The sequence below is a fragment of the Acinetobacter sp. YH12135 genome (genome assembly GCF_013418565.1).
GTDB lineage: Bacteria > Pseudomonadota > Gammaproteobacteria > Pseudomonadales > Moraxellaceae > Acinetobacter > Acinetobacter towneri.
The window spans coordinates 288,358-346,028 of record NZ_VPBU01000001.1; the positions used below are offsets into that span (position 1 = coordinate 288,358).

The window sequence follows — 57,671 nt, forward strand, 5'->3', positions numbered from 1 at the left end:
GCCCGCACCCATTACAGCTAAAACATCATTTTCTTTGATCGCAAGCTGACGTTCTTTACCCAAGAAATCACCTGTTTCACAAATTGCACCAACCACATCCCACTCTAGCGTTTCAACATCAGTACGTGGGGTTACGGGCTGAATGTCCATCCATGCTTCATATAACGCAGGACGGATTAAGTCATTCATGGCAGCGTCAATAATCGCAAAGTTACGATGATTGGTCGGTTTGAGTAAATCAACTTTTGTTAGCAGCACGCCCGCATTGGCAGAGATACTACGACCCGGTTCCATATACACTTTAAGACCTAACTTTTCTAAAGCGGGACGTAAAGCATTGGCATATTCTTCAACCGTTGGTGGAGTTTCATCTTTATAAGTCACCCCTAAACCACCGCCAATATCAATGTGTTTTAGCTGAATACCCATTTCTTTTAAGGTATCAATCATCACAATCACGCGATCTAAAGCATCGACAAACGGTTGTGTTTCGGTCAATTGTGAACCGATGTGACAGTCAATTCCAACGATATCTAAGTTTGCTAAAGAAGCCGCATATTCATAAGTGCTATATACCGAATCAGACGGAATCCCGAACTTGTTTTCTTTTAAGCCTGTAGAAATATAAGGATGGGTTTTGGCATCGACATCTGGGTTAACCCGTAATGAAATTGGTGCTTTGACATTCATGCTTGCCGCAACTTTTTGAATACGGTCTAATTCTGCATGCGATTCTACGTTAAAGCAGGCAATCCCAACTTCCAACGCTTTTTGAATATCGGCTTCAGTTTTACCTAAACCTGAAAAAACAATTTTCGATGCATCACCACCTGCTTTGAGAACACGCGCCAATTCACCGCCTGTCACAATATCAAAACCTGCACCCAACTTAGCCAATACATTCAATACCGCAAGATTCGAGTTTGACTTTACCGCAAAACAAATTTGATGATCGATAAAGTGGAAAGCACGATCCATATCTAAATAATGCTTTTCAAAAGTCGCTTTTGAATAAACATAGAGTGGTGTGCCAAATTGCTGTGCGAGTTGTTGTAGCGAACATTGCTCGGCGTGCAAAACCCCTTGAATGCGGGTAAAACTCATGAATGTATCCTTTATCTAGAAAGCGTTAAGGTGTAGTCGATGTAGATGCAGCAGGTGCAGCAAACTGCTGTTGCACAGGTACGGCTGTGTCTGACGATGTTGCCGATTGCGTTGCACGTTTAGGCGCAGCATCTGGATATAACAAATATTTTGCGCGTTTGTCGTAATTTGGGTCATTGGGTAACTGTAATGTACCTGACTGACCACAACCGACCAAAACCACTGTTGTAAGCAAAACACTCATGCAGCAAATGACGGTACGCATCTGACCACCTATAAAATATTTTCGATGAAGTATAACGCGATCACTGCCGCGACCAAAGTGCTAATGCAGAGAGATTATATTGAGCTTAGTAAAAATTCTAGCTTACTTACTATTCTGCTGGCATAGATTGACCTTATCAGGTCTGAAAAATTGCGACTTCTGACACAGATAAAGTCAATTTTATTTCAAGGCATCAATTGTCAAAATCTAAAAACTATGCAAAAAATATAACGTGCTTAAAACCAAGTTCTTTTAACAGGAAGTTTTAAAGACTGGCATATCACTTGCTTAATTTTTACAACTGTTCAACTACAGTCACAAACTAAGCATTTATACACTGCGTTTATAAGAAGAAATTTATGCAAAATTTACAATCGATGATGGAAACCCTAAGCGGTTGGGTCTGGGGTCCATACATGCTGGTTCTCATTGTGGGAACGGGCGTCTTCCTCACCTTCCGCTTATTGTTCTGGCAATTCCGCATGCTGCCACTGGCTTTTAAACAAGTCTTTTGCAAACACGACAAAGCGCAAAAAGAACCGGGCGATATTTCACATTTCGCATCACTGATGACTGCACTCTCTGCCACCATTGGTACGGGAAATATTGCAGGTGTTGCAACGGCTTGCGTCCTCGGTGGCCCGGGTGCAGTGTTTTGGATGTGGATGACTGCCCTGTTTGGTATGGCGACCAAATATGGTGAAGGTGTTTTGGCGGTTAAATACCGTATTAAAAACGAAAAAGGGCAAATGTCAGGCGGCCCAATGTACTACATTGAACGCGGACTAAAATGGAAATGGCTCGCGATTATCTTTGCCTTTTTTGGCACAGTCGCCTCGTTTGGAATTGGTAGTTCAGTACAATCCAACACCGTAGCTTTAGCAGTTGAAAATAGCTTAGGTGTAGAAACTTGGATTACTGGCGTGGTAATTACCGTATTTTCTGCATTGGTGATTTTGGGCGGAATTAGCTCGATTTCCAAAGCATCTTCGGTGATTGTTCCGATTATGGCCATTCTGTATGTTACAGGCGGTTTAATTATTATCCTGAATAATTTACACCTTGTCGTGCCTGCATTTGAGCTAATTTTCCGTGATGCCTTTACTGGTGAAGCAGTTGCGGGCGGTGCAATTGGTGCAGTAATTCGTTACGGGGTTGCACGTGGCGTATTCTCCAACGAAGCAGGGATGGGTTCTGCCCCAATTGCTGCTGCGGCTGCAAAAACCGACCACCCTGCGCGTCAAGGTTTAGTGTCTATGACAGGTACCTTCATTGATACCATTATTGTCTGTAGCATCACGGGGATTGTTTTGGTAATGGGCTTCATTATGGCAGGTAATAGCTTTGGTGGTGCAACAGGTGCTGTACTCACCACACAGGTTTTTGACCAGTTATTGCCAGGCTTTGGTGGTTGGGTCGTCACTTTCGGGATCATCTTCTTCGCCTATTCCACCATTCTCGGTTGGAGCTATTATGGTGAAAAATGCTGTACTTATTTATTCGGCGAAAAATACGTGTTGATTTACCGCTTAATTTATATTGCTTCAGTGTTCATTGGCACCATCGCCACCCTAGATTTAGTCTGGTTATTTGCCGATACCTTTAATGGTTTAATGGCTGTACCAAACTTAATTGCCTTGTTGTTACTGTCTGGTGTGATTGCCAAAGAATCTAAAGACTTTATTGCGAAGCGCAAATCTGGCGAGTTGTATTAGGGTCTGTTGACAATTCGTCTATGTTTGCGGCAACGCATATTTTTTAGCTGATATAAGGCATGGGACAGGAGATTTAGTCATTCTAAATGACTGGCGCATAACGCAATAGCAGCAAAAAATATGCTTGCCCTGAAAGGCTGTGGCTAAAACTTTCTCAGATTGCGTTATGAAACTTGGCAATAGTCTCGCTATTCCCTGCGTTTCATGCCTAATCTGCTCAGTTTTAGCCTACAGCGCAAGCCATTTATGAAATGTCAACAAACCCTAAATAAACCCAATTCATTGAATTATTCCGTTCAAATCATAAATCATACAATCACCCACGTGGTTGTATGATTTTCCATGAAAAATCCAGATAACATTCATTTCACGAACATTCCTCTGTATGCTGTAGTCAGTTTTTAATTGATGCAATGACTGGGTTATGGCAAAAGTAAAAAGTGTCTATCGCTGTGAACAATGTGGTGCAGATCATCCTAAATGGGCAGGTCAATGTTCAGAATGTGGGGAATGGAACTCACTTCATGAGGTCAGTATTGCCCCTGCGGTGACGCATCGTGCCCAACCTAAAATGGGCGGTGGCTATGCAGGACAAGCGGCCGCCATTACCACGCTTAATAAAGTGTCTGTATCGCACGAAACCCGTTTAACAACAGGCATTGGGGAATTTGACCGTGTTTTGGGTGGCGGTTTGGTTACGGGCTCTGTGGTACTGATTGGTGGAGATCCTGGTATCGGGAAATCGACCATTTTGCTACAAACTGCGACTCACATGGCGGCTGCCAATAACACCGCTTTATATATCACAGGTGAGGAATCTCTTTCGCAAGTGGCGTTACGCGCTCAACGCTTAGACTTACCCACCGATCAACTGAAAGTCATGGCAGAAACCTGTGTCGAACGGATTTGTGAAGTTTTGGCGCATGAACGCCCTGCGGTAGCCATTCTGGACTCGATTCAAACTTTATATACCGAAACGTTGCAGTCTGCTCCAGGTGGTGTTTCACAAATTCGTGAATCAGCTGCCTTGCTGACTCGTTTTGCTAAAAATAGTGGCACTGCGCTGTTTATTGTCGGTCATGTGACCAAAGAAGGGGCTTTAGCGGGGCCGCGCGTCCTTGAACACATGGTCGATTGCGTCTTGTATTTTGAAGGACAGTCAGACTCACGCTACCGTATGATTCGAGCAGTCAAAAACCGTTTCGGTGCAGTGAATGAACTGGGCGTTTTTGGCATGACCGATAAAGGCTTACGCGAGGTTGCCAATCCATCTGCGATATTTTTGAGCCGTTATGATGAGGCAATTCCAGGTTCTATTGTCATGATTAGCCGCGAAGGAACGCGACCACTTTTAGTTGAAGTACAAGCTTTGGTGGATGATGCACATGGTCAGCCTAGACGTGTGGCTTTAGGTCTGGAACAAAACCGTCTGAATATGCTATTGGCGGTGATGCATCGGCATGGCGGCGTACAAACTTCAGGGCAAGATGTGTATGTGAATGTGGTCGGCGGCTTAAAAATTACCGAAACAGGTTCAGACCTTGCTGTACTACTTGCCTGTGCTTCTAGCTTGCGTGGCAAAGCCCTGCCACAACAATTGGCAGTATTTGGTGAGGTCGGTTTATCGGGTGAAATCCGCCCAGTACCAAATGGTCAGGAACGCTTAAAAGAAGCTATTAAACACGGATTTAAATATATTATTGTGCCGCGTGGCAATGCCCCACAAAAAGCCATTGCAGGTGTGCAAATTATTGCGGTGGCGCGTTTGCATGAAGCCTTAACTGAAGCCATGAATTTAAGTGAAAACTTAGGTTAAATCCTTGGATGATATTTTTTCAGTTTCAAGAAAAAATATCATATTTATATTGAAATTCGCAGCAAATGCCTGCATAAATACACAGCTTAACTTTATTTTAATATAGGAAAATTTGATGGAAGTTCGACAGCGTGGTTTGATCGCAGCAATGCTCACAGCGACTTTATTGGTAGCTCCGTTAGCAGCAGAAGCAAAACGTGCAGGTGGCGGTAAAAGCCATGGCATGAGTCGTTCGGCTGCTCCAACTCAGTCTTACCAACAACCTCGTCAAACAACGCCAGCACAACAACCAACAACTGCACCAGCACAGCAAAAATCTGGTCCAGGCGTAGGTGGTATGGTTGCTGCAGGTGTTGCAGGTGCGGCAATTGGTGCGGTTGCTGCCAATGCCTTGGCCGATGATCAAGCTGCAAGTGCTGCCGAAGCGCAAGAGGAAAAAGGCGGTATTCCAAGCTGGATTTGGATTTTACTCGCTGCTGCTGTTGCCTTCTTCATTTTCCGTAAGATGGGCGCAAAAAAAAAACTAACGCCTAATCCGTATGCGCCAAATAGCGGTGCCAATCAGGCACCGTTTGCGCAAACACCACCTGCTGCAGCGCCACGTAACGACAATACCAATATTTTTGGTCAATCTGTTGGGGGGTCTGCCGCTTCTACCCAAGCGCCTTTTGGTCAAGCTGCCAATAATAACGCGCCATTTGGTGCAGCTTATACCAACAGTGGCAATCAATTGCCTGATGGTTCAGAGCCTGCAACCTTTTTACGTGTAGCGCGTCAGCGTTTTAACCATATTCAGTCTATGAACACAGCCAGTAATATCGCAGAAATTCAGCGTTATTTAACTCCTGATTTATATCAGTCGATGTATCAGGATATTATGGCGAACCAAGACCAAGATGTAGCAGAGTTTTCTAACTTGAATGCAATGGTGGTCGATTCAGCAACTGAAAATGGTCAATATGTAGTGAGTGTACGCTTTACTGGTACGGTCAGCGAAGACCTGAACAGCCTACCGCAGCCATTTACAGAAATCTGGCACTTTGTAAAACCTGCAGGTTCAAACCAAGACTGGTTAGTGGCAGGCATTCAACAAGAGCAATAATTGCAAAATAATTTAAAAACAGCGGCCTAGGCCGCTGTTTTTTATTTATATCTTTTATTAGACAGAGCTTCTATTCAAAAACTTTTTTGCAATTTAAATCTCTCTATTATTTACATCCAGCATAAATTAAAGAAAAAACTAGTAATTAAGGGAATGCCGTGTTGATACTGAATAAACACCATTAAACGGAACTTCAGTATTTTCCTGGTTCTGCTCTGGATTGAGGCAGGACAACATCCAAATATTTACAGATCAACCCATAAACTTAAATACGGCATAGCTTCGATTTATATAAAAGTGAATACATTTAGATGATTACAGCAACTTCGGTCAGATTCCTGTCACACAAAAAAGCCCTGCCAGTAGCAGGGCTTTTTTACGGATGATCAATACATTATTCAGGCAATGGAATAAATTGCTTATCGGTATTTTGAACTTTGCGCTCACCAACTACGACTTGCAAATCTAAGGCTTCTTCACCACGTTCCACTGAAACAGTCACCGTCGTATGCGGTGCTTGTGCAGCCACATAATTAATTAAATGCGAGGTTGAAGTAATCGCTTCATTATTCACTTTTAAAATTTTATCGCCACGTTTTAAACCAGCCTCTGCTGCAGGGCCGCCTCGTAGTACATCAGCCACCACTACACCGCCTTGTGTAGGTTCTAAAATATTGTCTTGTTGCACAGGCAATAAACTAATGCCTAACCAGCCACGAACCACACGTCCATCTTTTAAAATCGAGTTTAAAACCTGCTGACAGACTTTCGCAGGAATTGCAAAGCCAATGCCCAATGAACCACCCGATTGCGAGAAAATTGCGGTATTTACTCCAATCAAATTTCCTGCCACATCAATCAATGCACCACCTGAGTTACCTGGATTAATTGCTGCATCGGTTTGAATGAAATCTTCATAGGTATTAATACCCAGGTCAGAACGTCCTGTCGCAGAAATAATCCCTTGAGTCACGGTTTGTCCCACACCAAATGGGTTACCAATCGCAAGTACGACATCGCCCACTTCATTGCCACTCAGTTTAAATGGCAATACAGGCAGTTTTTCTAGATCAATTTTAATGACCGCTAAGTCTGTGTCTGGGTCAGTTCCAACAACTTTTGCAACCGCACGGCGTCCATCGTGCAAAGCCACGACAATTTGTTCAGCCTGCGCGATCACATGATTATTCGTTAAAATATAACCATCTGGACGAACAATGACCCCAGACCCCAAACTGTTTTCATTTGGGCCTTGCTTAAATTGATCGGGTAACTGATTGCCAAAAAATTCACGAAATGCAGGGTCATTTAACAATGGATGATCCATTTGTTTCACTTTTTGTGTGGTAAAAATATTTACCACCGCAGGCGCTGCCACTTTAACCGCAGCGCTATACGACACCACCCCACCTGTCCGTGTTGTATCAATTAATGGTTCAACTTTCTCGGCAGGCATTTTGACCCCATCGGCAGCCACAGGCGCTTTCGGTTTTTGCAGTTGTTGCCAAGTCACAAAGCCAATAATAACCAGAATGAGTAACACCCAAGGTAACCAGGTAAAGGTCCGGCGCACGTTTTGTACCTCTAAGTAAATTTTTTTTTGATGATTAAGTCATTGAATGAGCTATTGTAAAACGAAACACAAATAGAAACATAAAAAAGCCCAAGAGTTTTGTCTTGCTTTAGTTACAATACAAAATATGTTTTGATATTGGCTAAATATGAGCAATTTGAGAAAGTTATGGCGCAGCTAAAAGAAATTATTCAATGGTGTGATCAAACTTTAAATACACATGAATTTAAAGATTACGCGCCCAACGGTTTACAAATTGAAGGTAAGTCTGAAGTTCAAAAAATTTTATGTGCAGTGACTGCCTCTCAAGAGGCTATTGATGCTGCTATTGCCCAAAATGCAGACTTACTGTTGGTACATCATGGCTATTTTTGGAAAGGCGAACCTTACCCAATTACAGGCATGCGCGGTAAACGCATCAAAAGTTTAATCCAGCATGATATTTCTTTGGTGGGTTATCACTTACCGCTCGATTCACACCCAAGTCTAGGCAATAATGCTGCCATTGCTGAATGTTTGGCATTAGAAAATTTGCAAGCCCTAGACCCGAGTGAACGTCATCCTATTGGTAATATTGGTTTTTTAAAGCAAGCCATGAGCGCAACCGAATTTCGTGACTATCTCACAGCGCGTTTAGGCTTTAAAACCATTCATCTTCCTGCCGAAAAAAGTCAGATTCAAAAAGTAGGGTTCTGCACGGGTGCAGCACAAGATTTTATTGGCAAAGCGGCAGAACAAGGTTGTGATGCCTTTATTTCGGGCGAAGTCAGTGAACGCACCTATTATGAAGCCAAAGAACTAGGCGTGCATTATTATGCCTGCGGACATCACGCGACTGAGCGCTATGGTGTACAACGACTCGCAAAAGCTATTTCAGAACAGTTTAATATTGAGTATAGTTATTTTGAATTAAATAACCCAATTTAATACACCGTTTCACCCAACGATTTCACTCAAATGACATCTGTGTTTAACATAGTCTTTAGATGTATACATTCGAGTCTTATTCTGTATGGTTATTTATACCTAATGCGCAATTTGATCTCGAAATCTATTACAATAGAGCCACTTAATGTTAAAACCCAGCAAAATGCAAGGAATTGAAAACATGACAACCATTACTTTACCGGCTTTACCATACGGTTACGAAGATCTTGCTCCACACATCAGCAAAGAAACTTTAGAATTCCACCACGACAAACACCACAACACTTATGTTGTGAACCTGAACAACTTGATCGCGGGTACGGAGCTTGAAGGTAAAACTTTAGACGAAATCATCAAAGCAACTGCAGGCGATGCAGCTAAAGCTGGTGTATTCAACAACGCAGCGCAAGTTTGGAACCACACGTTCTATTGGAACTGTATGGCGAAAAACGGTGGTGGTAAAGCTACTGGTGCTTTGGCTGCTAAAATTGATGAAGCTTTCGGTTCTTACGAAAAATTTGCTGAAGAATTTGCTGCTGCTGCAACAACTCAATTCGGTTCAGGTTGGGCTTGGTTAGTAGCTGACGAAGTGAATGGCAAACTTTCTATTATGAAAACTTCAAATGCTGACACACCAATGGCACACGGCAAAGTTGCAGTATTGACGATTGACGTTTGGGAACACGCTTACTACATCGACTTCCGTAACGCACGTCCTGTTTACATCAAAACTTTCTTAGAAAGCCTGGTAAACTGGGATTACGCAAATGCGAAATACGCAGGTCAAGATGCTGGTGTAGAAAAATAATTTCTATTTTTCTGTAGAAAAACTGCTCTTTATGGGCAGTTTTTTTATTTTTACAGATGAAATGAATATTTATAAAGCAAACAATACATTTCTGATGATGAACGTGTTGACGACTTAAACTTTCATCCCTAAAATGCCCCACAGATTCTCCAATAGCTCAGTCGGTAGAGCGACGGACTGTTAATCCGCAGGTCCCTGGTTCGAGCCCAGGTTGGAGAGCCAATCTATTCTCCCATAGCTCAGTCGGTAGAGCGACGGACTGTTAATCCGCAGGTCCCTGGTTCGAGCCCAGGTGGGAGAGCCAAGATTCTAAAAATCCCACGCAGTATGACGTGGGATTTTTTTTTGCAATTTTTATTGTTTTTATAGTGGATATGATGTTCTAAACGAATGGAACAGGCCTCACTCTCCCCTTAAATCAAAATTAAAACCATACAGTGAAGATCGGGCTATCCCCTCTTGTGATGACTCTATTTTTTCGCTAACTTAGGTTCATCAACAACAATAAAACTTGAAAGCCCATGCAAGCGCCTTGGTTAAAATCCCTGATTTTTTGGACAATTCTGATTGTGGTGATTTTTGCAATTTTTCAATGTACGCAAAAATCTGAAAGCAATAAAACTGCTGCGACACTCATGTATGAACGTCTGTATCAATGCAGTCGTGATCTGAACGCACAACAACAAGCCACCTTAAAACAAATTCAAAGCCAAGTGAAAACAGAAATGACTCAGCAAGAGATGCTGCAATTAATTAACTTATGTCGTAAAACCAACCCACCACAGACACGCGAAGATTATATAAAAGCCATTCAAGCACTCTAAAAACTGCGTTGAAACAAAGCTAGATGATTATTTTTAAAGCAGTTAATCTATAATTACGGTTTTTTTTCAATTCCAGCTTGACCAAAAACAGATACCCACATAGAATGCGTGTCAGATTCTCCCATAGCTCAGTCGGTAGAGCGACGGACTGTTAATCCGCAGGTCCCTGGTTCGAGCCCAGGTGGGAGAGCCAAAATTCTTAAAAAACCCACGCATTATGACGTGGGTTTTTTATTCCTGCTGTTTAGAGTCTAACGACACCGCATCATCTATGTTTGAATCCAGTCAATCGACTTTCTTGCTTATTGGCAGCTTGGCTAGCCTTGCCCTGTTTATCTTAATTTTTAAGCAATTATTTTTCCCCAAGAAAAACTTTTATCCTAAACCGATGATGACTGCTTTTGAACGCAGAATGTTTATGCGTTTAAAACAAGCTTTTCCTGAGCATCACATCTTGGCACAAGTGGCGTTTAGCGCATTAATCACCAACAACCACTATAAAATTCGTGCGCTGTTTAATCGTAAAGTGACTGATTTTGTGATCTTAAATGCAGAAATGCAGGTCATTGCAATTATAGAGTTAGATGACCCCTCACATATTGGCAAAGAACAGGAAGATGCAGAACGGGATGCAATGTTTCACGAGGCAGGTTATCGCGTTGTCCGATACACCGAAATTCCGAGTATCAGACAATTGCAATCAGATTTGAGCTGAAATCATCAACTCGATATTAAGGTGTAGCTTCTGAAGCGGCTTGTATCTGACTGGCCTGCTTCGCTTGTTGTTCTGCAGCTTCACGCGCTTCAATACGCGCAATAATTTCTGCCTGCTGTTGTTTATATTTTTCCTGATTTTTAGCATCACTATTAACTGCTAAAAATGCCATGCTAACCAAGAAAATAGGAATCAACAAACCTAAGCTTGCCAAGATAATCATCTTTTTTAGACTTGGCTTTTTTTCAGGACTTTGCTGCTCAGACTGTGACATCATCTATTCCTAATTCAAACTTCAAAATGAGGCTCAATATATCAGAGTAATGCTGATTGTGCTTTGTGCATAAGTACGCACGTTCTAATGCTCAGTTTAATTTTTAACAGCAAAAATTGATCAGCGATCGAATAAAAAAGCACCTGACCAAACTACCATCAGATGCTTTGCTCAGTTTTTTATCGCACAGAAATATTTACATTAAAGCCAATACAATTCCCACAAAAATAATCAGCCCTACCCAACGGTTATGACGAAATGCCCAAAAACAGCGTTGCGGGTCTTTATCTTTGGTTTTACTCCATTGGTATATAAAGTCTGCAACCACAACCAGTAATGCCGCTAAACCAAACGGAATCAGTAAATTTTCTAACCACAATGCCGTACCAATCAAAAGTACACTGCCCGCTTGCAACAATGAAATAATCTGAATGTCATAGCGACCAAATAAAATTGCGGTAGATTTCACCCCAATTTTCAAATCATATTCACGGTCAGTAATTGCATATTGGGTGTCATAAGCCACAGTCCACGCCAAATTGCCAAAATACAATAACCAACAAGTAAGATCAGGCGTTGCACCTACAGCGGTATAAGCCATCGGGATAGACCATGAAAATGCAGCTCCCAAGAACACTTGCGGCAAATGAGTGTAGCGTTTCATAAACGGATAAATAAACGCTAAAAATAATGCCCCAAATGACCAATAAAAAGTTTCAATCGGTAAGAACAACAACATGGCTGCGCTAAGTGCAACCAAACCCAAGAATACATAAATGGCTTCTTTGGCACTAATCACACCCGTGGCTAAAGGACGTGTTTTGGTACGCTCCACATGACCATCCACCTTACGGTCAGCAAAGTCATTAATGGCACAGCCTGCAGCGCGCATAAAAATTGTGCCCAGAATCATAGGGATTAATATCCCGATAGACGGCATGCCCTGATTAGCAATCCACAAGGCCCACATGGTTGGCCAAAACACCAGTTCTGTGCCAATCGGTTTATCGAAACGACACAAATAATAATATGCTTCTAAACGCTCACGCCACGTGATCTGCTGTGCCAATGCCATACCAATCTCGTATCTTAATGTTGTTGAATAAATTGCTCAAAACGCGGTAAAAAAGTTTCTTGCACAATAAATTTACAGCCATGCCAAGTATAGCAACTCTGTCGTGTCCAGCCTTCATCGAGCAAAACCACACGCCTTTGACACAACGGATTGGTACGCTGAAATAAAAACCAGCCAATGGGTTTATTGCCAATATGCTGAAATAAACGGGCTTTGCTTTGCAAACTTAGAATCGGAAAAATACTTTTGGCTTTGACCCATGGCTGTTCATCACACCCATATAAATAGCTTTCACGCACCCATGAAGTGTGCCAATGTGGCATTTGCATCCACTGGGCATCTTGTAAATTTAAACGCTGAAAAGATTGCTGCAGTGGTTCAACTTTAAATTGTCCGCCTGCGAGCTGAGTCAGTTGTTGGGTCAAAGAACCTGCTGCATATAGCCATGTTTTTAATTCAGAAGGCAGATTTGCCTGCTTGGGAAAAATAGGCTGTGTTCGCATGTTCCGCCACCTTAACAAGATAGCCTAGTGTAGCCCAAATTTAGGCAAAGTTTTGTGACCGATGGCGCAATTCCCTGCAATTATCCAAAAAAATTAAGCGAATTCTTATATTTTGATAAAATCCATGCCAATTCAAAACCATGATTGCACCATCTAAAACAAAAAACCCGCCGAAGCGGGTTTTTCAAATTTAAGATTTTTGATGTATTACAAGCTGTAGTACATATCAAATTCAACTGGGTGAGTCGTCGTGTTCAAACGACGTACATCTTCAGTTTTCAATTCGATATAAGCATCAAGCATGTCTTTGGTGAATACACCACCTTTTAATAAATAGTCGTGATCTTCTTTCAAAGCATCAAGCGCCATTTCTAGGTTGTGTGCCACAGTTGGGATTTTTGCTTCTTCTTCAGGCGGAAGGTCATACAAGTTTTTATCTGCAGCTTCACCTGGGTGAATCTTGTTTTGAATACCGTCAAGACCCGCCATCAACAATGCCGCAAAACCTAAGTACGGGTTCATCATTGGATCAGGGAAACGCGCTTCAATACGTTTGCCTTTCGGGCTAGACACGTAAGGAATACGAATAGATGCAGAACGGTTACGCGCTGAGTAAGCCAACATAATTGGTGCTTCAAAGTGCGGTACTAAACGCTTATATGAGTTGGTCGATGGGTTAGTCAACGCGTTCAAAGAGCGGGCATGTTTGATAATACCGCCAATGAAGTACAACGCCATTTCTGACAAACCTGCGTATTCATCGCCTGCGAATAAGTTTTTGCCATCTTTAGAGATAGACATGTGTACGTGCATACCTGAACCGTTATCGCCTACCATTGGTTTAGGCATAAAGGTTGCAGTTTTTGCATATTGATGCGCAACGTTCCAAACTGCATATTTGAACTGTTGCACTTCGTCAGCCTTACGCACCATAGTATTGAAGCTCACACCAATTTCTAACTGGCAAGATGCAACTTCATGGTGATGTACTTCTACACGACCAGGCCCCATGATTTCTTCAATTTTTGCACACATATCTGCACGCATATCTTGAGAAGAATCTACTGGTGGTACTGGGAAATAACCGCCTTTCACACGTGGACGGTGACCTGAGTTACCAGCTTCGTAGTCTTTACCTGTAGACCATGCAGCTTCTTCAGCGATTAATGTGTGGCGCGCGCCAGACATATCGATGTCCCATTTTACTTCGTCAAATACGAAGAATTCTGGTTCTGGACCAAAGAAAGCAGTATCACCAATACCTGTCGATTTTAAATATTCTTCAGCACGGCGAGCAATAGAGCGTGGATCGCGATCATAGCCTTGACCTGTCGATGGTTCGATAACATCACACGTTACAACCACTGTTGGTTCTGCAAAGAACGGGTCAATAAAACCTGTGTTGGCATCTGGGCGTAAGATCATGTCTGATGCTTCGATTCCTTTCCAGCCTTCAATTGAAGAACCATCAAACATTTTACCGTCTTCAAAGGTATCTTCATCGATACTGTCTGCAGGATAAGTTACGTGCTGCTCTTTACCCTTAGTATCTGTAAAGCGGAAATCGACCCATTTTGCACCACTTTCTTGGATGAGTTGAAGGACCTTGTTCGCCATGCTCATTTTGCTCCGATGTTTTTTGTTGCACCCGAAAGTGCGTGTTAGTAGTTGGCAGTTATTAAGCAATTAGCGTACCAACTTTTAAAAGCAAAGCTAAAACCATGAATTCCGTATGAGAATACATCATTTAAAAAAATTACTTTGTCTCTATTATACTGTCAGAAATACGATTTGCACCATATTCAAACACTGTTCATTTGATTTGATTTAAAACTGCAAAACATAGCACCATTTTAGTGCATTTATGTTTTATTTCTGTTGAATTGTAGATCAAAAAATAGCTCAAACAGTATCTATGCAAGCATTTTGCTGTGCCATGGTTGTATTGAGCAATTCAAATTATCCGACCAATCTTAAACAACACTTTATTTTTTATTGAGCAAAAATAATAAGATCGTTTAAAAATCCTAAACCTGTATTATTTTCGATCAAGCTGATTGAAAATATCTATACTGCAGATTTGTATTTTCTATCGAAACGCTGCACTCAAACTACCTGACGTGAACCGCTAATAACATGCGCCATGATGCTACTTTTTAGCGCATTTTTTACGTTATCTATAAGTGTGAAGCTAAAATATGACTGCTGAATGACCCTGTTTGATCATGTGTTCATTTCTTTCAGATCAAACTTGAACAATGTGTAATAAGCTTTGAAAATCTATGAACTGGTGAATGCGCTGATAAGCTTTAACAGGGATTATCATATAAATAGTCCGCAGAAAATGCTTATTTTTTGCTATGATGATAAGCGCTTCCTTATTCCACCTTCTTTTCGACAAGAAAAATAAAGTCCTTTCTCATTATAGGCGCAGGAATAAAGCAAATTATCTCAGACTCTTTAGCACTTAAAGTGTTCAATTTTCAATAGGTTAGCTCATGCTTTTAATGATCGATAATTATGACTCTTTTACCTACAACATCGTCCAGTATTTTGGCGAGTTAAATCAGGAAGTAAAAGTCGTTCGTAATGATGCCGTGACATTAGAAGATATTGAGCGATGGCAACCCAAGTATTTGGTGATTGGCCCAGGCCCTTGTTCTCCATCTGAAGCAGGGATTTCTATTCCTGCCATTCAGCATTTCGCAGGCAAAATTCCGTTACTGGGCGTGTGTTTAGGACACCAAAGTATCGGACAAGCCTTTGGTGGAAACATTGTGCGCGCTAAAACCGTGATGCATGGTCGTTTATCGGATATGTACCACAGCAACACAGGTATTTTTAGCAATCTGCCTTCACCATTTTCTGCAACCCGTTACCACTCTTTGGTGATTGATCAAGCAACCTTGCCAGATTGTCTGGAAGTGACATGCTGGACCAAAGAAGCAGATGGTTCGATGGAAGAAATTATGGGCGTGAAGCACAAAACTTTGCCTGTTGAAGGCGTGCAATTTCACCCCGAATCGATCCTGAGCCAACACGGTCATCAAATCTTTAAAAACTTTTTGGAAATTTACGCATAATGAGCGAGTCAAATCACATGAATATTCAACAAGCACTCAACCATATTACAAAACAAATTCACCTGACTCAGCCTCAAATGGAAGATGTGATGCGCGCGATTATGTCGGGCGAAGCAACAGACGCTCAAATTGGTGCATTGATGATGGGCTTACGCTTAAAAGGCGAAAGCATTGATGAAATTACTGCTGCTGCACGTGTAATGCGTGAATTTGCCATCAAAATTGATGTCAGCGATATTCCTTACCTCGTGGATATTGTCGGCACAGGTGGCGATGGTCAAAACCTATTTAACGTATCTACCGCCTCTTCCTTTGTCATTGCAGCTGCAGGTGCAACCATTGCCAAACACGGTAACCGTGGGGTTTCAACCAAATCAGGCTCATCTGACTTACTTGAGCAAGCAGGCATTAATCTTGACTTAAACATGCAACAAACTGAACGCTGTATTCGTGAAATGGGCGTAGGTTTCTTGTTTGCACCGAATCATCACAAAGCCATGAAATATGCGGTTACCCCGCGTAAAGAGTTGGGTATTCGCAGTATTTTCAACTTGCTTGGGCCATTGACTAACCCTGCGGGTGTAAAGCGTTTTGTCATTGGGGTGTTTAGCAATGAATTATGCCGCCCGATTGCAGAAGTGATGAAACAGCTCGGTGCTGAGCATGTCATGGTGGTGCATTCTAAAGATGGTTTAGATGAAATTAGCCTTGCTTCGAGCACTTATGTTGCAGAACTCAAAGATGGTGAAATTACCGAATGGGAACTTACCCCTGAAAGCGTGGGAATTGAATCTCAAACTTTAACAGGACTGATTGTAGAAAACTCTGCTGAAAGCTTGAGTTTGATTAAAGATGCTTTAGGCAAAAACAAATCAGACAAAGGCGAAAAAGCGGCCAATATGATTGCACTCAATGCGGGTGCGGGTATCTATGTTTCGGGTCTAACTACAAGCTACAAACAAGGTGTCGCTTTGGCACATGACATTATTTATGGTGGACAAGCTTTGGAAAAAATGGGCGTGTTGTCTGAATTTACCAAAACGCTCAAACAGTACGAAGCATAAAGCAAATCAGGAAGGTGCATCATGGTGGATATTAGCAATACCATTTTAGGTAAAATTGTAGAACGTAAAAAAGAAGAGTTTGCCGAGCGTTTAAAACAACGCAGTTATGCAGACCTAGAACAATTGGCACGTGCAGCAACACCTGCACGTGGCTTTGCACAAGCCTTGCATAACAAACGCCCAGCGGTGATTGCGGAAATTAAAAAAGCATCACCATCTAAAGGCATTATTCGTGAAAACTTTGACCCTGCCGAAATTGCACAGCAATATGAAGCCGCAGGCGCAGCCTGTTTATCTGTGCTGACTGATGTCGATTTCTTTCAGGGTGCAGATGAAAATATTCAGATTGCCCGTTCACACTGTAACTTGCCTGCTCTGCGTAAAGATTTCTTGATTGATCCGTATGGTGTGGTGGAAGCACGTGCCTTACATGCAGACTGTGTGTTATTGATTGTATCTTGCTTATCTGACCAACAGTTGGAAGAAATGTCGGAAACGGCTTTTGAACATCACTTAGATGTGTTGGTTGAAGTGCATGATGAAAATGAATTGGAACGTGCTTTGAATCTTTCAGAGCGTTGTATTTTAGGGGTCAATAACCGAAATTTAAAAACCTTTGAAGTCGATTTAAACACCTCATTGCGTTTAAAAAACTTGTTGCCGCCTGCGCGTTTATTGGTCACTGAAAGTGGTATCGCCACACCAGAAGATGTCCGCATGATGCAAGACCATGAGATTCACAGTTTCTTGGTCGGTGAAAGTTTTATGAAACAAGCACGTCCTGACCATGCCTTTACGGCACTGTTTGGTCAGCCTGAAAATCTATAATCCAATTTGAAATACCATGAGTAAACATGATTCTTCGCTTTCTAAAGAACAGTACAATTTACTAAAATCTTTTAAAAAGCAAATCACTCAGCCTCATACTTCAAGCATTGCCAAGCCGTCTGAACCCAAAGTTCAGACGCCTGAGCAACAACAGGAAGATGATCTCGCATTGTTTCGTCAGCAAATGCAAGGCGTTCAAAAAATGGACGCAGGCAATATTGCAAAAATCGAACACACTGCCAAGAAAAAACCAGATGCCCAAACGCTGGCCAAACGTGCAGCAGCCATAGGCCCTATGGAAACCGATGATACCTTGCTGTCCGATACGCAAGCCATGCTTAACCCTGTGGGCAGCCAAGCTTCGCTGAGCTATCGCATTGCAACTTTGCAACATAAAGTCTTTGAAGATTTAAAAGCAGGCAACTTACGCTGGTTTGAAGCTGTTGATTTGCACGGTTGTACGGTAGAAGAAGCGCGGGTAGCCGTTTTGCAAATCATTCAAATGGCTAAAGATGAAAACCAGAACGTGATTAAAATTGTGCATGGCAAAGGCCCTGAAGCCATTTTAAAAACTTATGTAAATGGCTGGCTGCGTCAGCATCGTGATGTTTTGGCTTTTGTGAGTGCGCCTGAAAAACAAGGTGGCACTGGTGCAGTTTTAGTGTTGCTTAAACGCAGCGAAAAGAACCCAAAGTTTAAACAGTAATCGGTTTCATCTTTTAAACAAGGCATTGCAATAGTTTTCTGTTACAATGCCGACCTTGTTCAATATCAGTGTAAGTGAACACGTCTTATGTCTATGCAGCAATCCTACGCAAACATCCTAACCGCCGTTGGTGAAGATCTTAATCGTCCAGGTCTAAAAGATACGCCGATGCGTGCTGCTAAAGCTTTTTCGTATTTAACTTCGGGCTATAGCCAAACCTTAGCCGAAGTGACCAATAATGCCGTATTTCCATCCGACAACCGTGAAATGGTCTTGGTGAAAAATATTGAGTTCTACTCACTGTGTGAACATCATTTATTGCCATTTTATGGTCGCGTGCATATCGCCTATTTACCTGAAGGTAATGTTTTAGGCTTGTCTAAATTTGCCCGTATTACCGAAATGTTTGCACGTCGTTTGCAAATTCAGGAAAATCTGACTCAGCAAATTGCGGAAGCTGTGGCTGAAGTGACCAAAGCACGCGGTGTTGCTGTGGTGATTGATTCAGCCCATATGTGCATGATGATGCGCGGTGTAGGCAAACAGGAATCGACCACACGTACCGTATCTTTTGTAGGTGACTTTAAAACAGATAAAGAAGCCCGTCGTGAATTTTTAAGTGCGGTGCCTGAGAGTTTTTAAATTGTGGCTAAGTTCCTCAATCAAATAAAAAATCCCGAAATTTATGTTCGGGATTTTTGGGTTTTAGATTAAAAAATTAGCTTGATACATCTTCAGATTCAACCTACAGACACATTGTTGCGTCCATTATTTTTTGCCATATACAAGGCTTTATCCACTTCTTCAAAAAAACGTTGATAGTCTGGATGCCCATCATATTCATGCACACCTATACTAATGGTAAAGTTAAATTCTTCACCTGTTGATGTTTTTAATGTGGCTTTTTCGACACGTTTACGAATATTTTCAGCGACTACCAAGGCACGATCAATGGTGGTATCAATCTGTAACAGTAAAAATTCTTCGCCGCCAATTCGGAAGGCATAGTCACTGCCTTTTGCATATTGCAAAATCACATCAGCTAAAAACTGTAATGCATCATCTCCTGCTGCATGTCCATAACGGTCATTGATTGATTTAAAATGATCGGCATCTATCGCCAACAATGTTAAAGGCGAATTATTTTTTCGTGAAAAATTAATTTCACGGGACACGATGGTATTTAAATAACGGCGGTTGAGCAGTTGAGTTAAGGCATCATTGCCTGAATTGATATATTCAGACACCTGAAAAATTTGATCGACTAAATGCAAAATTTCACGATTCTTGGCACGAATGGATTGAATCATTTCAATTGCCTGTGCCTGACTTTCACATTGACCAATTTTCTGAATTAATTCATCCACCTGATAAATAAATTCAGTAATAGTTTGTACTTGTTCCGAACTTGAAAATGCATAAGCCGCTTTATGAATAAACCATAAACCAAATTCTGTTTTAGATAAAATCGGTTGCGTCATTTTGGTGTGATCGGACACCACCTGAAACATCAGTTCATTTTCCCAATCCAGCAAAGTTCCGCGTTGTCGATCTTTGTGCACGGCAACATCTTGCATGGCAGAAAATAAGCGATAGGTATGTTTCATATCATTATGTACTTCGACCTTCATTTCATAAGATCGGCACATAATTTCTGTGGCAAAGCATAAAATTTGGCTTAAATAATTAAACTGATTTAAGTTGCTATTGGCTTCTGTTGCAAAAAACTCAAAAGCCTTTTTTATAATAACGCGCACACCACGAATAATCAGCCAAGATGGAATTTGTACACGTGCATGCACATCGCCCACTTTAAATTGCTTTTCTACAATCTCGTTATAATTGTGTTGAAACGGAACTTCAAAACTGGAAATTAGCCACTGATATAAAGAGTTTTTTAAGCGATTCTTCACCATCTCTGCAGACAAAAATTCTGTCGCATGTTCTTCAAGCAACATTTGCTGATAGAACTCGATCACAAAATCTTCTGCATGTGCTTGAATAAACTGGAATGTCGCTTGCAAATCTTCTGGCTTAAATTGCTCGCAAATTGACTTCCATTGCTCTGCAAGCTCATGCGTACACTCTTGATACATCCACAACAACCCAGCCAAAAGAAACTGCTAAATTTTAACGGGTTTCACCAGCAACTCAACTTGTTTAGCTGGTTTTTTACAATTCAGTATAAATTCAACAGCTCTTTAAAAAAAATGCACATAGCCTAAACTGGTCTTGTTCCAGTCCTGTTTGTCCTGTTGTTGATATTCCCAACCCAATCGCAACACATGCTGCGGGTTGAGTACATATTGCAACTGGCTGTTCAGCTTAAATTGCCATTGGTGACGATCTTCCCAATACGGTAATTCAAGCTGAACCAAACTATTCATGCGTGCTGACCAGATATTTTGACAACCCAGTGTTGGGCCAATTCCAACACGCCAGCCTTTGTCTAAAGCCTTACCCGCTTGCACATGATTTTGAATTTGCACATAACACAAATGTTCACGCGCTTGATTAGCCACGCTATAACCAAACTGTGTTTTTAAACTTAAAACACCATGCTGTTCCGTTTCGCTAAAAGCCCCGTGCGAATTCAGGGCTTCTTGCTGCCAACCCAAATTAAAGCCCCAACTAAGTGGTGTTTTAAATGCGGTCATTGGGTTATAAGAGTTCACCGAGAGTAAATCTAACTGATTCAGTTTTAAGCGGTCTTCACGATATTGCACAGAAGCTTCTAAAAAGTTGAGTTGCGTCCCTGTACGAAAACCACCTTGCGGATCAAGTAAGTCATGGTAAGCCTGTCGATGACTCAACTCTACAAAATGCTCGCCTTGCACCTCGCCAGTACGCACAGCAAAGCTTCGTGCATGATGCCCCTGCACAGGATCGACCTGAGGGCGTGCGACATCCTGACGTTGTTTTTCTAAATTGATCTGACTTCTTAAACTTAAAATTTGTCTCAGTCGCGGTTGTGCAATTTTGGCTTCAATTTTGCGTCCAATCAGTTTCAGATACAAATCGTCATAAGCCATTTCCAGAATTTTAGCTTGATCGATTTGGCTGTGATTTTGCAAAACTGCCGCCACATTTTCAGGTTCTGCTTCGGCCACTTGATGGGCAGTTTTTGCCAACGCTGTGCCATGTTGTCTAGCTTGCGCCAATAACTGAGTTTCCAAAGCAGGACGATAGACAACATCTGCCACTAAATTTTCCTGCTCTACAGCTTTTAGTGTTTCAATTGGAATAGATGCGACTCTAAACTGCTGCTGTAAATTCAGCTCAGGGCGCACCAAATCCATTAAACCCAATAAGCGATAGGCACAATTATCACTGATAAAATAATACGGAAATTGCACATGCTTCATTTCCCAAATGTGCTGCACTAAAAATGTGGTTTCCTGCTCATTCAGTGCCAGTTCATATTCCCACAAATCTCGGCTTTCTAAATCGCCATATTCTTTTACTTTGCGGTAATACGGCATCAGTGAATATTCACCCGGATATTGCCCTGTAAGTCCTTTCCATGCATAAGACCAACCTTCGCTGCCCGTTACCGTTGCTGCATAATTGACAGCATAAGAAATTAAATTCAGTTGTTTTTGATCTTTTGGGTCTAAGCGCAATAAAGTATGCCCAAACATAGAACTTGGATTGCCCATAAAGTCTGTGGCATAAATCAGCACTGCTTTATAAGGTTTAATTTGTCCAATCCATTCGTCCAATTCAGGACATTGCACCTGTGCCAAATCTTGTTGAGGAATTTGTAATTGTTCAATTAACCAGCGGCTACGTGCAGGAAATTTACACTGCACCGATTGATTGGCAGGCGCTGTTTCAAATAATGCCTGCACATTGCGAAGTAACTCTTGGTTTAAATTGCTTCCGCCTTGTTCCGACACAAAATAGCCTGCATATTGCACTTCACTTTTGCCTTGCTGCGCATACATTAAACGCTGCCAAGTCACCTGTTCTGCCAAGTGTAGGTCTTTGGCTTTTTGCACATAATGTGCGGAAGATATTGCTAATTTATTTGTATTTTGTACTGTAGAAGTGGCTGTAAGTGGCTGAATCTGTATTGGAGATATTTCAGGAGATAACGCAAAAACCGTAGGAGATAAAAAAACTAAACTACTTAAAATAATGGATTTCATGGACATTTTATAAATTTTATATACATATTCAGGCTTAAACGTATTCTTGTGCTATAAAAAAGCCCTGCGAATAATGCAGGGCTTTATTCAAACTTAAACGTATGCTTTTAAAACGTCATCATTCGCCATCACGCTCTGTAAAGATGCCAATACTTCTAAAGAAGTCTGGTTTTCTGCAGAATAAATAGATGCAAAGTTTTGCTTAGAAACCGCAAAGAAATGTGCTTTATCTTCTGCTTTAATGCTTAATAATTCAGCCAATACGTTCAAGCTTTCGCCTTCACCAACTGCCATATCGCGTGCCAATGTTTCAGCATTTTCATTGGTAAATGTCACAACTTGTGCAGTTACTGTACCTGTACCGCTACAACCTAAAGTACCAAATGTGATACCAAACAATTGGTTTGCAAAAATACCGTTTGTAGTTGCTGCTAAAATTTTTGCAACTTTGCCAGACTGACCTGCCCAAACTTGAGAACCGATACCACAACCTGCATCACGGTCTGCAAATGCTGCTGTAGAACCCACTGCCAAGACAGCAGCCAATGCTAATTTTTTAATCATCGCCTTACTCCAGAGATTTATTATTCGAAAAATTATGCTTCGAATCGTTATTCTTTATTGCTATGTGTAATTTTTATTACACTATTTTAAGATAGCGAGATGTCACTCAGAAGGCAAAACATTTATCACAAAATCAGGCATTATTTTTGTGCATTTTTGTAGCGTCGATTGGTTTTTAGCTTAAAGATTGGTCTTAAATTTGAAAATAGATTTTAGTGTTGAAGATAGCATTTAGATTTACAGCTGCTGTTGATCCTCAGTTTTCAGTGTCCACTGCCCTTCTGCATCGCGATAACCCAAAATTTTCATGACCAGAACCAGACTCAGTAACAGCAATAAATACCACGAACCGAGTTTGCCCCAGCCGACCATGTGCCACGCATCGACCTGACTTGGATACAACCATATTTGATAAAAGGTGCTAATGTTTTCTGCGACCCAAATAATAAAAGCCAAAAGCATCAATACAGGCAACATTGGCAGTTGTAATTGAGACCGTTGTAATTGAAAACGAATTTTGGTTTTCCAGAAAATCACAACGCTCCACGCAAACAAGCCATAACGAATATCGGGGATAAAAAACTTGCTCATGAAGTTGATGTACGACAACACTGCCAAGGCCATCATATTGCTAAAAGTCGGCAAATTCCGTAAAGATACCCGATACAAACGCAAAGAACGCGCAAAGAAACTGCCAACTGCAGAATACATAAAGCCTGCAAAAAGCGGTACGGTCATAATTTTAAAGACAGCAGGTTGAGGATATTGCCACGATGCAATTTGTGGATGAGTTAAAAAAATTTCCATGATCATCGCTAAAATATGAAACAAAGCGATGACTTTGGCTTCTGCCCAAGATTCCAGTTTTAAATATAAAAGACAAACTTGAATAATTAAGGCATAGAATAATAAATAGTCGTAACGGAAAAATCCGAAATATTCCTGACTGCCCATTGAAGCAGTCAGGGCAAATGCAATCAGCAATAAAATTCCAAATAAGGCAGCCGAAGCTGCCTTAGTCGAAAACTCAACTCCTGACTTTAGCCATGTTATCCACATGATGTGACAACCTGACTGAAGCTGAGATTACACCGATACATCTACAAATGATCCATCTATATCATTGTGCGATTATAGATATTTGGCACTGTATTCATGAACCGTGTCGATAAATACTTTAGGACGTTCAGGGTCTACCCACTGGGTAATACCATGCCCTAAGTTGGCTACATAACCTGTTTTTTCACCATTGGCATAGGCATCATCTAGCATCGCACGTGTTGCTTTGGCAATTGCTTCAGGTGAACCGTACAAAGTGGCTGGGTCTAAGTTACCTTGCAATGCGGCACGACCACTCACCGTTTGACGTGCGACATTTAACGGTGTTGTCCAGTCCAGACCAAAAGCATCTGCACCTGTTGCAATCATTGGCTCCAGCCATTGACCGCCACCTTTGGTAAATAAAATAACAGGGATTTTACGTCCATCTTTTTCACGTTGCAGACCTGACACAATTTTCTGCATATAGTGGAGTGAAAATTCAAGATATTCACGATGGGCCAATGCACCGCCCCAACTGTCAAAAATTTGTACTGCCTGTGCACCTGCATCAATTTGTGCATTTAAGTATTCGGTCACTGCATCGGCCAGACAGTCTAATAGTGCATGTAAAACTTCAGGCTGTGCGTACATCATGTTTTTGGTGAAACGGAAATCTTTGCTTGAACCACCTTCAACCATATACGTTGCCAAAGTCCATGGACTACCTGAAAAACCAATTAAAGGCACTTGTCCGCCCAAAGCAGAACGAATGGTCGATACTGCATTCATGACATAGTCTAAGTCTGACTTGGCATTAAATTTAGGTAAATTGGCAACGTCTTGCTCGGTACGCACCGTTTTATGAAACTTTGGCCCTTCGCCTACTTCAAAATACAGACCTAAGCCTAATGCATCGGGTACAGTTAAAATATCTGAAAATAAAATAGCGGCATCTAATTCATAACGACGCAAAGGCTGTAAAGTCACTTCACAGGCAAATTCAGTATTTTTGCATAGAGAAAGAAAATCTCCTGCCTGCGCACGTGTAGCACGATATTCTGGTAAATAACGTCCTGCCTGACGCATCATCCATACGGGCGTGCAATCTACTGGCTCACGTAATAAGGCACGAAGAAAACGATCATTTTTTAAGGTCGTCATTTACTTTCCCAACTCATTTTCAATCTTGCAGCCATCATATCAAAAAGGTTGAAGTTTTAATAACTTCATTTCTTGCTCGTCTTTTTTAGCTTATTCTCAGTGTTCAAATTCAGCTTACGTTTATGTGAAATACATCACACAAACAAAAGTCACTGTAAAATTGGGGTTATCTTGCATATTTACACAAAACAACTACTGCATCTCCTTAGTTTTTCTGCAATACTTGGCTAGTTTTTATCTATGTAAATGAATAATTCTCAAGGTTGAATTACATGTTGGTTCGCACAATACTCGCAATGAGTTTAAGTTGCATTTTTGCAGGGACTACTTTTGCTGCATCTACTGCTGAACAACCGTTAAATCCACAAGTGATTAGCAATACCGCTATTGAAGATCCGATTGATCCTTTAGCGACAGAAGCATCGGCTGCACAAAATAATCTAAATGCAACAGACACTGCTATTACGCAACAAGAACAAAATGATTTAAATAAGGCTTCAAAAACCTTAGATGATCTACACAAAACTGAAGATACCACTGCCGATGTAGGCACTGCACCAACAAAAAGCTCTGCAAGCCAAACTGCTACATCCAACACAGCAGCACCAAAAGCTTCATGGACTTTAGATGGTTTAAATAATGCCACTTGGTATGAAAATATTGGTAAAGGTCAGTTCCCTGTGTATGCACGTGCACACGTGATGCTGAACAATTCACATGCTTCTCCAGGTGCAATTGATGGCACTAGTGGTAAGAACACCCTAAAAGCAATTGCATCATTCCAGCAAATGAATGGCATTAGCCCAACGGGTATTTTAACCAAAGAAACTTGGGATGCGTTGGTTGCACGTCAAGGTTCACGTCCTGCATTTGTAGAATACACGGTTACTGAAGCGGACTTAAAAGGTCCTTATGCGAAATCTATTCCGCATGACTATGCAGAACAAGCCAAAATGAAAGGCTTGTACTACACCCGCGTAAGTGAAATGTTAGGTGAAAAATTCCACATGGATGAAAATTTCTTAAAGAAATTAAATCCGAATGCAACATTTAATAAAGTGGGTGAAAAGTTATTGGTGACCAACGTTCGCAATGACTTACCTGAAGACATTCACCTGATTGTGGCGCACAAAGGTGCAAAACAACTGTATTTGTTCAACAAACAAAACCAAATGGTCGGCTCATTCCCAGCAACCATTGGCAGTGCAGATACTCCATCGCCAACAGGTACTTATAAAGTGACAGGTGTTGCACCAAACCCATGGTACAGCTATTCACCAAGTAACTTTATTCAGGGCAAAAACTTAAAACCGCTGTCTTTACCACCAGGCCCTAACGGCCCTGTGGGGAATATCTGGATTGGTTTAAGTAAAAAATCATTCGGTATTCACGGCACACCAAACCCATCGACCATTTCAAAAACGGCGTCGCATGGTTGTATCCGTTTAACCAACTGGGATGCAAACGATTTAGGTCGTAAAGTACGTTCTGGCGTGACTGTAAAATTCCTTGAATAATCAGTGATCGCTTTAAACCGCAAAAGACCCACGTTTTTACGTGGGTTTTTTAATGCCGCGATAAAACTCTAAAATGTCTAGGTTCTGCAAAAAATCTACACATGTTGCAATTTTAGAACGGCATGTTGCAGTTCGCCTCTAGGTCGGCTGCGGTGAAAAGATTAAGATGAGTTCAAGTTAAAAAAATGATAGGAGCATTATCATGAATGCTTATTTACACCGTAGTGAAGATCGTGGTCATGTGAAAATGGGGTGGTTAGACACCAAACATAGTTTCTCTTTTGGTAATTGGTATAACCCGAAATATATGGGTGTTAGTGCCTTACGTGTCATTAACGATGACCGTATTGCCGCACATAATGGTTTTGGTACTCACCCACACGACAACATGGAAATTTTGACTTGTGTATTAAGTGGTACGATTTCCCACCGCGACAGCATGGGCAATGAACGCCATATTACTGCAGGTGAATGGCAGTTAATGAGCGCAGGTACAGGCGTTCAGCACAGCGAAATTAACAATGGTGATGAAGAAGTACACATGCTGCAAATTTGGATTCAGCCGAATGTACGCGATGCAGAGCCGACGTATCAGCAAATTCAACGTGACCCAAATACAGCACCCAACCAGTGGCATTTAATTGTCGGCCCGAATGACAATGCCCCAATGCACATTCGTCAACAGGCAGAAGTAAAAGCAGCTGTTTTAGAAACTGGACATCGTTTAGAAGTTACAGCAACACAAGCGGTAAACTATGTGCATGTAATTCGTGGTGAAATCACCATTGGCGAGCAAACAGTTAAAGCGGGCGATGCTTTGTTATTTGCTGATAATGCTGTGATTGAAGCAAAAGAAGACAGCCAGTTCATTTGGTTTGATTTACCAAAACAGTAAGTCCTGACTGTCACCTTATTATGATTGAGCATCTTTAATTTTTTGAGTTACCCTCTTGCCCTCTTCTACAGAGGGCTTTTTTATGGCTGAAATTGCATGATTCATTTTTTAAACACAGTTTTTGTCACGTTAATGACTTTACGCTGTTGTCTGCAAATACGCAGCAATTTGCTCTGCCACATTCCGTGCGGTTCGGGAAACACCAATTAAAGTTGCCGAGGCTGCGCCTGTCCAATCGCCATAACCAACCAACCATAAATTTTGCTGTTGTAACGCTCGATTTTCTAACACATCGACTGTGCCTTGTGCATTAACCACATTCAAACTTTGTAAATGCGACAATGCTGCCTTAAAACCTGTGCACCAAATAATGGCATCAATTTCCTGTTCGCGCCCATCTGCCCAAACTGCACTATGTTCGGTTAAATAGTCAAATGGCGGCAGACCATGTAATACATCACGTTGCCGTGCTTCTTTGACACTTGGAATCATCACAATATCGCCCAAACCACCGATCGGTTGTTCAATACTGCGACCTTCCTGCTGGGCTTTTAAGCGCTCCGTGGCACGTAAAAATAAAACCCGTCCATCTACATCATCGGCTAAAAAACTTGGCGGTTGCTGTGTAACCCAAAAAGTTTCGGCCACTTTAGACACTTCTGCCAAAATTTGTGCGCCTGAGTTACCCCCGCCGACAATCATGACTCTTTTGCCCTGAAAAGCATTGGCATTGCGGTAATGAGCCGAATGAATTTGTGTGCCTAAAAAGCGTTCGCGTCCTGTATAAGCAGGAATAAAAGGCTGACTCCACGTTCCAGTAGCACTCACAGCGGCTTTGGCTCGCCAGCTTTGCTGTGCCGAACACACAATTAAATCATTGCCTTCCTTCAGGACTTTTTCGACCTGCACAGGACGCAGCACAGGAAATTGATAGCGTGTTTCATACGCTGTTAAATAGTCAATCACTTCTAATCGTTTCGGATATTCCTGTTCGGTTTTTGGCATTAACCAGCCGGACAAAGAACTCCATGTATTTGGAGAGAACAGCTGTAAAGAATCCCACGCATGTTGCCACGCACCGCCCGACTGCGTTTGATTATCCAAGATCAGAAAATTGATTTTTTGCCGTTTTAAAAAGTAAGCCGTGGCCAATGCTGCTTGTCCGCCACCAATAATAATTACATCGGCATCCATTATTTGATTCAAAATGGCTCTCCTGCTCGCAATACGCACCCTGTTGCTATGCCTAATCTTAGCGCATAAGTGCAACACGTGAGAGATTAAAAATTCAGTCCACCAAACTCAACTTATGGAAGCACGTAATTAGAAGCAAGCCATCTTGAAAAATGATGCTGCAAAAAAGCCAAGTCTTTCAACTTGACTTTGTTTTGTAAGATAGCTTGATGTGCAACACTGCAGAATCAGGTTCGGGCTTTAAAAAGCCCAAACCAATTTCAAAGTCGAAGAGTGTCCTTCAGGACGATGTTCCACTTCGGTTTCTTTCAAAAACTTTGCTTCCAAAGACCAATTATCACGTTTGTATTGAATCGCGGGACCAAAAGATAGAGCCTGTCCTTTATTGCCAATACTGACACCATTCACTTCATCATCTGTGGTTTGTTTAAATACATAACCTTCGAGTGCCAATTTGACTTGATCATTCAATTGATAACCGATTGCATAATCTCCAGCGAAATAATCCCCCGACTGATAATTTGTGTCGTCATTTTCACTGTTGAAGCTATAAGACATTTTGGTGGAAAACTCCCAACCTTGCGGCTGCAAATAAGAATACGCAAAGATAGGACGAATGGTGTTGTAGTTCTTACCTAAGTTGGCAACTACAGGACGTTGTGGATTGGCATCTTCATAATCGCCTGTTGCGAGCACACCTTCTAAAGCAGCTACACTGTGATGATTGCCTTTATGCCAACCCAACATGCTGCCAATAATCAAATCGCCCAAACCACTGTTAGAGTCTGACATGCCCATCACATTTAAACGCAAATCGACCAAAGGCTGTGCAGCATATAAACCCAACTGACCGCCTGCAATGTGTTGGGGGGTCATCCATACCAAACGTGGAATATAGACATTCACATCGGCATGGAAATTGTCTGGGCCGTCTTTAAACTCACTGGCATGATAGTTCTGATAGTAGTTGAGTAAGTATACCCCAGCTGGTGGTAAAGCCCCTGCTGCAATGCCTTCTGCGCCTAATCCAAATGTATCTAAACCGTTTTCTGTTGCATTGACGTGTGTCGCCATGACACCCAAAAGCATGAGTGCCCAAATTTTGTTATTCATAGAACATCCTATTCAATAGAAGTTTTGATGAAGTCTGCCTGCTGCGCCTGAATCATTCATGCGCGAACAGCCAACTTTTAAGGGCAGCATCAACAAAGAACTTGCTGATGCTGTATTGGCGAACGTGTTAAAACTTTGTGTTTTAAGGTGTGGGATTAAGCACTTGCACGACGACGTTCAACTTCAGTCGATGGTGCATTTGCAGTGTCTTTGACTAATTCAAAGTTAAAGGTGATGTGCTTAAATGGTTTGTCTAAACCACGGCGCTGAATTTCTGCAGCATCGGTCACATCTACCGCTGTTGCAACCAGACCTTCACGGGTCGCAAATGCGAAGTCATCCCACAGGTATTGATCACCTTCAATGTTAAATTGCGTAGTGAGTTTGCGGTAACCTGGTGCAGAAATGAAGTAATGCACGTGAGATGGACGGTTGCCATGACGACCTAGTTTGTTTAATAAAGCTTGAGTCGTGCCGTCTGGTGGGCAGCCATAACCGACTGGCATGGTCGTTTGCGCCACATATTTACCATTGGCATCACTGAAAATAGTACGGCGTAAGTTAAAGTCAGACTGAGATTTATCAAAGAATGAATAGTTACCTAAACCGTTGGCATGCCAAACTTCGACTTTGGCATTTTCAATGATATTGCCATTGGTGTCAGTGACTGTACCTTCAATAATTAACGTATCTAAATGGTCTGATTCTGAACCATCATCCATACGCGCAAAACCGACTGATTCAGGCGCACCTGCAACATAAAGTGGCCCTTCAATGGTACGTGGTGTACCGCCTGTTACGCCTGCTTTGGCATCGGCTTCATCGGCACGTAAATCTAGATAATGTTCTAAACCCAAACCTGCTGCAAGTAAACCAAGTTCATTGGCTTTGCCTGCATCGGTAATATATTCCAGACCTTTCCACACTTCTGAAGGCTGAATGTCTAAATCTTCAATGGCTTGAAATAAATCTGCCACTAAACGCACCACTATTTGCTGCACACGCTGATCGACAGGGCGTGTAGCGGTGTCTACGTTCATTTCCTTCACTAAAGTATCAATTTGTTGACGGTCCATGTAACTCTCCTTGGCTATTTTGGCTTTGCTGGTTGTCGCATTGCTATTTTGGCTTTTGACACTGCCTTACTGTGTTGATGATGGTGTCAGTGCTGAGCTAAATGCCTCAACACTGACCGACTTCCTTGGAAACTTTTTATCTATTGCAATTCGATAGGCTCAGTACAATATTGCAGCACCTATCCACTTTTAAATATGTGTTAAATATGTTTAAACAATGCTGAACGTGACTGACCACTTGCACCATCGGCAGCACTCAAGAAGCGTTCAGTGTGAATATCACGTTCAAACAAACGGCTTTGCATTAAGGTCGAAATTGCTGCATCAATCATGACTGGTGGGCCGCATAAATAGGCTTTGTGTCCACCGCAACGCTGCTCAAAATAATCGGCAACCGCTTCATGCACATAGCCTGTAAATCCTGTCCAATGGTCTTCTGCTTTAGGTGCATTTAATGCAGGAATGTAGCGGAAGTTTGGATAGTCTTTGACTAACTGCTCAAACAGTTCTCGGTTATATAATTCCGCAACATCACGCGCACCTTGGAATAGGTAAATGGTGCGGGTATCACCCGACTCTAGTAAGTCTAAAATCATAGATTGCGGGCTAGATAAACCTGAACCACCTGCAATAAAAATCGCATCCTGATCATCCGATTTACGTACAAAGAATTGTCCGTATGGCCCTGAAATTTCCAGTGCGTCGCCTGCCGCAAGCTGCTCATGCACATAGGTCGTAGCACTGCCGCCCACAACATGACGAATATGCAATTCAATAATGCCTAGTTCGCTTGGTGCATTGGCAATTGAGAAGGCACGAGTGCCTTCAATACCCGGGAATTGCACGTTAATGTATTGCCCTGCCTGAAACTCCATCGGGCGGTCTAACTGCAAGCGCACACCTTTAATGGTTGGAGATAAGTCCTTTACCTCAAGGACTTTGGCCTGATAATCCTGAACCAAATATCCCAAGAAATCTGGGTCTTCATCAACATCGGCTTCAATGGTCATGTCTGATTCAGGCTTACAGCAGCACGCCAACACTTTGTGTTCTTCACGTTCCAAATCCATCAGCGCGAAAGGTGACGCTTCGCCGACATCATAATAACCATCGGTGACTTGGACTTTACAAGTGCCGCAAGTGCCATGCCCACAAGCAAATGGCAACCACACGCCTTGACGTAACGCGGCATCTAAAATGGTTTGATCTTCTTCAACCTCAATGGTTGTGCCAATTGGCTCAATTGTGACTTGATAGCTCATCTGCGACCTCCTGTCTTGTACTTACTGACTGTGCTTTGCTGTCTTTATTTTGTTGTGATCTTACTGTTTTAAACGTGTGCGCCCTTGTACCCATTCAGTCCTGGGGTCACAAAACGCAGTAGTGATTTTTGATCGAAGCCAATTTCTGCCAAGGTCTGTTCAGGGCGTGGCTGAATTACCTGTTTGTTTAAAGTAAATTGCACTTCATCCCATTTAATGTTTTCAAAGTCAGGATGTTGATGGAAACCCGCCTGCATTTGCTGATCCAAAAATTCCTGAAAGGTTTGCTGCGGCGAAACCAACATGGCGTGTGCAGAACAATATAAAGTGTGATGATCCCAACCCACATACACCAAAATGTTGTCACCATAGTGTTTTTGTAGGTCGCGTGGTTCAAAGTCGTAATCTGGGCGAATAGCGCGTACTGACATGGTCATTCTCCGTATTGGGGTGGTTTGAGCCGCAAATGACTCAAACCGAAATCCTTTTAAATTTGAATCTTGAAATAACTTAAATTTTAGATATTTACTTTAGATAGTGAATGAGCGTTAAGCCGCATCACCTTTCCATTTTTTCCAGCGTTGCTGGTCTGGTGAACCTTCAATATCCAAGTTATCTGCACCGACATTGAAGCGATAATATTCGCGCAGCATGTTTTCCAAATCTAAGCCACCACAGTTGCCTTGTAGAATTTGGTTCACTGGCAACCATGCCTGCACATATTTTTCAGGTTCACGTTCAAAAATATCGTGACAACCATCTGAACAGGTGTGGTAACGCTCGCCTTTATAAACAGACTCACGATACGTAAACATGGTCGGATCGCCATCCATTTCGGTGAAAGTCATTGGCACTTGGCAAATTTGGCACAATTGCGGTAAGCCTGCGCTGTAGAAACGCTTGCCTTCTGCTTCCATCTTGCGTGCTAACTCCCACTTTGGACGGTAGTATTTGTCAAAGGTGTCTGGATATTTTTCAGATAACCAATCCATTTCCTGATCGGTTGGAATCCAAGTATGGAAACCTGCTGCATGACCGAAGTTATAGAAAATCCACCACGCTTGATGCGACACGTGTTCTTTTTCTTTGGTAATTACTTCTGAATATTTCGGCATACGAATACCGTAACGGCTCAAGTCTTTAAATAACGCACCGCCCGCTTCTTCAAAGTAGGTTTCCCACGCTTCTTTCCACGACATCACTTTGTTTGGCAGCATGTAGTCCATCATCATGCCAACTATAGATAACAGACGAGTCCCACGCCAGAACCACTTATCAATCCATTCCTGTACGATTGGCACGTTATCTTCGTGTTGTTCTAACAAGAATTTCACGATTTCTAGACCTAAAGTCATGTGACGTGCTTCATCGGACTGTGCACTAAAACCAAAGGTGACCGTTGCCATATCGCCATTGTGTGCTGCACCTGACATGAACGGTACGAACAACAAGTTGGTCAATACATATTCAAAGGCAAAGCTAATGGCTAACAAGAACTCAAACGGCCCTGCTGAACGCGCATCTTCAAAGAAAGATTTTGGTACAGACAAGTACCAAACGCGGTCATGCATGTGCGACCAATCCTGAAAACCATCAAAGAATTTGTTGTAATGGCTCATGGCATGAATTTGCGTCTGCACGTGACGTAATTCATCAATCGACTGCATTTGTGATGCGATACGTGCGCCTACACCACTGAACTGACGCCCTACATGTGCATAACCTTGGAATGCCTGATATTCAAGCGGAGTTACCGCAGTTAAAAACAGTTTGATGGCATTCAAATAACGCTCATTGGTCACGTTCATTTGACCGTTGTTTTGTGCAAAAGCATCAAAAATGGCGTAAAGTTTTTTCTCTTTTTCTGCCTGATACTTCCAGTAAGCATCCATGGTTAAACGGAATGGATCTTCCCATTTAGACCAGTCTGTAATTTTAATGCCTTCAAATTCTTCGTATGGAAAGGCTTCTTTGCGGTCTGCATAAGAAAAGTCCCAATCCAAGTCACGAGTAAGTGCGCGATAACGGTCTTTGGCATTCAGTTTTTTTGCTGGGGTTTTAACTTGTGAATTCATGCTCATCATCCTTAAATTTTTTAGCGGCAATCTATGCAGCAATATGTTCTGGCGGCACTGTACTCAAATTGGCTCAGTGCACATCCTTATTCCTAGTTCCAGTGCAAACGGAAACTGTCATCATCTTCTTCGACGTTGCCGCCCAACGTAATCATGTTGAGTTGTAAAGACTGAATATCCCAATCTTGTCCAAGTTTTTCAGATACCGTTTCTGCTTTAACAATCAGACCTGTTTCGCTTTCTACCCGAATCATGGCTGGCAGATATTGAATCGTGGCATCTGGGTTGTCTTCTTCAATCGCTTCAATGATGTAGCGCGACGTGTCATTGTCCTGTAATGCGAGATAAACCTTAGACATGCTGCTTCTCCTTAAGCCTGCAAAATTTGTTCGAGTTCGATGCCAATTTTTTTACTGCGTTCCAGCAGTTTTTGTTCTGCAATGTCGACTGCATCTGCAGACAACGCCTCAGCTGCCCACGCTGCAAATGCCGCTTTCACTTCAGGTAAATATTCGGCTAACCACTGGCTCAACAATTGTTTGTTATGTGCAGATTCTGCAGCTGCGGTTTTAAATACGCTGTCTGACCATTTGCGTAAATCTGCCATGGCTTCCTGCATAAATTCCATCAGCATCGCCAAGTCACGTGCTTGATGCTGTGCCAGCCATTGATCAAATTGGGTGTAAACCAATTCGCTCATAAAGCTGTCAATCACCAAGTTTTGTAATAAAAACAGTTTGAAATAGTCCTGCTCGATCAAACTGGTTTCACACAGCTTGCGCAGTCCTTGCCATGCTTCATCCTGCATCCATGCTTGTTTGGCTGGAATTAAAGATTCGCCCGTGTTGCCATCGAGTGCCAAACCAACCCGTGAGATGTACTGCGCCATCCCTAAACGATCCATCGCAGCATAAATACAGGCTTGGGTCAGCACCGTGCCATAACCATAAGCACTGCCCGACATCATGTGTAAATTGGCAGTCTGTTCGATATGACGAAACGGCAAAAACAAGGCAATCACTTTGGCTTTGACATCTTCAGAAATATGCTCTGCCAACTGACGCTTTTCAAAAAAGCTAAAGTTACTTTCGGCAATGTCCTGCAAACGCGCACGATGCTGCACATAAGTTCCGTAATAAAACTGACGCGGGTCTTTAAATGCGTACCAATCCTGCATTTCAATTGCAGTATGGGTTTTATCATTTAAGGTTTTTTCAGGTTTCCACAGCGGACGATAGTGAAAGTTGGTTTCCGCCTGAATATCAAAACTGACTTCCTGATAACGGGTGGCTGGCTTGTTGCCAAAACGGCGCTCAATATAGGCATAGTTTTGACGAATTGGCTCAATACCCGCTGTTTTAATTTCTAAAGTCATCGCTTATCTCCTTAAGCATTCAGTGTTGATCTTCATGATCAATGTTGTATCGCTGTGCACCGACTAAAGTGTCGTGTTCAATGCCGTAACGCCATTTGTCTTCTTCAGCATCATTCACGGCTTGCTGTTGTTCGCTCATTTCCACCACTTGATTGGTTGCGCAGAACTCGCGGAATGCTTGCTGCGGTAACACCAACTCCACATATAAAGTGGGATCGTGAATGGCAAAGTCGAACTCGACAAATGCGGCATTAATATCGCCCGTTACCCGAATATATTTGGTTAAGGGCAATGCTCCTGTTGCATCCTTCATATTGTTCTCCTACAAGATCTGATTCATTCAGAACTTGCTTCAGTTGCTTCATGCATCTGTTGCTTACTTTTACTATTACAACAAGCGTGCCAACTTTATAAAAACATTGAAAAACAGCAACTTAAAAAATCTGAGTGTTTTTATAAGAATTTGGATTTCATGATTTGATGAATTTTGATGTTTAAAAAATTTAAGATTTCATGATTTGATGAAATACAGCCCGTACAGATACAAAAATTTACCCTTGGGCTTTATGCAATTCGCTTATGATAAAGACGGAATAAAAACAACAAAAACATATAGATACAACTAAATACCTTTAAGGTTTGGCATGATGCTGTTTAGGTATTATTGAATTTTCACGAATTTGCATAAGATGGCTAAACAGCCTCGAATTTAATGGATTAAACACGGCGCATGGTACGAGTAAAATACGACAGCAGCGGCAAATATGCAGGTCATCCTCAGGAAATTCACGACCTGCTTTCCAAACTACATTTTGACACTGAGCGTGGACAAATCTGGTTTGATGAATATCGCATGTTGCTGATGCATACCAGCATCATGGGCTATTTGCGTAAAGACCTTGCCAATATGATTGGAATGGAACGCACCAAACGCTTTTTTATTCGTTTGGGCTATCAGGCAGGTCTGAAAGATGCAGAAGTCACTACTAAAATGCGCCCAGGTTTAAATGAAGAACAAGCTTTTATGGCAGGGCCTCAAATGCACGGTATTCGTGGCATGGTGCAAGTTTCTGCCAATCAATTGATTTTAAATCAAAAGAAAAAACAGTTTTATGCAGACTTAAACTGGCATAACTCTTTTGAAGCCGATGTGCATGTTGAGCAATTTGGACTGAGTCACGAACCTTCCTGCTGGATGCTGCTGGGCTATGCTTGCGGTTACAGCAGTTTTGCCACAGGCATGACCATTATTTATCAGGAAGTGGAATGTAAAGCCTGCGGGCGTGAGCATTGCCGTATTATTGGTAAACAACTCAGTGAATGGGAAAATGCCGATGAGCTGATTCAGTTCATGTCGCCTGAACCGATGGAACAGGAACTCATTGCACTGCAAGCCGAATTGTATGAACTGAAAAAGTCGATTTATGCCACCAGTAAAAATGACTACAGCATGTTCAGCTCAGTCGGACAATCGGCGGCTTATCAGCGGGTGTGTGACTTACTCAAAAAAGCCGCAGGTGCCAAAGTGTCGATTTTGCTGCAAGGTGAAACAGGGGTCGGAAAAGAAGCCTTTGCCCGTGGTGTGCATGAACTGAGTCAGCGTAAAGAACATGCTTTTGTTGCGGTCAACTGCGCGGCAATTCCACCTGAACTGATTGAATCTGAACTGTTTGGTGTTGAAAAAGGTGCATTTACAGGTGCACATCAATCACGCTTAGGTAAATTTGAACGCGCCCATGGCGGTACTATTTTTTTAGATGAAGTGATTGAACTTTCGCCACGCGCTCAAGCGGCTTTGCTGCGTGTGCTACAAGAAGGTGAAGTGGAACGCGTTGGAGATTCGCAAACCCGTCATATTGATGTTCGCGTGATTGCTGCAACCAATGAAGATTTAGAACAAGCGGTTAAAGCAGGTCGTTTCCGTGCCGATTTATATTACCGTTTAAACATTTTTCCTGTGCAGATTCCACCGCTGCGTGAACGCCGTGAAGATTTACCATTATTGGTTGCACATTTCTTAAAACGCTTTGAAAAAATGTATGACAAACAAATTCAAGGCGTCAGTGAAAAAGCCACTAACTTTATGCAAAGCTATGCGTGGCCTGGCAATATTCGTGAACTGGAAAACCTGCTCGAACGTGCGGTACTACTGACGGAAGATCAACAACTGATTAAACTGAATGCCCTGTTTCCGCAAATGCACAGCGACCATACTGTAGATGAGCAAGACAGCGTAGATTTAGACACGCTTTTAACCGAAGGTTTTGATTTAGAACAGCATGAGCAACAACTGATTATCACCGCGATGCAAAAAGCCAAACACAATGTATCTGAAGCGGCACGCTTATTGGGAATTTCCCGCGCTGCACTGGATTATCGTTTAAAAAAATACGCCATGCGCTAGAAATTCCGCAATAAAAAAGCCCTGTTTTTCAACAAGGCTTTTGCATTTCAAGCAGCCGAATTACCAGCTCAGTGTCTGAGTGCCTGGACGGAAAATTGCTTCACCCATAGCATCTGGATTGGCATATTTCAGACCTTTCATTAAGTCACCTTCAACAACACCGTACTGCTCCATACACATTTTGCAGATATACACATCACCACCTTTGGCGATAATACTTTTCAGCATGTTCTGATGCTCTGCATATTTATGTTCAAAGCGGTTAGATGCCAACATTACGCCTTGATCGACCAAATAAATCGTCAGTGGATGACCTTTGCCAAATTGGTTATTGCTCATGCCAATTGCCATTTTGGTGCGGTGCGCATCACTGCTGGTAAGCAAGACAAAAAGTGGATCTTTTTTGCTCTCTGCCATTGCTGGAGATAGACTGGCAAAGGTCAGCAAAACCGATAAACATAACAACTGAATCAATTTCATGGCAGAACTCACACTCAATTTAAATCTGGTCAAAATATTAGCATAATAAATATACTATATTTAAATAATAAATTAAGACGATAGTCTGTATGCAATAAAGCCAAGCACTAAACTTTTTCAAAAATCAAAAATTGATCACTGTAAAATGACCCCAGCATCAACAATCACAATTCAATACGTCCAAAAAACAAAGCGCCACCGAAAACGGCAGCGCCAAGCATGTATTTAAGAGCAATCTTTTCTAGTAGAAATGAAGGGTTAAGCCGCTAAATTTTTCTTGAGTTCATCTTCTACAATACCAATTTCCAACTCACTGAAACGACGGATTTCCCCTTCTGCATGTTTTTCCAACATGCCGCCAATCAATGGCACTTTAACCTTAATTGTCCAGTTTAATTGAATATCAATTTTTTCATGGTTGCCTGTCACACTACGCTCGCCTTTAGCTTCTAAAGGCAAGTTTGCACCAAGCTCCACGGTAGAAGTAAGCGCCGTTAAATGGGTCACATCATTGCGTTTTAAACGAAATGCATCTTTTAATAATTTTTTAGCCATATCTTGAATATTCACATCTAAATTATAAGCACGGCGTAAAGTGTAAATATCACCGTTCTTTTTAGATTCTAAAATTTCCAAATTTTCACCAGGAATACGCTTGCAGACTGCTTCATGCAAAGCAACATCTGCCACTAAACGCTTAAATTCGTCAATTGAAACGCCATGAATGGTGGCGTTTACAGTAAATTGATGAGCCATTTGAGTTCCTTTTATTTTGTTTATTGATGGAGTAGGTCTAGCATCATCGTGCAATATAATTTGGCTGATGCTCAACGGGTATAAGTTGTTTTATATCCTACATACAACTTTATTTTCAGGCTATTAAAGTGTTTTTTCCGCCTGCTGTCATTGACTCTATTTTGTCTATTCTGTGTGAATGATGCCAAATTCAGCGGCATAGGTTTCATGGCTATAAATAGTTAAATAATGCCCATAAAATTCAATTTTGGCATAAAAATGTTCTGCGCCATCATCTAGTCCTGTGGAACACCATGTCGTCCCTTTGGGGAAATCATCTAACCACTGGGCTTGGTAAAAATCTGCAATCGAATCAAACTGTAAATAACGCTCAGGATACGCTAAAATATCCAATGCCAATAAATCAAATTGTTTAAGCTGCGCCTGTTTAAAATCAATTAAATTGCTCATCGCTACACGCCATCACACCGCAGAATGTGCCGCATGTTGTTGTCGGATTTTATGCCATTCACGCCAGCCCAAATAAGCAAGAACCACAAAACCTGCATATAACACAGCCGTTAACAGCAACTCTTTGTAAATAAACATGCCGATATACACCAGATCGACCACAATCCATAACACCCATGTAGCCAAGTATTTACGACTGGTCCAATAGGTTGCCAATAGACTCATAGCTGCCAGTTGTGCATCCAATAAAGGCAGTGAAGCCTGCGTCCACCACTTTAAACTTAGCCCAAACAGTAAACCCAGTATGCTACTCAGTGCAATTTGCAGCCACATTTTAGAGAGTGGCAAGCTTTGAATGATGATATGTTGTTTTTGCTGCTGTGCAGTTTTCCACTGGAAAAAACCATAAACAGCCATGCCCATAAATAGGGTTTGTAATACCGTTTCGCCATACAATTGATATTCAAAGAATAAATAGGCATACAGCAAACAGGCAATAAAATTCACCACCCAGCAAGCTATATGTCGCTTAATGGTTAAGGTCACGCCTAAAACACTAATCAACACAGCAATGATTTCTAAAACTGACATTGATGCTGCCTATGTAAAAGAAAAAGGCATGATACCTCTTTTCGGGAAAATAGCGCAAAACTCAACATTTAACCAAACACTTAACTGACAAGAAGATGCTGCAATTAATTTTCAAGAAACCTCTGTAAAATCATAAACAGAAAATCAGGCATGAAAATCAATCTGTTTGAAACTGCTCTGAATTATTGTATTTATGCTCTTGCCCAAAGCGGTCTACATGGGTAATAAAAACTCCGTATTTGCCGACAAAATATTCAAGGGATTGCTCGTAAAAACTCCAGTAAATTGACCACTCCCCCAAGTCTAACTGACGAATTTGCGTATGTGCTTTGGCAGGCATTTTATTCAGCACTTCTTGTTGAATAGTTTCGGCATCTTCAGGGTCACGACTAGATACTTTTAAGCTTAAAAATATTTCTGCGATATCATCAAATAATTGCTGTTCGTATTCGGCAACTTCTTCCACCACCTCTTCTACAGGGCGCGGTGCTTTGTGGGTAATCGGGTCTTGGACAATATTGGCAATATCTTGACAGCTTTGCTGAAAAGTACGATTAATTTTTATTTTGAACCAGACTTTCCAGACTGCATATACGGCAATCAACAACAAAATCCATAACAATAGTTTTGCCATCTTGGTCTTCGCTCTTATTTCAGGCGTTTCAATAAAGTATAACCATTTCAGGGCTTAGCGTCTATTCGCTGCTGCACGCTTCAACGCTTATGCTTTAACAGATGATTCCATCCATGCATCGCTAAAAAGTGCAATGCTCAATTACACAATGATACCGATTGCCTTAAAAATAGGACTTGTGCTGCAGTATAACGCAGTAAAACACAACAATTTTCTGCTATTTCTTTAAACACTTTTCGCTTCCAATAGAGCCTTGTTTTTATCTATCACCCTAAGCCTAGATGATTAGAGCTGCACACATTCAAGATGTCGCCAATTTGGTTGCGGTATTACACGCCAGTATTCGCTCTTGTATTCAAGATCATCAACGCAATGAAGCCAAAATTCAGGCATGGCTAGAAAATAAAAGCTATGAAAATATTTTAATGCTGCTGCATTACAACAATTGTTGGGTCTATGTCTTACAGCATGTGGTGGTTGGCTTTATTATGATGAGTGATCGCGGGCAAATTTTACAACATGCCATTGCCCCCGAAGTACAACAACGCGGTATTGGTCAAGCCTTGTTATTTGAAGCAATAAGCGATTTAAAGCGCAAAAATGTATCGCACATGAGTGTATTTAGCACACAGACTGCTTTAAGTTTTTATGAAAAAAATGGCTTTGAAATACAACCTCAAAAAATTAACTATGGACACTTCACGCCCATGCTCAAACATCTCAATAGCGAACCCTTAGATCGCACTTAAAAAACAAACTTTCCAATATAGTGAACGCACATAAAAAAACCGCTTTCAGGTGAAAGCGGTTTTTTGGGGATGTGGATTCGATTTTATAAACGAATCTAATTTTATAAGCGAACTAGGGCAATAATTTTTTCTGCCAGTTCTTCTGTAGCTGTCGCAGTCAACTCTGCATCTGCACCACTGTTTACATCACTAATGACCACAATGCCCGTTTCGCGGAGTAATGCAACCTGCGCAGCATCTAAACCTGCTTTGGCAATGGCAACAATACCCTGCTGAATCAGCAAGCTTTCAAGTGCTTGTGCCTGTTCAAGTGCTTGGCTTGGTACACATACCGCTGCAGGTTTTTGACCCAAACGTGCAGCACGGTCTTCGGCTGTTACAGGTGTACTGTGTGCAGTCCATTCTACGCAAGCTTCAACCATACCTGCGCCAATGGTCACGTTATTTAAACGATCAATGAAAATAAACGAACCCGTATAACGACTGTCTTGATAACGGTCAAATACCACAGGCGCATCAAATTCGATGGTGACATTGGCAATTGCATTCAGTTCAAGCTGTTCAACCTGCACCTGTTCCAAAGTATTCACATTGGTACGGTAATGAATGGCTGTGACTTTTGCAGGCACAGTTTGTGTACCCACTTTTAAGTTATACAGCTTGCCAATAGATAGTGGCTGATCAGCCATCCACACCACAGTGGCATTTACAGCACGTGAAATTTCAGGACGCACTTGATCTTCACGCACCAACACATTACCACGTGAAATATCAATTTCATCGTTCAGTGTTAGGGTAACTGCTTGACCTGCAATTGCATGTTCAAGATTGCCATCAAAAGTCACAATCTCTTTTACTGTCGAGCTTTTGCCCGATGGCAATGCCACAATGCGGTCACCCACATGAATATCGCCCAAAGCAATCGTGCCGCAGAAACCACGGAAGTCAAGGTTTGGACGGTTGACATACTGCACAGGGAAACGGAAATCATTTTGAGCCGAGTTACGGTTAATTTCTACCGACTCCAATGTTCCCATTAAAGTATCGCCTGTGTACCAAGGGGTATGCTCAGACTTGTTCACCACGTTATCGCCATTTAAGGCAGAAATTGGCGTGAAAATAATATTCGATGGTTTACGATCACCCAGTTGATTCACAAAGTTCGCATATTCCGTCTGAATTTCGTTAAATCGTGCTTCTGAATAATCCACCAAATCCATTTTATTGATAGCAACCACAATATTGTTAATGCCCAATAAACTAGAAATAAAAGTATGACGACGGGTCTGAGTTTGTACGCCATAACGCGCATCAATCAAAATAATCGCCAAGTCACAAGTCGATGCACCTGTTGCCATGTTACGTGTATATTGCTCATGCCCAGGTGTATCGGCAATGATGAACTTACGCTTTTCAGTAGAAAAATAACGATAAGCCACATCAATGGTAATGCCCTGCTCACGCTCGGCTTGCAAACCATCGACCAATAAAGCTAAATCAGGTGCATCGCCCGTAGTGCCGACTTTTTTCGAGTCACGAGTCACGGCTTGTAATTGATCTTCATAAATCAATTTTGAGTCATACAACAAACGACCAATTAATGTCGATTTACCATCGTCTACGTTACCGCAAGTTAAAAAGCGCAGTAGATCTTTGTTTTCGTGCTGTTTTAAATACGCCAAAATATCTTGGCTAATTAAATTCGATTGATGAGACATTGCTCAAAGCTCCACATATTTTTTAGAAATCGGTTTTTTAATCTTTAATCCCTCTAAATCTCCCTTTTATAAAGGGAGGCTTTGCTCCGCTTTTTATAAGTCCCTCTTTATAAAGAGGGGTTTGGGGAGATTTTTCAGGAGAGATTAGAAGTAACCTTCTTGCTTTTTCTTCTCCATCGAGCCAGCTTCATCGTGGTCAATCATACGACCCTGACGCTCTGAACTGGTTGCCAATAGCATTTCCTGAATAATTTCAGGCAAGGTATTCGCTTCTGATTTGACTGCACCCGTAAGTGGATAACAACCTAAAGTACGGAAGCGTACCGATTTCATTTGTGGAACTTCACCTTCTAGCAACGGCATGCGTTCGTCATCGACCATAATTAAAGTGCCGCTACGCTCAACGACAGGACGTTCTGCAGCCAAATACAACGGTACTAATGGAATACTTTCGAGGTAAATGTATTGCCAAATATCCAATTCAGTCCAGTTAGACAATGGGAACACACGAATACTTTCGCCTTTATTGACCTTGCCATTATACAAATTCCACAATTCAGGACGCTGATTTTTCGGGTCCCAACGATGTTTTGCATCACGGAAAGAATAAACACGTTCTTTGGCACGTGATTTTTCCTCATCACGACGCGCGCCACCAAATGCCGCATCAAAACCGTATTTATCTAAAGCTTGTTTTAAGCCTTGGGTTTTCATGATGTCGGTATATTTAGAACTGCCATGATCGAATGGGTTAATGTTGGCATCTACCCCTTCTTTATTTTGATGAACAATCAAGTCAAAACCGTGCTGTTTTGCCATGTTGTCACGGAAAGTGATCATGTCTTTGAATTTCCAGCCTGTATCCACATGTAACAGTGGAAATGGCAGTTTCGCTGGATAGAATGCTTTTAAAGCCAAATGCAACATTACCGCTGAATCTTTACCAATCGAATACAACATGACTGGATTTTCAAACTCGGCTGCAACTTCACGGATAATATGAATACTCTCAGCTTCAAGCTGTTTAAGATGAGTAAGTCTTTCCTGATTTATTGACATTGATCACACCAGATGTACTTAAACTTGTGTACGAATAACACAGATAGAATTTGATTTTCATTATAGTGACTTAGTTATGCAGACTATTGCTTGTTTTATTATATTTATATGCAAAAAGCTCATATAAAAGAAAACCAATAAGCAGTATAAGTTTTATTTAATCAATAGTTTATTCCATCATATATTGAAATTTAACGTCATTCTCGCTACGTTTGATACATACAAATCGCGCTTACAAGCTGCTCATTTTTGAATAACTTCATAGATTATTCATCTAATTCAGTGCTTCAAGCATGAACAAAAAATGCTTAAAGTAAAAACATATTTTTTTATTTTTAAGATGCTCCCATGCCACAGATTGAACAGATCAAATCCAAACTTGAACAGGCGCAACTGGCTGGTTTTTTGTATCAGCACAGCCCTGAGCTACTCGTCCTACAAGAGCCTTTAAACGATGATGCTTCAATGCTGAATGTTTTTGTGCAACATGAACTCAGTGCAGATCAGATTGGGCTGCAATTTGGTTTGCGTTGCCGTGATCAACAACTCTCCTTTTTAATAGGCGTGACGCATAGCAATCAAGACCGCAGCTATGAAATTGGTGCGGGCAATTTAAAGGCCGAACAAAAAGCCTTTAACTTAATGTATGCATTTTATAATTATCCTAAAGGTTTTTATTTGGTAGATGTGCCTTTAAATGCAACCACGGCAGAACTGCATCAAGCGATTGAAACGCAATTATTTTCGCAAGAAAAACTGGATTTCTTAAACACTGCTATTAAAACCAACCCCATGGGTACACAAGTAACTTGGATGAAAGCGCATATTTTGCAGCAAGCTTTAGAGATGAAAGTACGGATTCAAACGGCGTTGTTATAAGCATCATCACTTTAAGTTTCTGCGGATTACGCAAGATGCACTTAAACCCCGCCAAAACTGGTTGATTGATTAAACTCGAAATTATCGTATACTGTACATATACACAATACACTTGGATACTAAGGCTTGATTAAGAGTTTTAAACATAAAGGTCTTCAGGCTTTTTTCCAAACTGGTTCAACAGCAGGTATTCAAGCAGCGCATTCTACAAAATTACGTTTAATACTTGCAGCACTACATGCTGCATCTACGGTGAATGATTTGCGAACTCCACCCAATTGGCGTTTACATAAATTGAGTGGAAATCTACAAGATCAATGGTCACTAACAGTAAATGGTAATTGGCGTGTAATTTTTAAATTTGAAGATGGTGATGTCTACATTGTAGATTATTTGGATTATCACATAGCTTCTAGCGCAGGAGTACAAAGATGAATATGATGTTTAATGCACCTCATCCGGGCGAAATGTTGCGCGAATATATTGGTGAAACTTCTGTGACTGAAGTGGCTCAAGCACTTGGAGTGACACGTGCAAACCTATCTCGCATTTTGAATGGTCATACTGGAATTTCTGCAGATATGGCGATTCGTTTGAGTGAAGCCTTAGAAACCTCACCAGAGTTTTGGTTGAATTTACAAATGCAGCATGATTTATGGCTTGCCAGTCAACGCCAGCGACCTATGATCAAAAAATTGGTGGCAAGTGTTTAACTTTAAGTTACAACAAAAAAACAACCTGCATTTCTGCAGGTTGTTTTTTATGTCGTCAACGATGCGCTAAAACTTAGTTTTTATGACGCATGTGTGGGAATAAAATCACATCACGGATACTCGCAGCGTTGGCAAACAACATTACCAAACGGTCAATCCCGATGCCCTCACCTGCAGTTGGTGGTAAGCCGTATTCCAAAGCTTCAACAAAGTCTGCATCGTAATGCATCGCTTCATCATCGCCTGCGTCTTTTTCTGCAACCTGTGCTTGGAAACGCTCAGCTTGGTCAATCGGGTCATTTAATTCTGAGAAACCATTCGCCAATTCACGACCACCAATAAAGAACTCAAAACGGTCAGTAATGTGTGGGTTATCGTCATTACGACGTGCCAAAGGCGACGTTTCTGCAGGATATTCTGTAATGAAAGTCGGCTGACGTAATTGAGTTTCTACGGTTTCTTCAAACACGATGGTTTGTAGTTTGCCCAAACCAAAACCAGGCTTCACCTGTTCTTTCAATTCTTCCTGCACAAATTTAGCCAAGAAATCACGGTCATTAACATTTTCTGGCGTGAATTGTGGATTATGCTCAAGAATGGCATCAAACATAGAAATTTTCTTGAATGGGCCTTTGAAGCTATACACTTCATCGCCATACGGCACATCGGTAGTACCCAAAATATCCAAAGCCAGTTTTTCTAGCATTTGCTCAGTCAATGCCATCAAATCTTTATAGTCGGCATAAGCTTGGTAGAATTCGATCATGGTAAATTCAGGGTTATGACGTGTAGACACCCCTTCATTACGGAAGTTACGGTTAATTTCAAACACACGTTCAAAACCGCCAACCACTAAACGCTTTAAATATAATTCAGGCGCAATACGCAAGAATAACGGCATATCTAAAGCATTATGATGCGTTTCAAATGGACGTGCCGATGCACCGCCAGGAATCACATGCATCATTGGCGTTTCAACTTCCATAAAACGCTGTTCAGTTAAAAATGCACGAATACCCGAAACCACTTTGGCACGAATTTCAAAGGTTTTACGGGTGTCTTCATTTACGATTAAGTCTAAATAACGCTTACGATATTTCGCTTCGGTATCGCTTAAACCATGATATTTGTCTGGTAATGGACGTAAAGATTTGGTCAACAATTCAAAATGTTGAATATGGACATATAAATCGCCTTTGCCTGAACGACCAATATAGCCTTTCACTGCGATAATATCGCCCAAATCTAGGCTCTTGATCGTCTCTAATGTTTCAGCACTAAGTTCTTTACGCGCCACATACAACTGAATACGACCTGTCATGTCTTGAATTACGATGAATGAACCGCGGTTCAACATCACACGACCTGCTACAGACACATACACTTTTTCGCCTGCTTCAATTTCTTCTTTAGAAACTTCTGCGAATTGTGCCTGCAAATCTTCTGCGTAGTTTTCACGCTTAAACGTATTTGGCCAAGGGCTAGTTCCCTTCGCCTGCGCTTGTTCTTGAATTTGCTTTAACTTGGCATGACGCTGCGCAATTAAATCGTTTTCGGAAATAGTGGGTTCAGAAGTCGATTGAGCGTTATGTTGCGTCATCTCTGCCTCGAATAATTACTAAAAAAAGAAGTTCAATAGAATAGCAGATTTAGACACGATTTCGTATGCCTTCTCTGACTCGAGCAATTTATTTTTTAAATTGCCACTTGCTTTTGTGATTTTTTGTAGACTTAGACCAAAAGCTAACTTCTTTCTCAGGCTAAGCGCACTACAATATTGTTCAGAAAATAGATGAAAAAGACCGTATTTTGCTGTTTTTAAACCTGCTGATGTATCAGTCTAAATATTTTATTTTCTATCCACTTTATCTTTAGGCTCAGTTTGACTCAAGATGTTTAACTTTGTGAATCTGGCAATGAATACATGTGCTTTAAAAGTCTTGTTTTTACATGGATTAGATTCCTCGCGGGAGTCGACTAAATTCCATGCCATAGATGCAAAACAAAAATTTTGTATCAATGTCGATTATCGCAACTTAAATTATCAAACTGTTGCCGATTTTTATCACAATATCATTCAAAAAATTAAGCCTGAAATTTTGGTGGGACATAGTCTAGGCGGCTATTGGGCACTCAAAATGTCTTTGTCGCACCATATTCCGTGTGTGGTGGCAAATCCAAGTTTAGCTCCCACGTTTCGCAATGACTATCCTGCAATTTCAGATGATGACTTGCAGCACGATATTCCACAATTGGCTTATTTAGAATTGGGCGATGAAATTTTGGATATGCATGCCGCGCAAGCATTTTTAGAAAACTATATGCAGACCTCTACTTTTGAGTCTGGGCATCATCGCTTATTGCATCCAGAAAATATTAATTCTTGTATTCAGCAAATCGAACAAGCTTATCTTGCCAAATAAAGTCAAAGCTATCCATTAAAAATAATCAATTAAACATCACCCATTAAAAAAGCCTGATCACAACTATGGAGATCAGGCTTTTTTACAGCAGTTACAATAACTTAAAAGGATTAAGCCACTGCTTGTTCTGGTTTAGATTTATTGTCCAATACGGACCAAATATCTAAACCTAAATTTTTGTGTAAATCTGGTAAGTCTAGGAAAATGCTTGCACCTAAAACTTGATGATTACATTTTTCAGCCAATTGTTTCACTGCTTTTAAAGTGCCACCTGTCGCCAATACATCATCTACAATAATGACTTTTTGCGCTTGCACATCGGCAGCCATTTCTAAACGGTCTAAACCGTATTCTAAGCTATAACCCACACCCACAACTGGTGGTGGCAATTTACCTGCTTTACGCACAAGTACCAAACCTTTGCCTGTACGCTGTGCCAAAAGGCTCGCCAATACAAAACCACGTGCTTCTACTGCAATAAAGCTTTCAACTTCAGCTAATTTTTCTGCAGGAATGCTGGCAATTAAAGCATCTGTTAATGAATCCAAATTATTCATAAACAAAGGCGTTAAATCATAAAAATCTACGCCTGGTTTTGGAAAATGAGGAACTGTACGAATATGCGACCACAAAAAAGTAGACAAATTGCTCATGGAAGATCAGAAATGTGACTAAAGAATGGTTGAATTTTACCGTTTATTTTCACATAAGGCTAGTGATCGAATCGGCAAGACTGCCATCAATCACGCATCAAAACACTACAAGGTTTTGATTTTTATAAACTTTAATATACTTAAAAATATTAATATATATTTATTCCATAATAAAATAGCAAAAATATAAGACTTTTACTGTACGACCAAGGTCTTAAATGGCATTTAAACGCATAAAAACGTGATTTTTCCTGCAGCCATTCTCTCATTACAATGCCGTATCTATATCAAAAGAGGTCTTTTCTGCGCGGTTATGTCCCATGCAGCTATTCATTCTATAAAAGCACAGATTAAAATCGCTTATTTACTTTACTTTAGCCGTATAACTGCGTAAAAATTTAATCAAATAGATATATCATACAACTAGTCGTAGATAAGTTTTTTGCTGATCTGGAAATTTAAAGATCGGTTTATGGAGAATTGAATGAAAAAGTATCAATGCATCGTTTGTGGATGGATTTATGACGAAGCAGAAGGCTGGCCTCAAGATGGTATTGTGGCAGGTACATTATGGGAAGATATTCCTGATGACTGGACTTGCCCAGACTGCGGCGTTTCAAAAGCTGATTTTGAAATGATTGAAGTTTAAGACCACGAAAAGACCATGTCCGATGGTCTTTTTTTAACGCCAATTTCTATGCCCTCATTTGGAGTACACCTTATGCATCCTATCGTTATTATTGGTTCAGGCATGGCAGGTTATACTGTTGCACGCGAGTTTCGTAAGCTAAATGCAGAACAAGAGTTAGTCATGATTTGTGCAGATGATGCTGCCAATTATGCCAAACCAACTTTATCTAACGCATTGGCGGGCAATAAAGCCCCTGCTCAAATTGCATTGGGCGATGCAGCTAAAATGGCAAGCCAACTCAATATGCGTATTGAAACCCACACTTGGGTTAAAGCAATTGATGCAGAAGCGCATGTACTTGAATTAGAAAAAGAGGGTGTAAGCAGCCAACAACCTTATTCTAAATTGGTTTTGGCAGTGGGTGCGAATCCTGTACGTTTAGCCATTGCGGGCGATGGCAGTGATGACATTCATGTGGTAAATAATTTAAGTGATTACACCGCATTTCGCCAACAGCTTGAACAACGTCAAGACAAACGTGTGGTGATTTTAGGTGCAGGTTTAATTGGTTGTGAATTTGCCAATGACTTGCAGCAAACAGGACACCAAGTCACGGTGATTGACCTTGCACCACAACCACTAGGTCGTTTATTGCCGGATTATGTAGCCAGTGCTTTTAAACAAAACCTAGAAGAAACGGGTATCCATTTTGTATTGGGTACAACCGTTGAAAAAGTTTCGAAAATTAAAAATGACGACTATTTAGTGACCATTACCAGTGGTCAGTCTTTAATTGCCGATGTGGTACTGTCTGCCATTGGTTTACAACCAAACATTGCTTTGGCTAAAACAGCAGGCATCGAAACCAGTCGTGGGGTCTTAACCAATGCGCAACTTGAAACCAGCCAAGCTGATATCTATGCAGTAGGTGACTGTGCGGAAGTGAATGGTATTTTATTGCCGTATGTGATGCCAATCATGCAGCAAGCACGTGCCTTAGCCAAAACCTTAAATGGTGAAACTACTCAGGTACACTACCCTGCCATGCCTGTTGCAGTGAAAACACCTGCTGCACCACTGACCGTTTTACCTGCGCCACTAGGGGTAGATGTCAACTGGCATACCGAAGAATTTGACGATGGCATGATTGCCAGAGCCTATGACCAAACCGATACCTTACGTGGCTTTGTCCTATTAGGCGCAACAGCGGCCAAACAACGCTTGAGTTTGACCAAATTAGTGCCAGACTTATTGCCTGTATCGGAATAAAATAAAAACAATAAAGGGCGATTGATTTCGCCCTTGCCTGACATGAGGATCACAACATGAATAGTGCACTTCAGTTCACCACATCGCCCTATACGGCATTTATGCACGAAACCAAAGTCGATTTAGGCAACGGAATTCAGCTGCATGTCGAAGTGGGCGGCAAAACTGAAGATCCACCTATTTTGCTGATTATGGGTTTAGGCGCACAAATGTTGTACTGGCCCGATTTCTTTTGTAAATCACTGATTGATCAGGGCTATCGTGTCATTCGCTATGACAACCGCGATATTGGTTTGTCATCCAAAATTCGCCACAAAGGTCCACGTCTGAACACCTATAAAATGATGGGGCGTTTTAGCTTAGGTCTGCAAAACCACGGTGCGCCTTATAACTTATTTGATATGGCGGATGATGCTGCATTGCTATTAGAGCGCTTAGGCATTGAAAAGACCGAAGTGATTGGTGCTTCTATGGGCGGCATGATTGCCCAAATTTTGGCTGCCAAATATGCAGATCGCGTGAATAATTTAGGCTTATTATTTACCAGTAATAACCAGCCTTTTTTACCACCACCATTTCCGAAACAACTGTTCAGTTTGCTAGAAAGACCAAAATCGCAAGATGAAAATGGCATTGTTGATCATAGTTTAAAACTCTTTAAGGTGATAGGCTCGCCAGGCTATGTGAATCAACTCGAAGCGATGCAAACTGCACGCAAATTATATCAGCGAAGTTATTACCCTGCGGGTGTACTTCAACAGTTTTTAGCAATATTATGTACAGGCTCGTTGCTACAACTGGACAAACAAATTCAGCAACCTACCCTTGTGGTACATGGTTCGCAAGATCGTTTGCTCCCACCAGGGCATGGTAAGGCTGTTGCGAAAGCGATTCCGGGCGCTAAGTTTGAATTAATCAAAGGAATGGGGCATGATATTCCTCCACACTTTATTCCTCATCTTAGCGAACTGTTTGCTCACCACTTTAAATCATAATCATTAGGACACTATGGCTGCATTACCATCTTTAAGACAGCTGTCATACCTCGTTACACTGTCTGAAACGTTACATTTTACAGAAGCGGCTCGCCGTTCTTTTGTAACTCAGTCGACTTTGTCTGGCGGGATCATGGAACTGGAGCGCCTGCTTGGCGGCGTACTGGTAGAACGTGATCGACAGAATGTACGTTTAACCCCATTGGGTGAACAAGTCGTAGCACGCGCCCGTGTTCTGTTAGCAGATGCACAGGACTTAATGCGTTTAAGCCGTGAAATGAGTGAGCCTCTCACAGGTGATTTACACTTAGGCGTGATTCCAACCATTGCCCCATTTATTTTGGCGCAACTGTTAGATGAAGTGCATAAGCAGCTACCTAAAATTCAATTGCATTTACACGAAGCGCAAAGTGAAAAAATTGTCGAAAAACTGGAACACGGCAATTTAGATATGGTGGTGTTAGCCCTGCCATTCGATACGCGTGGTTTGAAAGTGGCTGAAATTTCTAAAGAAGATTTGTTCTTGGTTTATCACAAGGGCGATCAAAAATCGGCGCAGGCCAATTCTTTAGATGATTTGGATTTATCGCGTTTAATGCTGCTTGAAGAAGGTCATTGCTTACGTGATCACACTTTAAGTGCTTGCCCGATTGGTGAACGCAAAAACGATCATCGTTTAAAAGCCAGCTCTTTGCCGACCTTGGTTGAAATGGTGTCTGCAAATTTAGGCTTTACCCTATTGCCTGAAATTGCAATTCATAATGCCATGATCAAATCGAATCCAGATTTACAGATCAAAAGTATTGAGGCTGCACCAAGCCGTACTTTGGCTTTAGTGACGCGTAAAAGCACGCCATTACAAAGTGAATTTGACGTTTTGCTGCAGATTTTACAGAAAATCACTCAAAACGCAGTCTAAATTTAGACACACGATCCAACATTTCATTAAGGAGCCAACATGGCTCCTTTTTTATTTTTCGTTCAAAAATGCGTATTGTTTTTGCAGTTCACTATGATTTAAGTGACTTATAAATATGAATAAGTTTTAAAATGTGAGATTCATCACAAATTCAACAATTCACTCTTACCACTGAACGAAAGAACGGTATCGAGTTACATTACTCACATTTTCAACACATTTCAAAAAAACATATTCAGCAACAATTACTTATATTTACCCTTTTTATATAAAAATCACTATATTTAAGGATATTCAGTTACAGCAATATCACGCACAATCTATTTATCAAAATTATTTATAGAACAGCACAGGAGTATTTGTCATGATTCACAGAGATCTCGTTTTACCTGTGCCTGTTCTGCTGATTGATGATCAGGTAGAAGCATCACAAAATTTAAGCCACATTTTACAAAATTTTGGCTACCCTAAAGAGGTTCTACTTTGCAGCCCATCGCTCGCAAATGCAGTGCTGATGGTGCAGCAACATTTGCCTAATTTGGTATTTATCAATTTACAGTCTTGGTCAAAAGCTCAAATTGATTTTATCCAAAATCTCAAACTTTTCCGTAAAGACACCTTAATTGTGGCGGTGCTGCCTTCAAGTATGCCAAAACAATTGCTACAAGCTATTCATTTAGGCATTTCAGCCTATGTCTTTAGCGACCAATCTGCAACAGGCATGCAAAACCAGATTCGCACCATTTTACGTGGCGGCTCACCGCTAGACGGCAACTTAGCCAATGAAATCTTAGCCTGCGAACAATCCATTGTCGCACATGGTCATTCTTTGGCACTCTCTAAAACTGAACATGAAATATTGGCGCTTTCAGGACAAGGTTTACCTTCACAACAAGTTGCTGCCAACCTGAATGCTTCAGAACAACTGGTGCATGGTTATGTGAAAAGTATTTATCGCAAAATTATGAATGCGGATGATGCGATGTGCTGTTTTTCTTAAATTATTGATCAATAAATATCAATCAAAAATATAAGTCTTAAATAAATATTAGAAACAAAAAAAGAGCGATGTCTGGCATCGCTCTTTTTACCTGTTATAAATGTTTGAAACTAAACAATACTATCGGTCAGGATACGCTGCGCATTGTGTGGTTCTTCACCCTCAGCTGCTTTTACACGCACCCAAGTTCCATCACCCTGCAACAGCCACGCCTGTTGATTGTCTTGCATGTAGGTCAATAAACCTTGCTCATAAATACGCTTTTTCAAAGCTGGATCTTCAATTGGGAAACACGCTTCAACGCGGTTAAATAAGTTACGATCCATCCAGTCAGCACTTGAACAATAAATACGTGGATTGCCATTATTAGAGAAATAATAGACACGGGTATGTTCAAGGAAACGTCCGACAATCGAACGCACACGGATATTTTCCGATAAGCCCGGCAAACCTGGGCGCAAGCAGCAAATTGAACGGATGATGAGATCAATTTGCACACCCGCCTGAGACGCCTCGTACAATTTATTGATCAATTGCATTTCAGTCAGTGCATTCACTTTCACAATAATTTGTGCGGGCTTACCTGCTTTAGCATTGGCAATTTCTTCATCAATATAATTCACCAACTGTGCGTGCAGGGTAAATGGTGCATGCAACAACTTTTTCAGTTTTGCCATTTTACCCATGCCTGTTAGCTCTTGGAAAATACGATGCACATCTTCACACAGCTCTTTGTCTGTGGTCAGTAAACCATAGTCGGTATAAATACGCGCATTGCCTGCGTGGTAGTTACCTGTGCCTAAATGTACATAACGCACCAATTTATTATTTTCACGGCGCACCACCAAAATCATTTTGGCGTGGGTTTTATACCCCACAATACCGTACACAACCACAGCGCCCGCTTCTTGCAACACGTTAGCCACAGCAATGTTAGATTCTTCATCAAAACGTGCACGCAGTTCAATCACCGCAGTCACTTCTTTACCGTTTCGTGCAGCCTCTGCAAGCACTTGTACAATTTCAGAATCTGCGCCACTACGATATAAAGTTTGTTTGATTGCCAAGACTTGTGGATCACGTGCAGCTTCACGCAGCAAGTTAATCACGGGTGCAAAAGATTCAAACGGATGGTGTAATAAAATGTCTTGCTTTTGCATCGCTGAAAAAATATTTTCAGACTTTTTTAACACCTTTGGAATGGCGGGTGTATGTGAATCATAACGTAAATGTGGACGTTTAAAATTAGACAATAAACGCGCCAAGTTCACTGGGCCATCTACTTTATAAAGTTGTTCTTCTTCAAGATCGAACTCATCTAGCAAATAATCATAAATGGCTTTCGGGCAGTTGTGCGTTACTTCTAAACGTACCGCACGACCAAAACGGCGTGAGTTTAATTCGCCTTTTAGGGCTTTGGCCAAGTCTTCTACATCTTCATTTAACGCCAAATCTGCATTACGGGTCACACGGAATTGATAGCATCCAGTCGCAGTCATGCCCGGGAATAAGTCAGACACATGCTCATGAATAATTGCTGAAAGCATGACGTGGTGCTCTTTACCGCCTGTAAGTTCATCGGGTAAACGAACTACACGTGGTAATGAACGTGGTGCAGGAACAACCGCCAAATCAATTTGACGACCAAAAGCATCTTTCCCTTCTAAAGTCACAATAAAATTCAGACTTTTATTGACCAAACGTGGAAATGGATGTGCAGGGTCTAGGCTAATTGGGGTTAATACAGGGGCAACTTGCTCTTGGAAATATTTTTTCACCCATGCCGATTGTGCAGGGGTTAATTCACCACGACGTAAGAAACAAATGTCTTCTTCACGTAATTTTGGCAAAATTTCCTGATTTAAAATACGGTACTGGCGTTCAATAGCAGCATGTGCTGTTTTAGAAATTTGATCTAACACCTGCTTAGGGGTTAAACCATCTGGACTACGGCTTTCATTGCCCAAGTCCAATTGTTCCATCATGCCCGCAACACGAATTTCAAAAAACTCATCCAAGTTACGTGAAAAAATCAGCAGGAAGTTCATGCGTTCCAACAAAGGATGCAACGGATCGACAGCTTGCTCAAGCACGCGCAAATGGAAATCTAAAATAGACAGTTCGCGGTTAATGTAGCGATCATTATATGTATATTCTGTTTGCGCAGGAGTCGCGCCTGTTGCCGTATTCATACCCACCTATGCTTTTTTAAAATGTTTGGCACTGCTACAAGTATGCTTCAATTTTGTGACATTTTCATAAAAAAAGCCTAAAAAATTAGGCTTTGTGGATATTTTCACATTTTATAGTTTGTTTTCGCTCAATTTAGGGAATTTCCGCATAACGCATATAGCGCTGCACCATCTGTTTACGGGCTTTTAATGCCCCCGCATTACGATGTTCCTGAAAATATTTTGGATTGGTTAAAATCGCAGCCAAGAAAATTGCTTGATCACGGCTTAAACTTTTTGCACTTTTGCCAAAATAATGCTGTGCCGCAGCTTCGGCACCATAAATATTATCGCCAAATTCTACCGAGTTGAGATAGACCTCTAAAATACGCTGCTTTGACCACATGCGTTCCATCATCCATGTCGCCACAACTTCTTGGCCTTTACGCAAAAAAGAACGCTTATTGTATAAAAACAAATTCTTGGCGAGCTGCTGAGAAATTGTAGAACCACCTGCAACAACCTTGCCTTCATCTTTGTTCCGTTCCAGCGCAGTTTGAATACCTTCCCAGTCAAAACCATGATGCTGCATAAATTTGCCATCTTCGGCAGTCACTACAGCACGTTTTAAGTTGTCACTGAGTTGGTCATAGTCGCGCCATTGGTGTTGAATAGGCTTGCTCGGTTCAGCCCAATAATCCAAACGCATCATCATGGTCGATTGCACAGGCTGCGTACGCCACCACACCAAGCTGCTAAAAATCCATAATTGAACCAAAAGCACCACACTAACAAGAATTAACAAAGTTCGTATAAAAAAAGCTTTCATCTTGGTGCATGGCTCCTGAAGCGTTATTTTTTCGTGTTAAGCTTAGATTGATCACTACGACACAATATTTAAATATATGTCCCAACATCCCCCAAACCTGCGCAACAATAAAGTTGAAATTCACCTGTGGTGGATTACCGCAGCCCTGATTGCAATCAATGTGGCTTTGTTTGCATGGCAAGTGCTCAACGGCATGAACATTAGCAATCCTAGCCCGCAAGATGCAATACGCTGGGGTGCTGATTATGCACCTTTAACCTTTTTGGCGGAACCCATTCGCCTGTTCAGCAGCATGTTTTTTCATTTTGGTTTAGTACATTTAATGTTAAATATGTGGGCCTTGTATATTTTTGGCAGCGTCAATGAACAATTGTTTGGGCGTGTCTATTTTATAGTGTTATATGTTTGCGCGGGTTTGATGGGTAGCCTGCTCAGTGGCTATGTCAGCATTCAGGACAGCTATACCCTGCTCGAACAAGGTGTCGCTAATCCAAAGCTGTTACCTAGCGTGGGTGCAGGTGCTTCAGGTGCGGTGATGGGAC

General features: G+C 41.4%; 58 protein-coding genes and 3 tRNA genes (2 of these 61 only partly in view). 29 read left to right on the forward strand and 32 right to left on the reverse strand.

The genetic code is table 11. The features are described from left to right. On the reverse strand, nt 1–1,104 hold the 5' portion of the coding sequence (gene lysA, locus FTU70_RS01350; protein ID WP_004971882.1) for a diaminopimelate decarboxylase. It extends 141 nt beyond the left edge of the window; 1,104 of the gene's 1,245 nt are visible here — the first part of the coding sequence; the start codon lies at nt 1,102–1,104; its stop codon lies off the left edge, out of view. 25 nt (nt 1,105–1,129) lie between these two features. Continuing rightward, on the reverse strand, nt 1,130–1,369 hold the full coding sequence (locus FTU70_RS01355; protein ID WP_004971884.1) for a lipoprotein: 240 nt from the start codon (nt 1,367–1,369) through the stop codon (nt 1,130–1,132). Nucleotides 1,370–1,728: 359 nt separating this feature from the next. Between FTU70_RS01355 and FTU70_RS01360 the strand changes: the two genes are divergently transcribed. The 3 genes from FTU70_RS01360 (at nt 1,729) to FTU70_RS01370 (ending at nt 6,002) form a co-directional block, all read left to right on the forward strand. Next, nucleotides 1,729–3,084 carry a sodium:alanine symporter family protein gene (locus tag FTU70_RS01360; protein WP_096900947.1) on the forward strand — a complete coding sequence of 452 codons (1,356 nt, stop codon included), beginning with the start codon at nt 1,729–1,731 and terminating at the stop codon, nt 3,082–3,084. A gap of 424 nt (nt 3,085–3,508) precedes the next feature. After that, on the forward strand, nt 3,509–4,900 hold the full coding sequence (gene radA, locus FTU70_RS01365) for a DNA repair protein RadA (protein WP_104853204.1): 1,392 nt from the start codon (nt 3,509–3,511) through the stop codon (nt 4,898–4,900). A gap of 115 nt (nt 4,901–5,015) precedes the next feature. After that, nucleotides 5,016–6,002 carry a Tim44 domain-containing protein gene (locus tag FTU70_RS01370; RefSeq protein ID WP_180059878.1) on the forward strand — a complete coding sequence of 329 codons (987 nt, stop codon included), beginning with the start codon at nt 5,016–5,018 and terminating at the stop codon, nt 6,000–6,002. Nucleotides 6,003–6,396: 394 nt separating this feature from the next. On the opposite strand, the gene FTU70_RS01375 is transcribed toward FTU70_RS01370, so the two are convergent. Then, entirely contained in the window at nt 6,397–7,575 is a 1,179-nt protein-coding gene (locus tag FTU70_RS01375) for a trypsin-like peptidase domain-containing protein (RefSeq protein WP_180059880.1), read from the reverse strand. Between the two features lie 168 nt (nt 7,576–7,743). On the opposite strand from FTU70_RS01375, the gene FTU70_RS01380 reads away from it, so the two are divergent. The 7 genes from FTU70_RS01380 to FTU70_RS01410 all read left to right on the forward strand — a co-directional run bounded on the left by FTU70_RS01380 (nt 7,744) and on the right by FTU70_RS01410 (nt 10,849). Next, nucleotides 7,744–8,502: a Nif3-like dinuclear metal center hexameric protein gene (locus tag FTU70_RS01380; protein WP_004971895.1), complete on the forward strand. Its 759-nt coding sequence runs from the start codon at nt 7,744–7,746 to the stop codon at nt 8,500–8,502. Nucleotides 8,503–8,683: 181 nt separating this feature from the next. Beyond that, nucleotides 8,684–9,310, forward strand: coding sequence for a superoxide dismutase (locus tag FTU70_RS01385; protein ID WP_026438302.1), 627 nt, complete (start codon nt 8,684–8,686; stop codon nt 9,308–9,310). A 146-nt stretch (nt 9,311–9,456) separates the two neighbouring features. Continuing rightward, nucleotides 9,457–9,532 (forward strand) — tRNA-Asn (locus FTU70_RS01390). Between the two features lie 6 nt (nt 9,533–9,538). After that, nucleotides 9,539–9,614 (forward strand) — tRNA-Asn (locus FTU70_RS01395). 217 nt (nt 9,615–9,831) lie between these two features. Beyond that, entirely contained in the window at nt 9,832–10,134 is a 303-nt protein-coding gene (locus tag FTU70_RS01400; protein WP_004971899.1) for a hypothetical protein, read from the forward strand. Between the two features lie 117 nt (nt 10,135–10,251). Continuing rightward, nucleotides 10,252–10,327 (forward strand) — tRNA-Asn (locus FTU70_RS01405). A 78-nt stretch (nt 10,328–10,405) separates the two neighbouring features. Then, a complete protein-coding gene (locus FTU70_RS01410) occupies nt 10,406–10,849 on the forward strand; it encodes a DUF2726 domain-containing protein (protein ID WP_004971902.1) in 444 nt (147 codons plus the stop codon). A 16-nt stretch (nt 10,850–10,865) separates the two neighbouring features. Here the strand turns inward: FTU70_RS01410 and FTU70_RS01415 are convergent, their stop codons facing one another. The 4 genes from FTU70_RS01415 to glnA form a co-directional block, all read right to left on the reverse strand. Next, nucleotides 10,866–11,123, reverse strand: a complete 258-nt coding sequence (locus FTU70_RS01415) for a hypothetical protein (protein WP_180043367.1) — start codon at nt 11,121–11,123, stop codon at nt 10,866–10,868. Between the two features lie 196 nt (nt 11,124–11,319). Next, nucleotides 11,320–12,198 carry a 4-hydroxybenzoate octaprenyltransferase gene (gene ubiA / locus FTU70_RS01420; protein ID WP_178318581.1) on the reverse strand — a complete coding sequence of 293 codons (879 nt, stop codon included), beginning with the start codon at nt 12,196–12,198 and terminating at the stop codon, nt 11,320–11,322. A 14-nt stretch (nt 12,199–12,212) separates the two neighbouring features. Next, the gene (locus FTU70_RS01425) at nt 12,213–12,701 is read right to left on the reverse strand and encodes a chorismate lyase (RefSeq protein WP_004971911.1); all 489 of its coding nucleotides are present in this window, start codon (nt 12,699–12,701) and stop codon (nt 12,213–12,215) included. A gap of 207 nt (nt 12,702–12,908) precedes the next feature. Beyond that, entirely contained in the window at nt 12,909–14,324 is a 1,416-nt protein-coding gene (glnA, locus tag FTU70_RS01430; protein ID WP_171287402.1) for a type I glutamate--ammonia ligase, read from the reverse strand. 875 nt (nt 14,325–15,199) lie between these two features. Here glnA and FTU70_RS01435 point away from each other — a divergent pair. From FTU70_RS01435 to folE, 5 genes are all read left to right on the forward strand, one after another. Further along, a complete protein-coding gene (locus tag FTU70_RS01435; protein WP_004971915.1) occupies nt 15,200–15,784 on the forward strand; it encodes an aminodeoxychorismate/anthranilate synthase component II in 585 nt (194 codons plus the stop codon). A gap of 17 nt (nt 15,785–15,801) precedes the next feature. After that, on the forward strand, nt 15,802–16,848 hold the full coding sequence (trpD, locus tag FTU70_RS01440; RefSeq protein ID WP_004971918.1) for an anthranilate phosphoribosyltransferase: 1,047 nt from the start codon (nt 15,802–15,804) through the stop codon (nt 16,846–16,848). A 21-nt stretch (nt 16,849–16,869) separates the two neighbouring features. Continuing rightward, a complete protein-coding gene (gene trpC / locus FTU70_RS01445) occupies nt 16,870–17,676 on the forward strand; it encodes an indole-3-glycerol phosphate synthase TrpC (protein WP_104853201.1) in 807 nt (268 codons plus the stop codon). Between the two features lie 16 nt (nt 17,677–17,692). Then, entirely contained in the window at nt 17,693–18,382 is a 690-nt protein-coding gene (locus FTU70_RS01450) for a Smr/MutS family protein (RefSeq protein WP_104853200.1), read from the forward strand. Between the two features lie 93 nt (nt 18,383–18,475). Further along, on the forward strand, nt 18,476–19,024 hold the full coding sequence (folE, locus tag FTU70_RS01455; RefSeq protein ID WP_171062567.1) for a GTP cyclohydrolase I FolE: 549 nt from the start codon (nt 18,476–18,478) through the stop codon (nt 19,022–19,024). A 98-nt stretch (nt 19,025–19,122) separates the two neighbouring features. On the opposite strand, the gene FTU70_RS01460 is transcribed toward folE, so the two are convergent. The 5 genes from FTU70_RS01460 to hemE all read right to left on the reverse strand — a co-directional run bounded on the left by FTU70_RS01460 (nt 19,123) and on the right by hemE (nt 25,299). Further along, nucleotides 19,123–20,478, reverse strand: a complete 1,356-nt coding sequence (locus FTU70_RS01460) for a diguanylate cyclase (RefSeq protein ID WP_104853199.1) — start codon at nt 20,476–20,478, stop codon at nt 19,123–19,125. A gap of 105 nt (nt 20,479–20,583) precedes the next feature. After that, nucleotides 20,584–22,533: a DUF4105 domain-containing protein gene (locus FTU70_RS01465; RefSeq protein WP_179990135.1), complete on the reverse strand. Its 1,950-nt coding sequence runs from the start codon at nt 22,531–22,533 to the stop codon at nt 20,584–20,586. A gap of 93 nt (nt 22,534–22,626) precedes the next feature. Continuing rightward, the gene (locus FTU70_RS01470; protein WP_104853198.1) at nt 22,627–23,097 is read right to left on the reverse strand and encodes a DUF3015 family protein; all 471 of its coding nucleotides are present in this window, start codon (nt 23,095–23,097) and stop codon (nt 22,627–22,629) included. Nucleotides 23,098–23,334: 237 nt separating this feature from the next. Beyond that, complete coding sequence (locus tag FTU70_RS01475; RefSeq protein WP_154320930.1) at nt 23,335–24,156, reverse strand: DUF817 family protein; 822 nt, start codon at nt 24,154–24,156, stop codon at nt 23,335–23,337. A gap of 72 nt (nt 24,157–24,228) precedes the next feature. After that, on the reverse strand, nt 24,229–25,299 hold the full coding sequence (gene hemE, locus FTU70_RS01480) for a uroporphyrinogen decarboxylase (protein ID WP_104853196.1): 1,071 nt from the start codon (nt 25,297–25,299) through the stop codon (nt 24,229–24,231). Nucleotides 25,300–25,571: 272 nt separating this feature from the next. Between hemE and FTU70_RS01485 the strand changes: the two genes are divergently transcribed. Then, nucleotides 25,572–26,816 carry a L,D-transpeptidase family protein gene (locus FTU70_RS01485; protein ID WP_004971948.1) on the forward strand — a complete coding sequence of 415 codons (1,245 nt, stop codon included), beginning with the start codon at nt 25,572–25,574 and terminating at the stop codon, nt 26,814–26,816. 202 nt (nt 26,817–27,018) lie between these two features. Continuing rightward, nucleotides 27,019–27,711 carry a pirin family protein gene (locus FTU70_RS01490; RefSeq protein ID WP_004971950.1) on the forward strand — a complete coding sequence of 231 codons (693 nt, stop codon included), beginning with the start codon at nt 27,019–27,021 and terminating at the stop codon, nt 27,709–27,711. A gap of 138 nt (nt 27,712–27,849) precedes the next feature. On the opposite strand, the gene FTU70_RS01495 is transcribed toward FTU70_RS01490, so the two are convergent. The 9 genes from FTU70_RS01495 to FTU70_RS01535 form a co-directional block, all read right to left on the reverse strand. Beyond that, nucleotides 27,850–28,905: an ArsO family NAD(P)H-dependent flavin-containing monooxygenase gene (locus FTU70_RS01495; protein WP_373424807.1), complete on the reverse strand. Its 1,056-nt coding sequence runs from the start codon at nt 28,903–28,905 to the stop codon at nt 27,850–27,852. 240 nt (nt 28,906–29,145) lie between these two features. Further along, the gene (locus FTU70_RS01500; RefSeq protein ID WP_004971953.1) at nt 29,146–30,018 is read right to left on the reverse strand and encodes a transporter; all 873 of its coding nucleotides are present in this window, start codon (nt 30,016–30,018) and stop codon (nt 29,146–29,148) included. Nucleotides 30,019–30,173: 155 nt separating this feature from the next. Continuing rightward, nucleotides 30,174–31,094, reverse strand: coding sequence for a catechol 1,2-dioxygenase (gene catA / locus FTU70_RS01505; protein ID WP_004971957.1), 921 nt, complete (start codon nt 31,092–31,094; stop codon nt 30,174–30,176). Nucleotides 31,095–31,294: 200 nt separating this feature from the next. Continuing rightward, nucleotides 31,295–32,356 carry an NADH:ubiquinone reductase (Na(+)-transporting) subunit F gene (locus FTU70_RS01510; protein ID WP_004971960.1) on the reverse strand — a complete coding sequence of 354 codons (1,062 nt, stop codon included), beginning with the start codon at nt 32,354–32,356 and terminating at the stop codon, nt 31,295–31,297. Between the two features lie 68 nt (nt 32,357–32,424). Continuing rightward, nucleotides 32,425–32,787, reverse strand: coding sequence for a phenol hydroxylase subunit P4 (locus tag FTU70_RS01515; RefSeq protein ID WP_104853300.1), 363 nt, complete (start codon nt 32,785–32,787; stop codon nt 32,425–32,427). Between the two features lie 117 nt (nt 32,788–32,904). Then, nucleotides 32,905–34,431, reverse strand: a complete 1,527-nt coding sequence (locus tag FTU70_RS01520) for an aromatic/alkene/methane monooxygenase hydroxylase/oxygenase subunit alpha (protein WP_004971966.1) — start codon at nt 34,429–34,431, stop codon at nt 32,905–32,907. A gap of 92 nt (nt 34,432–34,523) precedes the next feature. After that, nucleotides 34,524–34,790: an MmoB/DmpM family protein gene (locus FTU70_RS01525; RefSeq protein WP_004971969.1), complete on the reverse strand. Its 267-nt coding sequence runs from the start codon at nt 34,788–34,790 to the stop codon at nt 34,524–34,526. An 11-nt stretch (nt 34,791–34,801) separates the two neighbouring features. Further along, entirely contained in the window at nt 34,802–35,806 is a 1,005-nt protein-coding gene (locus FTU70_RS01530; protein WP_004971970.1) for an aromatic/alkene monooxygenase hydroxylase subunit beta, read from the reverse strand. Nucleotides 35,807–35,825: 19 nt separating this feature from the next. Then, on the reverse strand, nt 35,826–36,119 hold the full coding sequence (locus FTU70_RS01535; RefSeq protein WP_004971972.1) for a phenol hydroxylase subunit: 294 nt from the start codon (nt 36,117–36,119) through the stop codon (nt 35,826–35,828). A 417-nt stretch (nt 36,120–36,536) separates the two neighbouring features. On the opposite strand from FTU70_RS01535, the gene mobR reads away from it, so the two are divergent. Next, nucleotides 36,537–38,210, forward strand: coding sequence for a phenol degradation transcriptional regulator MobR (mobR, locus tag FTU70_RS01540; protein ID WP_004971974.1), 1,674 nt, complete (start codon nt 36,537–36,539; stop codon nt 38,208–38,210). A 60-nt stretch (nt 38,211–38,270) separates the two neighbouring features. On the opposite strand, the gene FTU70_RS01545 is transcribed toward mobR, so the two are convergent. The 5 genes from FTU70_RS01545 to FTU70_RS01565 form a co-directional block, all read right to left on the reverse strand. After that, nucleotides 38,271–38,690, reverse strand: coding sequence for a DsrE family protein (locus FTU70_RS01545; protein ID WP_004971976.1), 420 nt, complete (start codon nt 38,688–38,690; stop codon nt 38,271–38,273). Nucleotides 38,691–38,948: 258 nt separating this feature from the next. After that, nucleotides 38,949–39,446, reverse strand: a complete 498-nt coding sequence (locus FTU70_RS01550; protein ID WP_180059882.1) for a DUF2505 family protein — start codon at nt 39,444–39,446, stop codon at nt 38,949–38,951. A gap of 165 nt (nt 39,447–39,611) precedes the next feature. After that, nucleotides 39,612–39,896: a hypothetical protein gene (locus FTU70_RS01555; RefSeq protein WP_096900962.1), complete on the reverse strand. Its 285-nt coding sequence runs from the start codon at nt 39,894–39,896 to the stop codon at nt 39,612–39,614. A 12-nt stretch (nt 39,897–39,908) separates the two neighbouring features. Beyond that, nucleotides 39,909–40,487 carry a nicotinamide riboside transporter PnuC gene (pnuC, locus tag FTU70_RS01560; RefSeq protein WP_004971981.1) on the reverse strand — a complete coding sequence of 193 codons (579 nt, stop codon included), beginning with the start codon at nt 40,485–40,487 and terminating at the stop codon, nt 39,909–39,911. Between the two features lie 157 nt (nt 40,488–40,644). Beyond that, nucleotides 40,645–41,121 carry a hypothetical protein gene (locus tag FTU70_RS01565; RefSeq protein WP_167845869.1) on the reverse strand — a complete coding sequence of 159 codons (477 nt, stop codon included), beginning with the start codon at nt 41,119–41,121 and terminating at the stop codon, nt 40,645–40,647. A gap of 281 nt (nt 41,122–41,402) precedes the next feature. Between FTU70_RS01565 and FTU70_RS01570 the strand changes: the two genes are divergently transcribed. Beyond that, nucleotides 41,403–41,870: a GNAT family N-acetyltransferase gene (locus FTU70_RS01570; protein ID WP_180059884.1), complete on the forward strand. Its 468-nt coding sequence runs from the start codon at nt 41,403–41,405 to the stop codon at nt 41,868–41,870. A gap of 101 nt (nt 41,871–41,971) precedes the next feature. Here FTU70_RS01570 and cysN read toward each other — a convergent pair whose 3' ends face one another. Together cysN and cysD are read right to left on the reverse strand one after the other, a co-directional pair. Next, nucleotides 41,972–43,588 carry a sulfate adenylyltransferase subunit CysN gene (cysN, locus tag FTU70_RS01575; RefSeq protein ID WP_096900965.1) on the reverse strand — a complete coding sequence of 539 codons (1,617 nt, stop codon included), beginning with the start codon at nt 43,586–43,588 and terminating at the stop codon, nt 41,972–41,974. A gap of 144 nt (nt 43,589–43,732) precedes the next feature. Continuing rightward, the gene (cysD, locus tag FTU70_RS01580) at nt 43,733–44,641 is read right to left on the reverse strand and encodes a sulfate adenylyltransferase subunit CysD (RefSeq protein ID WP_180059899.1); all 909 of its coding nucleotides are present in this window, start codon (nt 44,639–44,641) and stop codon (nt 43,733–43,735) included. 354 nt (nt 44,642–44,995) lie between these two features. On the opposite strand from cysD, the gene FTU70_RS01585 reads away from it, so the two are divergent. From FTU70_RS01585 to FTU70_RS01595, 3 genes are all read left to right on the forward strand, one after another. Further along, complete coding sequence (locus FTU70_RS01585; RefSeq protein ID WP_096900966.1) at nt 44,996–45,526, forward strand: hypothetical protein; 531 nt, start codon at nt 44,996–44,998, stop codon at nt 45,524–45,526. Nucleotides 45,527–45,652: 126 nt separating this feature from the next. Next, a complete protein-coding gene (locus tag FTU70_RS01590) occupies nt 45,653–45,961 on the forward strand; it encodes a type II toxin-antitoxin system RelE/ParE family toxin (protein WP_096900967.1) in 309 nt (102 codons plus the stop codon). After that, a complete protein-coding gene (locus tag FTU70_RS01595) occupies nt 45,958–46,239 on the forward strand; it encodes a HigA family addiction module antitoxin (protein WP_004971994.1) in 282 nt (93 codons plus the stop codon). The genes FTU70_RS01590 and FTU70_RS01595 overlap by 4 nt, the downstream gene beginning before the upstream one ends. Nucleotides 46,240–46,312: 73 nt before the next feature. On the opposite strand, the gene lysS is transcribed toward FTU70_RS01595, so the two are convergent. Continuing rightward, nucleotides 46,313–47,839, reverse strand: a complete 1,527-nt coding sequence (gene lysS / locus FTU70_RS01600) for a lysine--tRNA ligase (protein ID WP_096900968.1) — start codon at nt 47,837–47,839, stop codon at nt 46,313–46,315. Nucleotides 47,840–48,155: 316 nt separating this feature from the next. Between lysS and FTU70_RS01605 the strand changes: the two genes are divergently transcribed. Next, on the forward strand, nt 48,156–48,662 hold the full coding sequence (locus FTU70_RS01605; RefSeq protein ID WP_026438299.1) for a YqiA/YcfP family alpha/beta fold hydrolase: 507 nt from the start codon (nt 48,156–48,158) through the stop codon (nt 48,660–48,662). A 110-nt stretch (nt 48,663–48,772) separates the two neighbouring features. Here the strand turns inward: FTU70_RS01605 and FTU70_RS01610 are convergent, their stop codons facing one another. Next, nucleotides 48,773–49,315 carry an adenine phosphoribosyltransferase gene (locus tag FTU70_RS01610; RefSeq protein ID WP_004972003.1) on the reverse strand — a complete coding sequence of 181 codons (543 nt, stop codon included), beginning with the start codon at nt 49,313–49,315 and terminating at the stop codon, nt 48,773–48,775. Between the two features lie 484 nt (nt 49,316–49,799). Between FTU70_RS01610 and rubA the strand changes: the two genes are divergently transcribed. From rubA to FTU70_RS01635, 5 genes are all read left to right on the forward strand, one after another. Next, a complete protein-coding gene (gene rubA / locus FTU70_RS01615) occupies nt 49,800–49,964 on the forward strand; it encodes a rubredoxin RubA (protein ID WP_004972007.1) in 165 nt (54 codons plus the stop codon). 72 nt (nt 49,965–50,036) lie between these two features. Further along, nucleotides 50,037–51,215: an FAD-dependent oxidoreductase gene (locus tag FTU70_RS01620; protein ID WP_096900969.1), complete on the forward strand. Its 1,179-nt coding sequence runs from the start codon at nt 50,037–50,039 to the stop codon at nt 51,213–51,215. A gap of 56 nt (nt 51,216–51,271) precedes the next feature. Beyond that, nucleotides 51,272–52,210, forward strand: a complete 939-nt coding sequence (locus tag FTU70_RS01625) for an alpha/beta fold hydrolase (protein ID WP_154320942.1) — start codon at nt 51,272–51,274, stop codon at nt 52,208–52,210. A gap of 13 nt (nt 52,211–52,223) precedes the next feature. Next, the gene (gene oxyR, locus FTU70_RS01630) at nt 52,224–53,129 is read left to right on the forward strand and encodes a LysR family transcriptional regulator OxyR (protein WP_096900971.1); all 906 of its coding nucleotides are present in this window, start codon (nt 52,224–52,226) and stop codon (nt 53,127–53,129) included. Nucleotides 53,130–53,493: 364 nt separating this feature from the next. Further along, entirely contained in the window at nt 53,494–54,129 is a 636-nt protein-coding gene (locus tag FTU70_RS01635; protein ID WP_096900972.1) for a LuxR C-terminal-related transcriptional regulator, read from the forward strand. A 110-nt stretch (nt 54,130–54,239) separates the two neighbouring features. Here FTU70_RS01635 and ppk1 read toward each other — a convergent pair whose 3' ends face one another. Together ppk1 and mtgA are read right to left on the reverse strand one after the other, a co-directional pair. Beyond that, complete coding sequence (gene ppk1 / locus FTU70_RS01640; RefSeq protein WP_096900973.1) at nt 54,240–56,321, reverse strand: polyphosphate kinase 1; 2,082 nt, start codon at nt 56,319–56,321, stop codon at nt 54,240–54,242. Between the two features lie 133 nt (nt 56,322–56,454). Continuing rightward, a complete protein-coding gene (gene mtgA, locus FTU70_RS01645; RefSeq protein WP_004972019.1) occupies nt 56,455–57,129 on the reverse strand; it encodes a monofunctional biosynthetic peptidoglycan transglycosylase in 675 nt (224 codons plus the stop codon). A gap of 76 nt (nt 57,130–57,205) precedes the next feature. Between mtgA and FTU70_RS01650 the strand changes: the two genes are divergently transcribed. Next, nucleotides 57,206–57,671 carry the 5' portion of a rhomboid family intramembrane serine protease gene (locus FTU70_RS01650; protein ID WP_179991130.1) on the forward strand. 350 nt of this gene lie beyond the right edge of the window, so 466 of the gene's 816 nt are visible here — the first part of the coding sequence; its start codon is at nt 57,206–57,208; its stop codon lies off the right edge, out of view.

Bases quoted from the DNA above. Each gene is read 5' to 3' on its own strand.
- FTU70_RS01355 (WP_004971884.1), bottom strand. From the start codon at position 1,369: ATGCGTACCGTCATTTGCTGCATGAGTGTTTTGCTTACAACAGTGGTT.
- FTU70_RS01360 (WP_096900947.1), top strand. From the start codon at position 1,729: ATGCAAAATTTACAATCGATGATGGAAACCCTAAGCGGTTGGGTCTGG.
- radA (WP_104853204.1), top strand. From the start codon at position 3,509: ATGGCAAAAGTAAAAAGTGTCTATCGCTGTGAACAATGTGGTGCAGAT.
- FTU70_RS01370 (WP_180059878.1), top strand. From the start codon at position 5,016: ATGGAAGTTCGACAGCGTGGTTTGATCGCAGCAATGCTCACAGCGACT.
- FTU70_RS01380 (WP_004971895.1), top strand. From the start codon at position 7,744: ATGGCGCAGCTAAAAGAAATTATTCAATGGTGTGATCAAACTTTAAAT.
- FTU70_RS01385 (WP_026438302.1), top strand. From the start codon at position 8,684: ATGACAACCATTACTTTACCGGCTTTACCATACGGTTACGAAGATCTT.
- FTU70_RS01400 (WP_004971899.1), top strand. From the start codon at position 9,832: ATGCAAGCGCCTTGGTTAAAATCCCTGATTTTTTGGACAATTCTGATT.
- FTU70_RS01410 (WP_004971902.1), top strand. From the start codon at position 10,406: ATGTTTGAATCCAGTCAATCGACTTTCTTGCTTATTGGCAGCTTGGCT.
- FTU70_RS01415 (WP_180043367.1), bottom strand. From the start codon at position 11,123: ATGTCACAGTCTGAGCAGCAAAGTCCTGAAAAAAAGCCAAGTCTAAAA.
- ubiA (WP_178318581.1), bottom strand. From the start codon at position 12,198: ATGGCATTGGCACAGCAGATCACGTGGCGTGAGCGTTTAGAAGCATAT.
- FTU70_RS01425 (WP_004971911.1), bottom strand. From the start codon at position 12,701: ATGCGAACACAGCCTATTTTTCCCAAGCAGGCAAATCTGCCTTCTGAA.
- glnA (WP_171287402.1), bottom strand. From the start codon at position 14,324: ATGAGCATGGCGAACAAGGTCCTTCAACTCATCCAAGAAAGTGGTGCA.
- FTU70_RS01435 (WP_004971915.1), top strand. From the start codon at position 15,200: ATGCTTTTAATGATCGATAATTATGACTCTTTTACCTACAACATCGTC.
- trpD (WP_004971918.1), top strand. From the start codon at position 15,802: ATGAATATTCAACAAGCACTCAACCATATTACAAAACAAATTCACCTG.
- trpC (WP_104853201.1), top strand. From the start codon at position 16,870: ATGGTGGATATTAGCAATACCATTTTAGGTAAAATTGTAGAACGTAAA.
- FTU70_RS01450 (WP_104853200.1), top strand. From the start codon at position 17,693: ATGAGTAAACATGATTCTTCGCTTTCTAAAGAACAGTACAATTTACTA.
- folE (WP_171062567.1), top strand. From the start codon at position 18,476: ATGCAGCAATCCTACGCAAACATCCTAACCGCCGTTGGTGAAGATCTT.
- FTU70_RS01460 (WP_104853199.1), bottom strand. From the start codon at position 20,478: ATGTATCAAGAGTGTACGCATGAGCTTGCAGAGCAATGGAAGTCAATT.
- FTU70_RS01465 (WP_179990135.1), bottom strand. From the start codon at position 22,533: ATGAAATCCATTATTTTAAGTAGTTTAGTTTTTTTATCTCCTACGGTT.
- FTU70_RS01470 (WP_104853198.1), bottom strand. From the start codon at position 23,097: ATGATTAAAAAATTAGCATTGGCTGCTGTCTTGGCAGTGGGTTCTACA.
- FTU70_RS01475 (WP_154320930.1), bottom strand. From the start codon at position 24,156: ATGTGGATAACATGGCTAAAGTCAGGAGTTGAGTTTTCGACTAAGGCA.
- hemE (WP_104853196.1), bottom strand. From the start codon at position 25,299: ATGACGACCTTAAAAAATGATCGTTTTCTTCGTGCCTTATTACGTGAG.
- FTU70_RS01485 (WP_004971948.1), top strand. From the start codon at position 25,572: ATGTTGGTTCGCACAATACTCGCAATGAGTTTAAGTTGCATTTTTGCA.
- FTU70_RS01490 (WP_004971950.1), top strand. From the start codon at position 27,019: ATGAATGCTTATTTACACCGTAGTGAAGATCGTGGTCATGTGAAAATG.
- FTU70_RS01495 (WP_373424807.1), bottom strand. From the start codon at position 28,905: ATGGATGCCGATGTAATTATTATTGGTGGCGGACAAGCAGCATTGGCC.
- FTU70_RS01500 (WP_004971953.1), bottom strand. From the start codon at position 30,018: ATGAATAACAAAATTTGGGCACTCATGCTTTTGGGTGTCATGGCGACA.
- catA (WP_004971957.1), bottom strand. From the start codon at position 31,094: ATGGACCGTCAACAAATTGATACTTTAGTGAAGGAAATGAACGTAGAC.
- FTU70_RS01510 (WP_004971960.1), bottom strand. From the start codon at position 32,356: ATGAGCTATCAAGTCACAATTGAGCCAATTGGCACAACCATTGAGGTT.
- FTU70_RS01515 (WP_104853300.1), bottom strand. From the start codon at position 32,787: ATGTCAGTACGCGCTATTCGCCCAGATTACGACTTTGAACCACGCGAC.
- FTU70_RS01520 (WP_004971966.1), bottom strand. From the start codon at position 34,431: ATGAATTCACAAGTTAAAACCCCAGCAAAAAAACTGAATGCCAAAGAC.
- FTU70_RS01525 (WP_004971969.1), bottom strand. From the start codon at position 34,790: ATGTCTAAGGTTTATCTCGCATTACAGGACAATGACACGTCGCGCTAC.
- FTU70_RS01530 (WP_004971970.1), bottom strand. From the start codon at position 35,806: ATGACTTTAGAAATTAAAACAGCGGGTATTGAGCCAATTCGTCAAAAC.
- FTU70_RS01535 (WP_004971972.1), bottom strand. From the start codon at position 36,119: ATGAAGGATGCAACAGGAGCATTGCCCTTAACCAAATATATTCGGGTA.
- mobR (WP_004971974.1), top strand. From the start codon at position 36,537: ATGGTACGAGTAAAATACGACAGCAGCGGCAAATATGCAGGTCATCCT.
- FTU70_RS01545 (WP_004971976.1), bottom strand. From the start codon at position 38,690: ATGAAATTGATTCAGTTGTTATGTTTATCGGTTTTGCTGACCTTTGCC.
- FTU70_RS01550 (WP_180059882.1), bottom strand. From the start codon at position 39,446: ATGGCTCATCAATTTACTGTAAACGCCACCATTCATGGCGTTTCAATT.
- FTU70_RS01555 (WP_096900962.1), bottom strand. From the start codon at position 39,896: ATGAGCAATTTAATTGATTTTAAACAGGCGCAGCTTAAACAATTTGAT.
- pnuC (WP_004971981.1), bottom strand. From the start codon at position 40,487: ATGTCAGTTTTAGAAATCATTGCTGTGTTGATTAGTGTTTTAGGCGTG.
- FTU70_RS01565 (WP_167845869.1), bottom strand. From the start codon at position 41,121: ATGGCAAAACTATTGTTATGGATTTTGTTGTTGATTGCCGTATATGCA.
- FTU70_RS01570 (WP_180059884.1), top strand. From the start codon at position 41,403: ATGATTAGAGCTGCACACATTCAAGATGTCGCCAATTTGGTTGCGGTA.
- cysN (WP_096900965.1), bottom strand. From the start codon at position 43,588: ATGTCTCATCAATCGAATTTAATTAGCCAAGATATTTTGGCGTATTTA.
- FTU70_RS01585 (WP_096900966.1), top strand. From the start codon at position 44,996: ATGCCACAGATTGAACAGATCAAATCCAAACTTGAACAGGCGCAACTG.
- FTU70_RS01595 (WP_004971994.1), top strand. From the start codon at position 45,958: ATGAATATGATGTTTAATGCACCTCATCCGGGCGAAATGTTGCGCGAA.
- lysS (WP_096900968.1), bottom strand. From the start codon at position 47,839: ATGACGCAACATAACGCTCAATCGACTTCTGAACCCACTATTTCCGAA.
- FTU70_RS01605 (WP_026438299.1), top strand. From the start codon at position 48,156: ATGAATACATGTGCTTTAAAAGTCTTGTTTTTACATGGATTAGATTCC.
- FTU70_RS01610 (WP_004972003.1), bottom strand. From the start codon at position 49,315: ATGAGCAATTTGTCTACTTTTTTGTGGTCGCATATTCGTACAGTTCCT.
- rubA (WP_004972007.1), top strand. From the start codon at position 49,800: ATGAAAAAGTATCAATGCATCGTTTGTGGATGGATTTATGACGAAGCA.
- FTU70_RS01620 (WP_096900969.1), top strand. From the start codon at position 50,037: ATGCATCCTATCGTTATTATTGGTTCAGGCATGGCAGGTTATACTGTT.
- FTU70_RS01625 (WP_154320942.1), top strand. From the start codon at position 51,272: ATGAATAGTGCACTTCAGTTCACCACATCGCCCTATACGGCATTTATG.
- oxyR (WP_096900971.1), top strand. From the start codon at position 52,224: ATGGCTGCATTACCATCTTTAAGACAGCTGTCATACCTCGTTACACTG.
- FTU70_RS01635 (WP_096900972.1), top strand. From the start codon at position 53,494: ATGATTCACAGAGATCTCGTTTTACCTGTGCCTGTTCTGCTGATTGAT.
- ppk1 (WP_096900973.1), bottom strand. From the start codon at position 56,321: ATGAATACGGCAACAGGCGCGACTCCTGCGCAAACAGAATATACATAT.
- mtgA (WP_004972019.1), bottom strand. From the start codon at position 57,129: ATGAAAGCTTTTTTTATACGAACTTTGTTAATTCTTGTTAGTGTGGTG.